This window comes from Bilifractor sp. LCP19S3_H10, assembly GCF_052119185.1.
In the GTDB taxonomy this organism is placed as follows: Bacteria; Bacillota; Clostridia; order Lachnospirales; family Lachnospiraceae; genus Bilifractor.
Map to the genome: position 1 here is coordinate 1 of NZ_JBQKFT010000016.1, position 57,671 is coordinate 57,671.

47 protein-coding genes (1 of these 47 running past the window's edge) are annotated in these 57,671 nt (G+C 50.7%); 35 read left to right on the forward strand and 12 right to left on the reverse strand.

Going from position 1 to position 57,671, the window contains the following annotated elements; genetic code table 11:
- The 18 genes from ACTQZS_RS11680 to lgt all read left to right on the forward strand — a co-directional run.
- Positions 1-3,744 (forward strand): Spy0128 family protein (locus ACTQZS_RS11680; RefSeq protein WP_441475960.1); only part of this gene is annotated, 3,744 nt, incomplete at its 5' end.
- A 288-nt stretch (positions 3,745-4,032) separates the two neighbouring features.
- Positions 4,033-4,701, forward strand: coding sequence for a diguanylate cyclase domain-containing protein (locus tag ACTQZS_RS11685; protein WP_441475961.1), 669 nt, complete (start codon positions 4,033-4,035; stop codon positions 4,699-4,701).
- On the forward strand, positions 4,698-5,813 hold the full coding sequence (locus ACTQZS_RS11690) for a hypothetical protein (RefSeq protein WP_441475962.1): 1,116 nt from the start codon (positions 4,698-4,700) through the stop codon (positions 5,811-5,813). The genes ACTQZS_RS11685 and ACTQZS_RS11690 overlap by 4 nt, the downstream gene beginning before the upstream one ends.
- Before the next feature lie 173 nt (positions 5,814-5,986).
- Positions 5,987-6,493 (forward strand): signal peptidase I, encoded by a 507-nt coding sequence (gene lepB, locus ACTQZS_RS11695; protein ID WP_441475963.1) that lies wholly within the window; start codon positions 5,987-5,989, stop codon positions 6,491-6,493.
- Between the two features lie 134 nt (positions 6,494-6,627).
- Complete coding sequence (locus ACTQZS_RS11700) at positions 6,628-7,635, forward strand: transglutaminase-like domain-containing protein (protein WP_441475964.1); 1,008 nt, start codon at positions 6,628-6,630, stop codon at positions 7,633-7,635.
- A gap of 39 nt (positions 7,636-7,674) precedes the next feature.
- On the forward strand, positions 7,675-8,925 hold the full coding sequence (locus ACTQZS_RS11705) for a type II secretion system F family protein (protein ID WP_441475965.1): 1,251 nt from the start codon (positions 7,675-7,677) through the stop codon (positions 8,923-8,925).
- Between the two features lie 136 nt (positions 8,926-9,061).
- Positions 9,062-9,403, forward strand: coding sequence for a hypothetical protein (locus ACTQZS_RS11710; protein WP_441475966.1), 342 nt, complete (start codon positions 9,062-9,064; stop codon positions 9,401-9,403).
- 150 nt (positions 9,404-9,553) lie between these two features.
- Complete coding sequence (locus ACTQZS_RS11715; protein ID WP_441475967.1) at positions 9,554-10,138, forward strand: DUF4860 domain-containing protein; 585 nt, start codon at positions 9,554-9,556, stop codon at positions 10,136-10,138.
- Positions 10,135-10,644 (forward strand): hypothetical protein, encoded by a 510-nt coding sequence (locus tag ACTQZS_RS11720; protein WP_441475968.1) that lies wholly within the window; start codon positions 10,135-10,137, stop codon positions 10,642-10,644. Before ACTQZS_RS11715 ends, ACTQZS_RS11720 begins: the two co-directional genes overlap by 4 nt.
- A complete protein-coding gene (locus ACTQZS_RS11725) occupies positions 10,641-11,222 on the forward strand; it encodes a hypothetical protein (RefSeq protein WP_441475969.1) in 582 nt (193 codons plus the stop codon). The genes ACTQZS_RS11720 and ACTQZS_RS11725 overlap by 4 nt, the downstream gene beginning before the upstream one ends.
- Before the next feature lie 187 nt (positions 11,223-11,409).
- Positions 11,410-12,471, forward strand: coding sequence for a type IV pilus twitching motility protein PilT (locus ACTQZS_RS11730; RefSeq protein WP_441476006.1), 1,062 nt, complete (start codon positions 11,410-11,412; stop codon positions 12,469-12,471).
- A gap of 132 nt (positions 12,472-12,603) precedes the next feature.
- On the forward strand, positions 12,604-13,755 hold the full coding sequence (locus tag ACTQZS_RS11735; RefSeq protein ID WP_441475970.1) for a CobW family GTP-binding protein: 1,152 nt from the start codon (positions 12,604-12,606) through the stop codon (positions 13,753-13,755).
- Positions 13,756-14,052: 297 nt separating this feature from the next.
- A complete protein-coding gene (locus ACTQZS_RS11740) occupies positions 14,053-15,009 on the forward strand; it encodes a TIGR03943 family putative permease subunit (RefSeq protein ID WP_441100437.1) in 957 nt (318 codons plus the stop codon).
- 323 nt (positions 15,010-15,332) lie between these two features.
- Positions 15,333-15,920 carry an aminoacyl-tRNA hydrolase gene (gene pth, locus ACTQZS_RS11745; protein ID WP_441475971.1) on the forward strand — a complete coding sequence of 196 codons (588 nt, stop codon included), beginning with the start codon at positions 15,333-15,335 and terminating at the stop codon, positions 15,918-15,920.
- 231 nt (positions 15,921-16,151) lie between these two features.
- A complete protein-coding gene (gene mfd, locus ACTQZS_RS11750; protein ID WP_441476007.1) occupies positions 16,152-19,613 on the forward strand; it encodes a transcription-repair coupling factor in 3,462 nt (1,153 codons plus the stop codon).
- Positions 19,603-19,854 (forward strand): hypothetical protein, encoded by a 252-nt coding sequence (locus tag ACTQZS_RS11755; protein ID WP_441475972.1) that lies wholly within the window; start codon positions 19,603-19,605, stop codon positions 19,852-19,854. Before mfd ends, ACTQZS_RS11755 begins: the two co-directional genes overlap by 11 nt.
- A 140-nt stretch (positions 19,855-19,994) precedes the next feature.
- Positions 19,995-21,194, forward strand: coding sequence for a hypothetical protein (locus ACTQZS_RS11760; RefSeq protein ID WP_441475973.1), 1,200 nt, complete (start codon positions 19,995-19,997; stop codon positions 21,192-21,194).
- Between the two features lie 126 nt (positions 21,195-21,320).
- Entirely contained in the window at positions 21,321-22,163 is an 843-nt protein-coding gene (gene lgt, locus ACTQZS_RS11765; RefSeq protein WP_441475974.1) for a prolipoprotein diacylglyceryl transferase, read from the forward strand.
- A gap of 410 nt (positions 22,164-22,573) precedes the next feature.
- Here lgt and ACTQZS_RS11770 read toward each other — a convergent pair whose 3' ends face one another.
- From ACTQZS_RS11770 to ACTQZS_RS11795, 6 genes are all read right to left on the reverse strand, one after another.
- Complete coding sequence (locus ACTQZS_RS11770) at positions 22,574-23,212, reverse strand: ABC transporter permease (protein ID WP_441475975.1); 639 nt, start codon at positions 23,210-23,212, stop codon at positions 22,574-22,576.
- A complete protein-coding gene (locus tag ACTQZS_RS11775) occupies positions 23,209-23,886 on the reverse strand; it encodes an ABC transporter permease (RefSeq protein ID WP_441475976.1) in 678 nt (225 codons plus the stop codon). Before ACTQZS_RS11775 ends, ACTQZS_RS11770 begins: the two co-directional genes overlap by 4 nt.
- Positions 23,883-24,650 (reverse strand): ABC transporter ATP-binding protein, encoded by a 768-nt coding sequence (locus ACTQZS_RS11780; RefSeq protein ID WP_441475977.1) that lies wholly within the window; start codon positions 24,648-24,650, stop codon positions 23,883-23,885. Before ACTQZS_RS11780 ends, ACTQZS_RS11775 begins: the two co-directional genes overlap by 4 nt.
- Positions 24,651-24,835: 185 nt before the next feature.
- Positions 24,836-25,861, reverse strand: a complete 1,026-nt coding sequence (locus tag ACTQZS_RS11785; RefSeq protein WP_441475978.1) for a glycine betaine ABC transporter substrate-binding protein — start codon at positions 25,859-25,861, stop codon at positions 24,836-24,838.
- A gap of 35 nt (positions 25,862-25,896) precedes the next feature.
- The gene (locus ACTQZS_RS11790) at positions 25,897-27,204 is read right to left on the reverse strand and encodes an O-acetylhomoserine aminocarboxypropyltransferase/cysteine synthase family protein (RefSeq protein WP_441101547.1); all 1,308 of its coding nucleotides are present in this window, start codon (positions 27,202-27,204) and stop codon (positions 25,897-25,899) included.
- A gap of 110 nt (positions 27,205-27,314) precedes the next feature.
- Positions 27,315-28,385 (reverse strand): ATP-binding protein, encoded by a 1,071-nt coding sequence (locus tag ACTQZS_RS11795; RefSeq protein ID WP_441475979.1) that lies wholly within the window; start codon positions 28,383-28,385, stop codon positions 27,315-27,317.
- 506 nt (positions 28,386-28,891) lie between these two features.
- On the opposite strand from ACTQZS_RS11795, the gene ACTQZS_RS11800 reads away from it, so the two are divergent.
- Positions 28,892-29,299: a C-GCAxxG-C-C family protein gene (locus ACTQZS_RS11800; protein ID WP_441475980.1), complete on the forward strand. Its 408-nt coding sequence runs from the start codon at positions 28,892-28,894 to the stop codon at positions 29,297-29,299.
- A gap of 162 nt (positions 29,300-29,461) precedes the next feature.
- On the opposite strand, the gene ACTQZS_RS11805 is transcribed toward ACTQZS_RS11800, so the two are convergent.
- The 4 genes from ACTQZS_RS11805 to ACTQZS_RS11820 form a co-directional block, all read right to left on the reverse strand.
- Positions 29,462-30,817: a dihydrolipoyl dehydrogenase family protein gene (locus ACTQZS_RS11805; RefSeq protein WP_441475981.1), complete on the reverse strand. Its 1,356-nt coding sequence runs from the start codon at positions 30,815-30,817 to the stop codon at positions 29,462-29,464.
- A gap of 395 nt (positions 30,818-31,212) precedes the next feature.
- Positions 31,213-32,985, reverse strand: a complete 1,773-nt coding sequence (locus ACTQZS_RS11810) for a PucR family transcriptional regulator (RefSeq protein WP_441475982.1) — start codon at positions 32,983-32,985, stop codon at positions 31,213-31,215.
- A gap of 321 nt (positions 32,986-33,306) precedes the next feature.
- Positions 33,307-34,716 carry an MFS transporter gene (locus ACTQZS_RS11815; protein WP_441475983.1) on the reverse strand — a complete coding sequence of 470 codons (1,410 nt, stop codon included), beginning with the start codon at positions 34,714-34,716 and terminating at the stop codon, positions 33,307-33,309.
- 36 nt (positions 34,717-34,752) lie between these two features.
- On the reverse strand, positions 34,753-35,742 hold the full coding sequence (locus ACTQZS_RS11820) for a uroporphyrinogen decarboxylase family protein (protein ID WP_441475984.1): 990 nt from the start codon (positions 35,740-35,742) through the stop codon (positions 34,753-34,755).
- A 483-nt stretch (positions 35,743-36,225) separates the two neighbouring features.
- On the opposite strand from ACTQZS_RS11820, the gene ACTQZS_RS11825 reads away from it, so the two are divergent.
- The 14 genes from ACTQZS_RS11825 (at position 36,226) to ACTQZS_RS11890 (ending at position 51,172) form a co-directional block, all read left to right on the forward strand.
- Positions 36,226-37,854 (forward strand): response regulator transcription factor, encoded by a 1,629-nt coding sequence (locus tag ACTQZS_RS11825; protein ID WP_441475985.1) that lies wholly within the window; start codon positions 36,226-36,228, stop codon positions 37,852-37,854.
- Between the two features lie 28 nt (positions 37,855-37,882).
- Positions 37,883-39,691 carry a cache domain-containing sensor histidine kinase gene (locus ACTQZS_RS11830; protein WP_441475986.1) on the forward strand — a complete coding sequence of 603 codons (1,809 nt, stop codon included), beginning with the start codon at positions 37,883-37,885 and terminating at the stop codon, positions 39,689-39,691.
- 178 nt (positions 39,692-39,869) lie between these two features.
- Positions 39,870-40,961, forward strand: coding sequence for a sugar ABC transporter substrate-binding protein (locus ACTQZS_RS11835; RefSeq protein ID WP_441475987.1), 1,092 nt, complete (start codon positions 39,870-39,872; stop codon positions 40,959-40,961).
- 308 nt (positions 40,962-41,269) lie between these two features.
- Positions 41,270-42,376: a substrate-binding domain-containing protein gene (locus ACTQZS_RS11840; RefSeq protein ID WP_441475988.1), complete on the forward strand. Its 1,107-nt coding sequence runs from the start codon at positions 41,270-41,272 to the stop codon at positions 42,374-42,376.
- Between the two features lie 289 nt (positions 42,377-42,665).
- Positions 42,666-44,147 carry a sugar ABC transporter ATP-binding protein gene (locus tag ACTQZS_RS11845; protein ID WP_441475989.1) on the forward strand — a complete coding sequence of 494 codons (1,482 nt, stop codon included), beginning with the start codon at positions 42,666-42,668 and terminating at the stop codon, positions 44,145-44,147.
- Positions 44,148-44,160: 13 nt separating this feature from the next.
- Positions 44,161-45,162, forward strand: coding sequence for an ABC transporter permease (locus ACTQZS_RS11850; protein ID WP_441475990.1), 1,002 nt, complete (start codon positions 44,161-44,163; stop codon positions 45,160-45,162).
- A 14-nt stretch (positions 45,163-45,176) separates the two neighbouring features.
- Complete coding sequence (locus ACTQZS_RS11855) at positions 45,177-46,208, forward strand: ABC transporter permease (RefSeq protein WP_441475991.1); 1,032 nt, start codon at positions 45,177-45,179, stop codon at positions 46,206-46,208.
- A gap of 273 nt (positions 46,209-46,481) precedes the next feature.
- The gene (locus ACTQZS_RS11860; RefSeq protein WP_441475992.1) at positions 46,482-47,531 is read left to right on the forward strand and encodes a uroporphyrinogen decarboxylase family protein; all 1,050 of its coding nucleotides are present in this window, start codon (positions 46,482-46,484) and stop codon (positions 47,529-47,531) included.
- A gap of 42 nt (positions 47,532-47,573) precedes the next feature.
- Positions 47,574-47,900, forward strand: a complete 327-nt coding sequence (locus ACTQZS_RS11865) for an L-rhamnose mutarotase (RefSeq protein WP_441475993.1) — start codon at positions 47,574-47,576, stop codon at positions 47,898-47,900.
- 456 nt (positions 47,901-48,356) lie between these two features.
- Positions 48,357-48,959 (forward strand): NUDIX hydrolase, encoded by a 603-nt coding sequence (locus ACTQZS_RS11870; RefSeq protein ID WP_441475994.1) that lies wholly within the window; start codon positions 48,357-48,359, stop codon positions 48,957-48,959.
- 23 nt (positions 48,960-48,982) lie between these two features.
- A complete protein-coding gene (locus tag ACTQZS_RS11875) occupies positions 48,983-49,690 on the forward strand; it encodes a hypothetical protein (protein WP_441475995.1) in 708 nt (235 codons plus the stop codon).
- Between the two features lie 197 nt (positions 49,691-49,887).
- Positions 49,888-50,457, forward strand: a complete 570-nt coding sequence (locus ACTQZS_RS11880) for an HD domain-containing protein (protein WP_441475996.1) — start codon at positions 49,888-49,890, stop codon at positions 50,455-50,457.
- Positions 50,458-50,549: 92 nt separating this feature from the next.
- On the forward strand, positions 50,550-50,855 hold the full coding sequence (locus ACTQZS_RS11885; protein WP_441475997.1) for a type II toxin-antitoxin system RelB/DinJ family antitoxin: 306 nt from the start codon (positions 50,550-50,552) through the stop codon (positions 50,853-50,855).
- Positions 50,852-51,172 carry a type II toxin-antitoxin system RelE/ParE family toxin gene (locus ACTQZS_RS11890; RefSeq protein WP_441475998.1) on the forward strand — a complete coding sequence of 107 codons (321 nt, stop codon included), beginning with the start codon at positions 50,852-50,854 and terminating at the stop codon, positions 51,170-51,172. Before ACTQZS_RS11885 ends, ACTQZS_RS11890 begins: the two co-directional genes overlap by 4 nt.
- 144 nt (positions 51,173-51,316) lie before the next feature.
- Here ACTQZS_RS11890 and ACTQZS_RS11895 read toward each other — a convergent pair whose 3' ends face one another.
- Complete coding sequence (locus ACTQZS_RS11895) at positions 51,317-53,308, reverse strand: GGDEF domain-containing protein (RefSeq protein WP_441475999.1); 1,992 nt, start codon at positions 53,306-53,308, stop codon at positions 51,317-51,319.
- Between the two features lie 386 nt (positions 53,309-53,694).
- Between ACTQZS_RS11895 and ACTQZS_RS11900 the strand changes: the two genes are divergently transcribed.
- Positions 53,695-54,771, forward strand: coding sequence for a GGDEF domain-containing protein (locus tag ACTQZS_RS11900; RefSeq protein WP_441476000.1), 1,077 nt, complete (start codon positions 53,695-53,697; stop codon positions 54,769-54,771).
- 97 nt (positions 54,772-54,868) lie between these two features.
- Here ACTQZS_RS11900 and ACTQZS_RS11905 read toward each other — a convergent pair whose 3' ends face one another.
- Positions 54,869-55,858: a guanosine polyphosphate pyrophosphohydrolase gene (locus ACTQZS_RS11905; protein ID WP_441476001.1), complete on the reverse strand. Its 990-nt coding sequence runs from the start codon at positions 55,856-55,858 to the stop codon at positions 54,869-54,871.
- A gap of 220 nt (positions 55,859-56,078) precedes the next feature.
- On the opposite strand from ACTQZS_RS11905, the gene ACTQZS_RS11910 reads away from it, so the two are divergent.
- Positions 56,079-57,671 carry the 5' portion of a sensor histidine kinase gene (locus ACTQZS_RS11910; protein WP_441476002.1) on the forward strand. The gene runs 303 nt beyond the window's last position, so only the first 1,593 of its 1,896 coding nucleotides appear in the window; it begins with the start codon at positions 56,079-56,081; its stop codon lies off the right edge, out of view.

Here is a 57,671-nt window from a genome sequence, read left to right on the forward strand (position 1 = left end):
CTGGCGGATCTTGATGGGAATAAGAGCCGTGACTTCCATTACACGATTACCGAGGGCGGTAAAGTTACAGGCGTAACGAATGATGAAGATAAGGTGCTGAACGTAACCGTTGCGGTAACGAATGATGGCGGAGACAAGCTGTCGGTTGTTGCAACATATGATGACAATGATCACACATTCACCAACACGTATAATGCTGATGGTGAGACAGAGATCACTGGAACGAAGTACATTGAGGGAAGAGATTTCCAGTCCGGAGACAGCTTTACCTTTACGGTAACGGCGGATGACAGAAACCCTGACGCACCGCTTCCGGAGCATAGTACGGTTACGATTAACCCGACGAGTGGCACATCGGCAACACTGGACTTTGGAAAGATCAAGTACACGCTGGCAGACCTCGGCGACCAGGGCAATAGGTCAAAGACGTTCTACTATAATGTAGCCGAGACCGGAAAAGGTACAGGACTGACCTTTGCAGGCAGTAAGACATTCAGTGTCACGGTAACAGAGACCGGCACAGAAAAGCTGAGCGTAAGCAATGACCTTGATAAGAACCCGCTCAGTTTCAAGAATACCTATAACGCAAACGGCAAGATCCAGCTCGATGTCATAAAGAAACTGGAGAACCGCGAGTTCCAGAAAGGCGACAACTGGACGTTTACACTGGCAGGAAAGGATACGGACTATACGGATCCGATGCCGGAAGGAAAAGGTAACGTCATCACTGCGGATGCAACAAGCGGAAGCAGCAAGACATATCAGTTCGGAACGATCAATTATAAGCTGGCGGATCTTGATGGGAATAAGAGCCGTGACTTCCATTACACGATTACCGAGGGCGGTAAAGTTACAGGCGTAACGAATGATGAAGATAAGGTGCTGAACGTAACCGTTACGGTAACGAAGAATGGTGGAGAGAATCTGTCGGTAGTTGCAACGTATGACAATAATGATCATACGTTCACAAATACGTATAGCGCTTATGGTAAAGTGCAGTTCAAGGGAACAAAGAATATTACGAATAAACCGGAGAAGATGAGCCTAGCTGGTTACACATTCAATGTGGTAAATAATGACACAGGTGATATCGTTGGTTCAGCATCTAGTGACACAAACGGAAATATTGAATATCCCGAGATCAACTATACGCAGGATGATGCTGGCAAGAAATATACCTATACGGTGAGTGAGGTAAATGCAGGCCAGACGATCGGTGGCGTCAAATATGATAGCAAGAGCTATACGGTGACGGTAAAGATCAAGGATAAGGGCGATGGAACGCTGGAAGTGGAGGCAAGTAAAAATAGTAAGAAACTGAACTTCACCAACACCTACCAGGCGCAGGCTGCATCCGCAGTGATTTCTGGAACCAAGACTCTGAATGGAGTCCCGGCTTCTGTTGCAGGGCAGTTCCGATTTGACCTTTTCGATGCAAATGGAAACCGCATTGATACGGCTGCGAATGATGAGAAAGGCAACTTCATCTTTGGTAAGCTTCATTTTGAGAAAGCTGGTGATTACACTTACACAATCAAAGAACAGAATGCCGGAGAAATAATTGATGGAATTAAGTATCCGGATGAAGAAAGAACTGTTACTATCACGGTAAAAGACGATGGAAAAGGTAAGCTGGTAGCAAACAATGCGACAGTAACCGCTTTCGACAACAAACAGTTCGCGAAAGTTACAGTCAGAAAGGACTGGGACGATGCGGGCAATGAGAGTTACCGTCCGTCTACGGTAGTAATTGATCTGATTGATACGAATACCGGAGCTACTGTTCAGAAGCTGGAGCTTTCGGAAGTGAACAACTGGCAGGGAACGTTTGATCAGCTTGAAGCCGGAAAGAGCTACACCGTTCATGAGGAAGAGAACGATGAATTCTATAAGGCTTTGAACAACGATCAGGTTGTGACGGCTGATGTGAACGGCACACTGGTTGCTCTGACGAACAAGTTTATTCATAAGCCGGTTACCGTTTATGCGAATAAGGTTCTGAACGGCGGAACGCTGACAAATGGCGAATTTATGTTCGCACTCTACAGGAACAGTGATCCGGAGAAGGTTTACAGGACAGCTGTGAATAATGCGGCGGGCGAGATCTTCTTCACAGATGTGGAATTCGATGAAAAGGGCTACACGGTTCGCGAGATCCAGGGAAGCGATGCTTCTGTCGCATATGACAGCGATGCAATCGTATATGATGCCGAGGGTAATGTGACCAGCAGCTCTCATGCAGTCTTCACAAATACGGTAAGACCGATTGTTCTGAGAGTACAGAAGAGATCAAGAATAGCTCCTTATGATCCGCTGTTGGGCGCTACCTATGGCCTGTATGAGGTCGTTAAGGGAGACAATGATATCCTGATCGAATCTCAGGTATCAGATGAGAATGGTTATATGTACTTCGGTAAGATTCAGCCGAGCACAGATGGAAATACGCATATCTACTACTTCAAGGAGATTGCGGCACCGGAAGGCCATGAGGTTGATCCGTACATCGGACAGAAGTTCCAGGTAAGATATACCGGAAATGGTGAGATCGCTCTGTTCAGTGAAGATGGACAGACACCGGTTACCATCGGTGACATTACATCCCAGAATGCAGAGAATCTTCTTGTACAGCATACGTCTGCGAAGACAACGCTTGACACGACAGGAGCTCTGACATACTCCGATTCAAAGATCACCGCTACAGCACAGGCTGCTGACGGAGCATTTGAGGCAGGAACCACGATGAAGGTGGAGCCTCTGACCGGAAGTGAGCTGAAGGATGCACAGAATAAGGTAGAGATCGCCTGCGGGAAGATCGCAAGCAATGTCGTTTACTACAATGTTGAATTTGTGGATAAGAACGGAACAGTAGTAGAGCCGAAGTTCGGTGATGTTACCGTTACAATTCAGTACAAGGACAGCCTGGCGCTGCCGGAGGGCACGGATGCGAAGGCACTGAAGATCGTTCATCTGAAGGAAAAATCCGACGGAACGGAGGTTCAGGCGGTAGCAGGATCAATTGCTGCAAATTCGGATAAATTGCTTCAGGCAAGCTTCACATCGGACAGCTTCTCGAAATTCGGTATTGTGGAGCCGTCTGCGGACAACAGTTCACTGAACAGCAATTATCTGGTAACTGCGGCAGGTGTATCTGACCAGGTATCCAGACTGAACATTGCAAAGCTGGATACTTCCGGAAAGTACCTGAAGGGCGCGAGACTCCAGATCATTGAAAAGGCAACCGGAAGAGTAATGGCTGACTGGACAACGACGGATGGTCCGGAAACCTTCGCAAGATGGTTTGACGAAGCACAGACCAAGTCGATGAATGTAGACACGTACTACATCTTGCACGAGGTATCTGCGCCGGATGGCTATCAGCTTGCAGATGATATTCTGTTCCGGATCAACAAATATGACAGCAGCATCACGATCTACAAGCTTGATGAAAATGGTAATCTTGTGGCTGATCAGGAAGCAATCGATAAGTGGGTAAGCGATAATACTCTGGACATGATCGATGTGCCGGTAGAATATCAGACGAAGAAGACCAGGATGCAGAAGACCGTTAAGTATGAGAAGGTGATTCAGGGCAAGGACAAGGTGGTCTATGTAACGAATGCAAAGGCCGTAAAGACAGGAGATGTTTCGAATCTTGCAATGTACATTCTTCTGTTTGCCGCGGCAGGCGCAGTGCTGATTGTCCTGTTCTTCAGAAGACGTGACCAGAGGGCTCATAAGAGCTGATTAGCAATGAAAACAGATTTTCTGTGCTCCTGCCGGTCAGGTGGGGACACAGCCCCTGAGTCTGAATGGATGCAAGAGAGCAGGCGCAGGGGATCATAGAGAGACTGGCGTACACGCTTCACAAGGCGCGCGTACGCCAGTCTTCTTATGTGACGGTAATTCTTACTAACTTAATCAGGGCAATTCATGATAAAATGTAAGGCATGGATACTTCGCGGCGGAAGTTCCGCCAGAGTGGGATGCTTTTACCCAGCGGAAGATCCACCGGAATGGGAGGCTTTCATCTATATGAAGAAAATGAATCTCGTGAAGACCATTCAGCTGCTTGTCTTCGGTATTCTGGCGGCGGTGGTTATTATTGCGGTAGTGGCGGACAATGGCAGAAATGTGCGGGTAGTCAGTCTTCTGTTATGGCTGTCACTGGCGCTGTCTTTCTTTTTCATCTTTCTGGATTTCAGCTTTTATGCGAGAGAAGAAGAGGCGTATGCGAAGCTGCTTCGAAATCTCAGCTCAGATCAGATGACGAAGATCGGGAACCGGTACAGCATAGACAAGCTGATCGACAAATATGACAATCTGCCGCTCCCTTCGGACTTTGGATGTGTGGTGCTTACCTTGTCCAATATCCGGGAGATCAATGAGAAGTATGGCAGGCAGGAAGGAAACGCGTCCATTCGACGTTTTTCCCTGATTTTGAAAATGGCATCTGTCGGTCACTGCTTCGTGGGCAGAAACGGCGGCAATAAGTTCGTGGCGATGTTTGAAAATGGATCGGAGGAAATGATCAGCCATTTTCTGGAACGAATTCGTGACAAGGTAGACGCGAACAATGCGGACAGCAGCAATCCTCCGATGAAGTTTGAGTATGGCATCGCATTTCATGAGGGCGGAGAAGTCAGGGAGGTTACAGACCTGATTTCCCTTGCGGACAGGAGAGTGGGTGAGGAACCTAAGTGAGAAGGCATGACCCCGAATATATCAGAGAATTGATCGATGAGTGGCGGGAGGGCGACGCCAACGCATTCGCGGCAATTTACGCTGTGACATGCAGAAAGATTTATGAGCATGCATACCGGAGGCTGTCGGATATTTATCTGACACAGGATGCAGTGACAGAGACCTATCTGCGTGCCGGAGAAACGGAAAAGCCTGCGGACATTCCGATGCTCCGCTGGCTGCTGGAGATCACGGATGGTGTATGTGACAAGATCCTGCGGTATAATGGAGATGCGGCAGAGAAGAGAGAATCCGCGCCAGAGCAGAGGGAAGATGGAGAAGAGAAAAGAAAATCTGGTGTGGAGCAGACGGGAGACGCAGCAGAGATGAAAGAATCTGCTTCGGTACCGGCGGGAGGCGCAGATAAAAATCGAGGCGCAATGGCGGTACTGGATGATGATACAGCGGAACAGATGCTGTATAATATTCTGGATACACTTGGAATGGAGCAGAACACGGTGCCGCTTCAGAACCTGGATATTTATATGGGCTACCGGAAGCAGCGAAGTCGGCTGATGATTCTGGTCGTAGGGATCATGGCGGCGATAATCATTCTCCTGCCTTTGCTGCTGATTCGTCCGAATATGACAATGGAGAAAACATCGAATGCCGATGAGGCGGGAAGGCCGGTATATACCGTGCATGTCTCTTCGATTCTGGAGATCTATTCCGTGACAGCGGAGATTGGCGGGGACCAGATGCCGGTCTATCAGGAGGGCGCATCGGTCTATACCGTCCGGCCGACACGGAATGGCAGCATGAAGATTACGGTTACGGGGGAAAATCGTCGGCGTGTCAGCACGTCTGTGCTGGTCGACACGAAGGATACGAAGCCGCCGGAGCTGGTGAGACGCAAAACAGATGGCAGGGATGCGGTGACGCTGTTCCTGACGGACAAAAGCGGCATCGATTATGACAGAATAAGCGGAAGCGACGAGAAGGGGAGAACGATTGAGCCGGTGTCGTGGGAGGAAAGCACGGGAGCAGTTACTTTTGCGTACCCTTCAGAGAAAATTGAGGTTTCCATTCCGGATCGGACCGGAAATGTACTGCGGCTGATTTTAAATCCGTAGCTGTGGTGTGATTTAAAGTCCGCAGCGGTACTGCAGTGCGACAGATGAATGGTGAAGCTGCAAGGCTGAACCATGGGAATCCCATCCTGCTTTGGACGGGATGGGTAGTTTAAGATATATGGATATATGATGGAGAAGGAAAAGTCTTGAAGGATCATGCCAGAGTGAAAGACATGAAGAAGAATACAGAGGGAAGATATGGAACATGGAAGCGGAGACTTCAGATTCTGATTCAGTACCTGGTGCTTTTTGCGATTGGGATTGCTTTGTTGTTCCGGCTGGTGATCGGAGTCGCGAGAGTTTCCGGAAATTCTATGGACCCGACGTTTCATAATGGCCAGACCGTCTGGTACAACCGCCTGGAACACAGCTATCAGCCCGGGGATATCATCTGCTTCCGCCTTCCGGATGGAGAGTTGCTGATCAAGAGAGTGATTGCCGTGGGAGGGGACACCGTCGATCTTAAGAATGGCGAGGTTCTGGTAAATGGCAAGGCGCTGAACGAGTCAGCCTACGCGCATGGAAGCACAGAGACGGAAGAGGGCGAGGTGACTTACCCGTATCAGGTGCCAGAAGGCAGCTATTTCGTGATGGGGGACAACCGGGAGCATTCCGTGGATTCAAGATCTTTCAAGGCGATTGTCGGAGCTGCGATCAAGGGCAGGCTGTTCGGAGCGTAGAGTACAGTACAGTTTACAGGCCACGAGGAGCAGAAACCGGACTTGACTGCGGATATACCGGAGCTCTTGTGGTAGAGTACAGTTTATAAGCCCTGGGGCACAGGAAAAGAATCGGAAAGGAGGGAAAAGCGCATATGCTCATGCAGATGCACGAGAACAGATACGTTAAGCTGCCGGCAAGACGCAAGACTGCCTTCCGGCTTCTTTTTCTGCTATTTGCGCTGCTCCTTTCCGGGTGCGGAGGAAAGCCGGGAAGTCCGGGGAGCGGCAGCGCAGCGGAGGAATCGGCGGACGCTTCGTCCGGCGGATATTCCTGGCAGCCGCTGGCTTCCTCAGAAGATCTTCTGGTTACTCACGCGGATGGAACGAAGACCTTTCAGAATGAGGACGGGAGCATAGTACTGGATCTGTCTCATACAGATAACGGCTATCTGATGATCAAGGATACGAATGACAAAAGTATTCAGATTCAGATCACCAATCCGAACGGAGAGATGTACCCCTATCCGCTGAAGGAGGGCGGAGAGTTTGAAGCGCTGCCTCTGACCTGCGGGGACGGAGATTATTCCATAAAGGTGCTGGAGAATGTTTCCGGTGACCAGTATGCGGTCGGTCTGTCGCAGGATTTTACGGTTAAACTTCTGGATGAATTTCAGCCGTTTCTGTACCCCAGTCAGTACGTGGACTATTCCGCCTCGAGCGATGTCGTGAAGCTGGGAGAGAAGCTTGCGGGGGAGGCAAAGTCTGATCTGGAGTATGTGCAGAACGTCTATAATTATGTGATTTCCAATATTTTTTATGATGAGCAGCTGGCAGAGAGCACACCAATGAATTATATTCCGGAGCCGGACGAGACGCTGAGTTCCGGGAAGGGAATCTGCTTTGACTATGCGTCTCTGATGACGGCGCTTCTGAGGTGCGAGAAGGTGCCGACGAAGCTGGTGACGGGCTATTCCGGAAAAGCCTACCACGCCTGGGTCAGTGTCTATCTGGAGAAACGGGGCTGGGTGGATCACATTATTTTTTTTGACGGAAAAAAATGGACCCTGATGGATCCGACGCTGGGCGCCAATAATGACGAGAAAGAAGTCAAAAAATACGTGGGAGACGGATCTAATTACACGGAGAAATACGTGTACTGAGCGGTCCCGGGTAATCAGCCCGAAGGGAGAGTGATTGAGATGAACGGAGAAGAAGCAAAAAAGGAACAGGGCAGGGTGGACAGCCGCGTGGACGTCAGCGGGCAAGATATGGCGGAGAGCGGAGATGGCAGAAGGGCGGACCGCGATGTGGATAGTGGAGATGGCGGCAAGGTGAACCGCGGCGCGAAAAGCACAGATCGCAGAAAGGCGCACCGCAGTGTGTTCGGTCGGAAAAAGCCGGGCGGAGCACGGAGGATCCGGCATCTTTCGAATCTGGAAGCAGCCGCCTTTGCCGGCCAGATGGCGCTTGTCCTGAAATCCGGTCTTTCCGGAATTGAGGGGATCACTCTGATGTATGATAATGCGGAGGACCCGGAGGAGCGTGAGATTCTGAAGCAGATCCTGGATGAGTCTGATTTTCCCGGATCGCTGGCACCGGCGATGAAGAAGACCGGAGTCTTTCCGCCTTACATGGTCCGGCTGGTCCGGATCGGCGAGAGAACCGGAAATCTGGATACGGTGATGGCTGCTCTTGAGGAATATTATGAAAATGAGGAAGAGATGCGCAGAGAATCCTCGGACGCCATGCTCTACCCGCTGATTCTCACCTGTGTCATGCTTGCAATTATCGTCGCCCTTGTGGTGAGGGTGATACCGGTTTTTGAACAGGTGTACCGGGAGCTTGGCACAGAGCTGACCGGATTTCCGCTTGTGCTCAAGGAGATCGGAGATATGATCCGGACCTATTCCATTTCTGTTCTGTTGATTGTCGGATCGCTTGTTCTGGTGATTTTTGTGAGCAGGCTGACAGAGGAGGGCCGGACGTTCTGGCACAATTTCGGCAGGCATTTCAAGACTGCCCGGAAGGGATACGAAGAGATGGACGCCTATCGTTTTTCCCGGGTGATGTCGATGACACTTTCAAGCGGGCTGACTCCCGAGGAGGGGATGGATATGGCGATTGACCTGCTTTCAGAAAAGGACTACCGGGATAAAATCGCCGCGGTTCGCAGGGATATGGATGCGGGAATGTCCATGGCGCAGAGTCTGAAGGATCATGAGGTCTTTTCCGGGATGTACGCCAGAATGGCGATTCTGGGAGAAAAGTCCGGCTCTCTGGATCAGGTTCTCGGCGAGATTTCGGGATTCTACAGACAACAGACGCAGGAGCGGCTCAACCGTTTTATCTCATCGATCGAGCCGATTCTGATCATCATTCTTTCTGTGCTGACGGGCGGAATTCTGCTGAGTGTCATGCTCCCGCTGCTGGGTGTGATGACCTCCCTGTAATGACCTCTCTGTAAAACCGACGATGGCAAGTACCGAGTAGGCCAGTGTGTGTGATGACCTCCCTGTAAACCGCAGTGCTGCAAAGAATACGGGAACAGACGGACTTCATCAATATCAAATAGGAGGGGATTGATCGATGGCGCGTTTTGCAAGAAAGAGGCACAGCCGAAATCACGCCTATGTTCGGCTCGTCGCCGCGGTTCTGGTGATTGTGGCCTTCGGCATCGGGATTCATCTGATTTCCGTTGGTGACGTAAACCGTCAGGAGAAGAATCTGCGGCAGGCTCTCGAGAATGACATTACAGCCTGTTATTCGATGGAGGGTAGATATCCGGAGAGTTTGTCGTATCTGAAGCAGAATTACGGCCTTATCTACAATGAGAAGATGTTTTATGTGGACTATCAGGTGACAGGCTCCAACATCCGCCCGGTCGTTACCGTCATTCGGAGAGATGCTGCGAGTGAGGATCAGGAGTAAGGTATAGCAGTAAGGCGCAGTGAGGCGCAGGAGTAAGGCGCAGTGAGGCGCAGTAAGTCGCGGTAAGGGCGCAGGAGTGTGGGACAGCAGAATGAGATGTACGGCAGTTGAGAGCAACAGGATACTGCAGAATGTTCCGGAGGTGATGTCATGAACCGGTTTCGGGGAAACAGAAAATCAGAGGCTTCGTTAATCGGAGCCTTCGCTGCCGTATTGCTGGCGTTTTTTTTCGCCGGAAGCGCGATTCTGGTCCTTCTGTTCGGCGCGCGGGAATATGAATCGACGGTGAGAAAATCATCCGATGATTTTTCGTCACGGACATTACTGACCTATATCACAGAAAAGATTCATCATAACGACTCCGGAGGCAATGTCAGCATCCGGGAGACAGACGGTATCCCGGTCCTGGTGATTGAAGGTACGGACTCAGGAACCAGATATGAGACCCTCATTTATGAATACGATGACAGTGTGCGCGAACTGACCGTGACAGATGAGACCGGGTGGCAGCTGGATGCGGGAGAGCCGATTCTGGAAGTTAAGAGTTTCAAGCCGGAGGAACGAAAGCCGGGACTTCTGTATTTTGATTGCCTTGACAGCAAGGGAGAGCGGGCGGATACCTATGTATATGTACGCTCTGCCGCCTCCGGCGAGACGGAGGAAGAGGATCCAGAACCGGAAGCAGGAGCTCAGAAACCGGTGTCAGAATCAGAAGGTGAGGGGATTGCTTCATGAAAAAACGGGAATCGTTTTTGTTCCTGATCGAACTGATGATTTCAATTTTGATATTCTTTGTGGTCGCCGCGATCTGTCTGTTGATTTTTTCCAAAGCCCATCGGATGAACCGTTCTTCGCAGGAGCTGAATCTTGCCTCCCGGGCGGAGGCGAATCTGGCGGAACTGATCAGCAGTGCAGGGAGCATGGAAGAAGCAGAGAAACTGATCCGTGAGGCTTTTCCCGAGGCGGAGTTTTCCGATCAGACAGAGGAAGAACAGGCAGGGAAAGATCAGGCAGAGGAACCTAGCGTATCCCTTGTCATTCCGTATGATTCTCAGCTGAAGCAGACGGAGAAAAGAGCGTCTTATCAGCTGACAGCCGATATCCATACGGAAAACGGCATGGTTCATGCGGACATGCATTTTTACCCGGTTGATCGGAAAGGGCAGAATACAGGAGATTCCGTGTATGATCTTGCGATCAGGAGTGTTATCCCAGATACCTGGGAAGGGGAGACGTCATGAATGTTCCTTATTTCAGAAAAAAACGAACGGAGGAGGGCATAACATTTCCCTTTCCTCTGGGCATGTCGCTCCTGTTTGTCTGTTTTCTCGCGCTGTGTATCTTTTCCTTTGCGGTGCTTTCCCTGCTTACGGCGAGAAATGAGTATAAGATCAGCCAGAAGACCGCAGAGCATCAGTCTGCGTATTATGCCGCATCCAACAAGGCAGAGGATCGGATCGCGGAGCTGAACGAAGAATGGAAGGACGCGGAAGAAAGCGGGAAGAAGATGCCTGAGAAGGTGGCCTTCCAGATTGAGGTTGACAGCGAAAGCGTTCTTTCGGTTGTTGTGGAGGCTGAAAGCGAAAATACGGGGGAAACCACGGAGAACGGAACCAAGGCTGACACAGAGACCGCGGCGGAGAACGGAGCGAAGGATAACATAGAGAACGGAGCGGGGGCTTCCTCGGAAAACGTAATGGAGAACAGGACGGGAGAAGGCGCAGAGAGCGGCTACCGGATCGTGGAATGGAAAGTGATTTCAACGGGTGAATGGGAGCCCGAGACAACGATTCCCGTGATGACACCGGGCGTATCTTAAATGGATGAGAGCAGCCGGGCATGATGAACTTATATCACAATTGCAAAGGCGACCGGCGACAATCGTGAACGGATGAAAGTGCAGGGTATGATGAACCGATAATTATCCGGATGGAAGAATGAACGGAGCATCAGCATACAGAATGCACTCGGACAAGACGGAGAAGTATCGGAGGACAAGCAGAGAGATGGACATCACAGAAATTTTAAAAAAGGGAGTAGAGATGCACGCATCGGATATCTTTATCGTTGCCGGAGCAACTCTTACGATACGAAAAGACGGTGAGATTCAGAGCGTTTCAGATACAAAACTGACGGCGGATGACACAAGGCAGCTGCTGATCGGGATCTATGAGCTGGCGGAAAACCGTGACCGGACGCCGTTGAAAAAGGATGGAGACGATGATTTTTCTTTCCATATCTCGGGACTTTCCCGATTCCGGGTGAGCGCCTATAAGCAGAGAGGATCTTATTCGGCGGTTATCCGGATCGTGGCTTTTGAGCTGCCGGATCCTGCCAGACTTGGAATACCGGAAAGCGTGATCCGCACAGGAGCGGAGAGACGGGGGATGGTGCTGGTCACAGGCCCTGCGGGAAGCGGGAAGACAACGACGCTTGCCTGTATCATAGATGCCATCAACATGCAGAGAAACGCGCATATTATCACACTGGAGGATCCGATCGAATACCTTCACAGGCACAAGAACAGCATTGTGAGCCAGAGAGAGATCCGCTCGGATTCGAACAGCTATCTGACGGCGCTTCGGGCCTCGCTCCGGCAGAGCCCCGACGTTATTCTGCTCGGTGAGATGCGGGATTACGAGACGGTTTCCGTCGCGATGACCGCTGCCGAGACCGGACATCTTATTTTTTCCACGCTGCATACCATGGGGGCGGCCAATACGATCAACCGGATCATCGATGTCTTCCCCGCTAATCAGCAGAGGCAGATCGCGGTGCAGCTGTCCACCGTTCTGATGACCGTCATTTCCCAGCAGCTCGTTCCGTCCGTGGACGGCGGCAGAATTCCGGCCTTTGAGATCATGACGGTCAATCCCGCGATCCGGAATATGATCCGGGACAACAAAATCTATCAGATCAACGGCGTCATCTACGGTTCCGCGACAGAGGAGATGGTCTCCATGGACAACAGCCTTTTTTCCCTGTATGAGGCCGGAAAAATAACCAGGCAGACCGCGCTTGACTGTGCGACAAATCCGGAAATGCTCGAGCGAAGGCTGAAGGAGTGATGACCGGCGAAATCAATTGTAATTTGACATTTCTGCGGATTGCAGTATAATGATAAGGCTACGCAATAGAATAGTGCACAACCTAATTAGCCGCTGACAGCGGCGATTCACAGAACAGGAGAGTGATTTCATATGGCAAAGATAGATATTATTTCAGGTTTTTTGGGCGCAGGCAAGACTACGCTGATCAAGAAGCTCCTTGCGGATGCCCTGAAGGGACAGCAGGTGGTTCTGATTGAGAACGAGTTCGGTGAAATTGGAATCGACGGCGGCTTCCTGAAGGACGCGGGCATTGAGATCAAGGAGATGAATTCCGGATGCATCTGCTGCTCCCTGGTCGGCGATTTCGGCGTTGCGCTGAAGGAGGTTGTTGACAAGTATCATCCGGACCGCGTGATCATCGAGCCCTCCGGTGTCGGTAAGCTTTCGGATGTCATCCGTGCAGTCGAGAAGAATGCCGGAGCCGCGGATCTTGAACTGAACAGCGCGACGACGGTTGTCGATGTCACAAAGGCAAAGATGTATCTGAAGAACTTCGGCGAGTTTTTCAAGAATCAGGTCGAGGCTGCCGGCACGATCATCCTGAGTCGTATGGATACACCGAAGGCGACAGACGCGAAGGTTGAGGAAGCGCTGGCGCTGATCCGTGAGCTGAATCCGAAGGCAACGGTCATCACCACACCGGTAGAGCAGCTCAGCGGCAAAAAGGTTCTGGATACCATGGAGGGTGTGAAGATTGATCTCTCACTCGTTGAGGATGATGACGAGGACGAAGAGGAGCACGAGCATCATCATCACGATCACGACGGGGATGAGCATGACCACTGCGGGCACCATCATGGCGATCACGACGAGGATGAGCATGACCACTGCGGGCACCATCATGGCGATCACGACGAGGATGAGCATGACCACTGTGATCACCACCATGATCATGATGAGGAGGGTCATGAGCACCATCATGATCACTGCGGATGCGGCCATCACCACCATCATCATCACGATGCTGATGAGGTCTTCACCAGCTGGGGGCAGGAGACGATCCGGAAGTACACCAGCGATGAGATCAGCAGTATTCTTAAGGCTCTTTCCGCGGACAATACCTATGGAACAATTCTGCGTGCAAAGGGCATGGTAGAGGGAACCGACGGAAAGTGGATTTATTTTGACATGGTTCCGGAAGAAGCAGACGTCCGCGAGGGCGCACCGGAGTATACCGGCCGGCTGTGCGTGATCGGATCCGATCTGAAGGAAGACAAGCTGAAGGAGCTCTTCAAGCTCTGATCCGTGTCCAAAGTATGCGAAGCGGCGCATGGACGTGGTTGAATGCCGAAACAAACTCAGTTTTTCCTTATCGGGCAGGCAATATTGGGTTGTACCCTTATCGGGCAGGCAATATTGGGTTGTACCCGGATTGGGCACAGGCAATATAGGATCGCACGCGGATCAGGGAGGCAATTTAGGATTGCACCCGGATCAGACAGACAAAATGGGATTGCACCCGGATCAGGCAGCCGATATGGAGATACGAAAACAGATGGAGATTTGTGATACATACATATAGTATAGAAAGTTAAAACTATGGATGAGAATGAAATCGAAGTCCCGATTTATCTGATCACGGGATTTCTGGAAAGTGGAAAGACATCTTTCCTGAATTTTACGATTGCCCAGGATTATTTCCAGATCGACGGGCCGACCCTTCTGATCAATACAGAGGAAGGGGAAGAGGAATACGATGAAAAGGAACTGCTGAAGTACAATACAGTGATTGAGACGATCGATGAACAAGAACAGTTCAGCTATGAGAACCTTCGGGCGTTTCAGAGAAAATACAGCCCGGAACGTGTGATTATCGAATTCAACCCGCTGTGGAGCGTGGACAAGCTCTGGCAGATGCGGCTTCCCAGGGGATGGGGCATTGTGCAGCAGATCGTGACAGTGGATGCGTCTACCTTCCAGGTCTACCAGACCAACATGAAGTCTCTGTTCGCGGAGATGAGCCGGCAGGCGGATATGGTGCTGTTTAATCGCTGCAAGAGAGATATGCCGCTCTCCAATTTCCGCCGGAGCTTTAAGGTAGTGAATCCGGGCTGTGATGTGCAGTTCCTGGATGTGGACGGACAGCCGGTGGATATCTTTGAGGATTCGGTTCCCTATGATCTGGATCAGGATATTATCGATATTGATGATGTGGACTACGGAATCTTCTTCGTGGATCTTCAGGATAATCCGGATCGCTACAAGGGGAAAAAAGTACGCTTCAAGGGCATGGTGCTGAAGAGCCGGGAGGCCGGAGCGGACTTCTTCATGCCGGCGCGCACGGCGATGACGTGCTGCGCGGCGGATATGCAGTACATCGGCTATCTGTGTCACAGTAAGAACGCCGCGAAGCTGACCGAGGGAAGCTGGGTGCAGCTGACGGCGAGGGTCGATTATAAGTTCGTACCGATGGCGCAGGAAGAGGAGCCGGTATTCCAGGCGATCACGATCAAGGCTGCGGAGCCGCCGGCAGTCGAGACGGTGTATTTCAACTAAAGGCCGCGGAAACATTGGCAGCATGGGAAGAGTACAGACATGAGCCTTCAGCTGTCTGTGTGATCCGACGAAAAAGAACAGCTTACAGACATGAACCGGGGACCCGCTTCTGGCGGGCTGCCGGCTGTGTCTGTATTGTGAAGAAACAGGGAGAAAATCGTGTATCTGACAGCAGGGCTGGGAAATCCGGGGAGAAAATTATGTATCTGACAGCAGGACTGGGAAATCCGGGGAGAAAATTATGTATCTGACAGCAGGACTGGGAAATTCGGGGAGAAAATCATGTATCTGACAGCAGGGCTGGGAAATTCGGGGAGAAAATTATGTATCTGATAGCAGGACTGGGAAATCCGGGAAGAAAATATGACGGTACGAAGCACAACATGGGTTTTGACGTCATCACCGAGCTGGCGGACCGTTATAATGTGCCGTCCTCAGGGCTTTCGATGAAGGCTATGTACGGCAAGGCCGTGATTGGCGGAGAAAAGGCAATCCTGATCAAGCCTCTTACCTATATGAATCTGTCCGGTGAGGCCATACAGGAGTATGTGCATTACTACAAAATTGATCCGGAGACACAGCTGATCGTCATATATGATGACATCGACCTGGAGCCCGGTCAGCTGCGAATCCGGAAGAAGGGGAGCGCCGGGGGCCATAATGGGATGAAGAATATTATTCAGTGTCTCGGAACCGACCGGTTCGCGCGAATCCGTGTGGGGATCGGTGCAAAGCCGGAGCACTGGGATCTGGCGGATTACGTTCTGGCTCCTTTTCCCGGATCGGTGAGAGAGACGGTTGATGCGTCGATCCGGGATGCCGCGGATGCGGTCGAGATGATTCTGCAGGGCGATATTGACAAGGCAATGGGGAAATACAATCAGAACCGCAAAAAGGCGGAGGGGATTTAACGTGTATAACGGCTGAGACATGTATCGTACAGCCCGGGCGGATGTATCGCTGCCGGGAACAGAAAGTTACAGCTGTCATTGCGATTCATAGAATCGCAGCGCCTGCAGTATCGCTGTCTGATGGGGCTGAAGGATACAGCCGTCATTGCGATCCATAGGATCGCAGCGCTTGAAGTATTGCCGCCGGGTGACAGAACGAACGAATGGACAAAAGAGAAAGAGAAGAACAGTATGATTGAGGCATTGAAACAGCCGCTGGAGATGATGGCCGGTTTCGAGGATCTGAAGAAGAAGATCGGATCCGACGGCAAAGCAATTGAGATTTCCGGCTGTCTGGATTCTCAGAAGGCGCATATTGCTGCGGGGCTCGCCGAGGGAAGGCCGGCTGCTCTGCTGATTGCGGAGAATGAGCTGAAGGCAAGGGCGCTGTACGAGGATTTCAGACTCTTCAATCCGGATGTCATGTATTTTCCGAGAAGAGACCTGATTTTCTACCAGGCGGATGTATCGGGAAACCTGCTGACAAAACAGAGGATGCAGGTGATAAAAGCGCTGATTGAGCAGAAGAATGTCATGGTGATTACCTCGACAGGGGGATGCATGGACTATCTTCTGCCTCTTGACGTGCTCCGAAAAGCTGCCGTGACGATCCGGAGCGACAGTGAGATTGACATTCAGGAGCTGAGCCGCAGTCTTACGGAGATGGGATATGAGAGAGTCGGCCAGACGGAGGCGTCGGGGCAGTTCGCTGTCCGTGGAGATATCATTGATGTCTTTCCGCTGACGGAAGAGGATCCGTGGCGGATTGAGCTGTGGGACAATCAGGTGGATTCGATCCGCAGCTTTGACGCGGAGACACAGAGATCCATCGACAGCAACCTGGAGGAGATCACGATTTATCCGGCCATTGAGGAAATCGGACGGGACGATGATGCGCTTCGCGAGGAAAGCGGCGGAGCCGGTCAGCGGGCGGAGAAGGCGAGAGCATTTTACCGGAGACTGACGGATACCTTCATCGACTACTTCCCCGAGGGAAGCGTTTTTTTCCTGGATGAGCCAGCGAGACTGTTTGAGAACGCCGGGGCGATTGCCGGTGAGTATCAGGAGGCGATGAAGCACCGGATCGAGGAGGGGCGGATAACCAGTCTTGAGGCGAACCGCATGCTGACGGAAGAGCAGCTGGGCTATAATCTCAGCCGGAAGAGCTGTGTGGTTCTGTCGTTGATGGAACAGCATCACCTCCCTCTGGAGATCGGGGAGCGGGTTTCAGTGACCGTGCGGTCGGTCAGCTCCTACAACAACCAGTTTCCGATGCTGGTCAATGATCTGAAGAATTACCGGAAAAATCATTATCGGGCGGTGCTGCTGTCCGCTTCGAGGACGAGAGGAAAAAGACTTGCGGAGAATCTCGTAGAAGAAGGGCTTCCGGCTTTTTTCAGTGAGGATGCGGACCGTGAGATCTCCGCGGATGAGATCATGGTCACCAGGGGAAATATCGGCAGGGGATTTGAATATCCGCTGCAGAAGTTTGTGCTCATCACGGAGTCGGATATCTTTGGAGCGGAAAAACGCAGGAAGCGGAGAAAAAAAGCCGACAGCAGCGGCGCCGGGAAGATCCGGAGCTTTGCGGATCTCACCGTCGGAGATTATGTGGTGCACGAGAACCATGGTCTGGGCATCTACCGGGGAATCGAGAAGGTGGTTGTCGACCGTGTCGCGAAGGATTATATCAAGATCGAATACGCGGGCGGAAGCAATCTCTACGTGCTCGCCACGCAGCTGGACTCCCTGCAGAAGTATTCCGGGGGAGAAGCCGGAAGCGGAAGAAAAGCCAAAATCAATACGCTCGGAGGCAGGGAATGGTCAAAGACCAGGAGCAGGGTCCGGGGCGCGGTAAAAAATATCGCGAAGGAGCTGGTGGCTCTGTATGCCTCCCGTGAGAGAACGGAGGGGTATCAGTACGGACCGGACACGGAGTGGCAGAGAGAGTTTGAGGAGATGTTCCCGTTCGAAGAGACGGAGGATCAGCTTCAGGCAATCGAGGACACGAAGCGGGATATGGAGAGCAGCAAGGCCATGGACCGCCTGATCTGCGGCGACGTCGGCTACGGGAAGACCGAGATCGCGATCCGCGCCGCCTTCAAGGCTGTGCAGGAGAACAAGCAGGTCGTTCTCCTGTGTCCGACGACAATACTTGCGCAGCAGCATTTTAATACCTTTACCCAGCGGATGAAGGATTTTCCTGTCCGGATCGATATGCTGAGCCGTTTCCGGACAAATGCCCAGCAGAAGAAGACCATTGAGGCGGTTCGCAAGGGAATGGTGGACATTCTGATCGGAACCCATCGCGTGCTGTCGAAGGATATCACGTTCAAGGATCTCGGACTGCTGATCGTCGATGAGGAGCAGCGGTTCGGTGTGACCCATAAGGAAAAAATCAAGCAGATGAAGCGGAACGTGGATGTGCTTACCCTGACGGCGACGCCGATACCGAGGACGCTCCATATGAGCCTGATCGGCATCCGGGACATGAGTGTTCTGGAGGAGCCGCCGCTGGACCGCATGCCGATCCAGACCTACGTGATGGAATATGACGAGGAACTGGTGAGGGAGGCGATCAGCCGGGAACTTGCCAGAGACGGTCAAGTATTTTTTGTCTACAACCGCGTGAACGGGATCGCGGATATGGCGGCAAGGATTCAGGAACTGGTGCCGGATGCCTCTGTGGCCTATGCGCACGGGAAGATGAAGGAGAATGAGCTGGAAAAAATCATGTACCAGTTCATCAACGGCGATATTGACGTGCTGGTGTCCACGACGATCATTGAGACCGGAATGGATATCTCAAATGTCAACACACTGATCGTCTGCGACGCGGACCGGCTGGGACTTTCGCAGCTGTATCAGCTTCGCGGGAGGGTCGGAAGGTCGAATCGAAACGCCTATGCGTTTCTGATGTATCGCAGGAACAAGATGCTCAGGGAGGATGCGGAGAAGCGGCTTCACGCGATCCGTGAGTTCACGGAGCTCGGAAGCGGTGTGAAGATCGCCATGCGGGATCTGGAGATCCGCGGCGCCGGAAATCTTCTGGGAGCGGAGCAGTCCGGCCACATGGAGTCGGTCGGCTACGATCTGTACTGCAAAATGCTCAATGAGGCTGTCCGTGAGGCGAAGGGAGGAAAAGAAGAAGCGGACTTCGAGACGACGATAGATCTGTCCGTGGATGCCTTTATTCCGGAGAGTTACATCCCGGAGGAGGGACAGAAGCTGGATATCTATAAGAGAATCGCGGGCATTGAGACGCATGAGGAGGCGGATGAGATGATCAGCGAGCTTCTGGACCGTTACGGAGAACCGCCGGAGTCGGTCATGAATCTTGTCAGCGTGGCGCTCCTGAAGGCAGAGGCGCACAGGGCTTATATCTCCGAGATCAAGCAGACCAGAGATGAGGTCCGGATCACTCTTTACCCGCAGGCTGGGATCAATGCCGCGAAGATTCCGGGAATTCTGGAGCAAGAGCAGTTCCGGAACCGTCTCTTCTTCAAGGCGGGGGCAAAGCCTTACTTCTCTTATGTCCTGCGGAAGGCATCCGACAGACGTTTTGAGAGGATCCGGAAGGCGATGACTGCCTTTACAGAGGAACTGCAGAAAATCCGGCTCGATGCGGGGGACAGTGCGCAGAATGAGCATTAACGAATTCTGCAGAGAGGCTGCAGAAGGATTCAGCTCGATGCGGGAGAAGGTTCGCAGAATGAGCATTGATGAATTTTGCAGAGAAGCTGCAGAAGGATCCGGCTCGATGCGGGAAAAGGTTCGCAGAGTGAGTATTAACGAATTTTGCAGAGAAGCTGCAGAAGAATCCGCTTCGATGCAGGGCGGTTGTGAAATGTGGAATTTCAAGTTGCCCTGCTTCGGCATTGAGTATATAATTTAAACATTGGTGCCGTGGAAGATGGGCGCCGGAATAGTGTTACTTTTCACAGCAGGAATAAAAGGCAGGGGTTTTGAAATCATTGCCTTATCCGTTACGTGTGAAAGGTTCGATTAAGTATGGATGATTCGGAGGAATCGGTAATGAACAAGTTTAAGAAGGCATCTCTGTGCGGAGTTCTGGCGATGGCTATGATGGTCTCTGTATTTGCGGGATGCGGAAAAGTTGACGGCACAAAGACTGCCCTGGCAGTTGGAGACGAGAAGGTCAGCCTCGGTACGGCTGGTTTTTTCCTGAGATATCAGCAGGCATCCACGACCTATATGCTGAAGCAGTATGGACTGTCTTCCGGTACGTTCTGGAGCAACCAGTATTCAGCGGCAACCAGTTCACAGGATGCCATGACGTATGGAGATAACCTCAAGAACTCCGTCAAGGACACGATCGTTCAGGATGTTCTGCTGCGCGCGCACGCTTCGGATTACAGCGTAACCATTCCGGACGAGCTGGCGACACAGATCGAGGACGCGGCGAAGACGACCTATGAGAAGAACCAGAAGAAGCTGGACAAGATGGGAGTTTCTCAGGATAACATCAAGGAGGTTCTGGAGCTCCAGACTTATCAGCAGCTGATGTTTGAGCCGATGACGGCAGACACGGATACAAACGTCACGGATGATGAGGCGAAGCAGTCGAGTATTACGTATGCGCGTATTGCGCTGACCAAGACGGACAGCAGTACGGGTACGACGACAGATGCCACGGATGATGAGAAGGCCACCTACAAGAAGGAGCTGGAAGAGCTTCTGACGCAGGTAAAGGACAGCGGCGATGTCGCGAATGCCGATATGAAGACGATGGCAAGCAACCTGGACAGCACCAATATCGCGTGCACCACCTACTCCTACGGCGCGGATGACACGGTAATGCCGGATTCAGTCATTGACGCGGCGAACAGCCTTTCTGATGGAGAGATCTATGACGGAGTGATCGACACCGGGGATTACTACTACCTGGTGAGAATGGACAAGACCTTCGATAAGGATGCGACCGAGAGCAAGAAACAGGACATCGTATCGCAGAGAAAGCAGACCAATTATAACAAGAAGCTTCAGGAGTGGAAGGACGCCGTACAGGTCGTTGAGGAAAGCCCGTGGAAGAAGCTTGAGGTGAATGACACCGATGCTTATACCGAGCTGGTAGCTTCCTCATCTGTATCGTCATCTTCTGCTGTATCAGGAAGTTCTGTAACATCATCCTCAGCGGCAACCTCGGGCAGCAGCGCAGCAGCATCCTCTGCGGCAACCTCGGGCAGCTCTGCGGTATCTTCCTCCGGGCAATAAGTCACATCCGCTCACACAAAGTGTGAAACAGTGAGGTGAACGCCGCGGCAGACCGACGAGGCCGGTTATCAGTAGGTTTGCGGCATCGGGCAGCAGGCATATACGGAGAGAAAGGAACGGACAGAATTGTACAACGATTTATTCTCAATCGGACCGGTTACGGTACACACCTACGGTCTGATGATCGGGATCGGAATTATCTGCGCATATTTTCTCGCGGAACACAGAGCGAAGCAGAAGGGCATGACCGCCAGAGAGAGGGATAAAATCTTCGGACTGGTCATTGCCTGCGTGGTTTTTGGCTTCCTGTGTTCAAAGATTTTGTATATCATAACGATTATTCCGGAACTTGTGTCCGGAACACTGACCCTGAGTGACGCGATTTCAAACGGCTGGGTGATCTTCGGAGGACTGCTGGGAGGACTTCTCGGCGGCATCCTCTACTGCAAGTGGCAGAAGCTGAATGTCTGGCTGTATTTTGATGTAGCCTTCCCGGCAGTTGCCCTTGCACAGGGCTTCGGACGGATCGGATGCTTTTTCGCGGGGTGCTGCTATGGCGTGGAGACCAATGGCCCGCTGTATCTGGAATTCACGCATTCGGATTACGCACCGAATGGCGTGCACCTGGTGCCGACCGAGCTGATCATGAGCGCGGGCGACTTTCTGCTTTTCGCTTTTCTGGTTTTGTATGACAAGAAGTGGAAGAAGAAAGAGGGAGAGCTTGCCGGATGGTATCTGACACTCTACAGCATCGGACGTTTCATCGTGGAGTTCTGGAGAGGTGATCTGATCCGCGGACAGGTCGGGCCACTGTCAACCTCTCAGTTCATCGGACTGTTTACGGTTGCGGCGGGAATCATCATTCTGCTCTATCTTCGCAGACACGATCCCGGAGCAGCCTTCCGGGCGAAGGCAAATGCAGCGGATGCAGAGGAAGAAAAAGCAAGGAAAGCGGAAAAGAATAAATGAAATCGAAGATCAGGGATTTTGATCCCTGGTTAAAACACAGCCGGTTGAGAGCCGGCTGTGTTTTTTTACGCGAACAGTGAGCCGCAGCCGAATGCGAAGTATTCGTGTGCGGCGAGCGTCGCGATAGCGAGATAAAACTCGCGCAGCGTGTTTTATCTCGTTCAACGTTGCGTTGTTTGTTCAGTAGTATCCGGGAATCCAGGTAGGAATCATCACGGCAGTAAGTGTGGGATACGGCACAATTTTCTGGAGTATTAACCGCCTTATCGCAGGAGTAATGAAAGATCGCCTGCTGTAGGAGGCGGAAATCATTATTTGCCGTAATCTCAGAAAATTCACTCTCCACTCCCTAAAAAATTATTTGTCTGGAGATAGCCAACTCCAAAGTAACTAACTCCAGAGTTTTTGTATCAGACATAGCGGTAGTGCAGCACGGCCCGCCGGATCAGGTCGAAGACCAGGCCGGAGCCGAGGGAGAGAAGGGCTACGAGGAGTCCGCCGGTGAGAAGAATATCAGACCGGAAGAGTCCCAGGCCGGTGAAGATGATTTCTCCGAGTCCGCCGGCTCCGATCATCGCCGCAAGAGTAGCGCTGGCGATGACTTCCACGAGGCTGGTCCGGATCCCCGCGAGGATCATGGGGAGTGCCTGGGGAACGCGGACATGCCAGAATTGTTCCCGGGCAGTCATTCCGATTCCGGCGGCACATTCCAGCATGAAATCCGGGACTCCGGAAAATCCCACGATGGTGTTCAGGAGAACCGGAGGAACCGCGAGGATCGTGAGCGCAGTAACGGCTGGACGGATACCGGTTCCCATGACAGGAATGAGGAGAAAAAGAAGCGCAAGGGAAGGCACGACGCGGAGGATCTGGAAGGGGGCGGAGATGATCTGCTCCTTTTTTACAGACTTCGAAGCCAGATATCCGAGGGGAATACCGATTGCAGCTGCGATGGCAAGGGACAGAAGACTCACGAGGAGATGCTGCCGGATCTGGAGCAGAATCTGAGAAGTGTTCTGCTGTATGTATAAGATCATTCCCTTAATCATTTCTGATCACTCCTTTCCCTTTCGATATTCTGACTCCCGGATGCCTGCCGCGCCTGGAAATTCCCTGCCGTTCGTTTTTCACCGAGCTTGAGAAGAACATCCATTGCGACGGCCAGGCCTGCGGAGAGTACACTTCCCCAGAGAATCTTGACGACGTTCTGTGTGCGCATGCCGGAAAAAAGCAGGTCGCCGAGGCCTCCGGCGTTGATGCAGGAGGCGATGGTGGCGATTCCGATCGTCGATACCATGGCGAGGCGGATGCCTGCGAAAATCGCGGGACGGGCCAGAGGAAGCTGAATGCGGCGCAGAATCTGGAGCTTTGTCATGCCGATTCCGCGGGCGGCTTCGCGGATTCCGGTGTCCACCTCGTCCAGACCGGTCAGGAAGTTGCGCAGGAGCAGGTACTGGTTGTAGATGACAAGCACAGTCACTGCCGAGGGCATTCCGAGGCCGGTGAGCGGTATTAAGAGCGCAAACAGCGCCATGGAAGGGATGGAGTAGATCAGAGAAAAAATCTGTACCAGAAGTGAGCCGAGCTTTGGAATCTCCACGGAGAGCACCGTAAGGATTGCCGCGAGAAGCACGGAGATCGCGAGTGTGATGAGGACGATTTCCAGGTGTCTTGCGAGAGGGATCAGGATCTTATCCGGATTGGAAATAAGATAGCGTATCATTTCATCACATCCTTCCAGAAGTCTTCCTGCTCGCGCGCGGAGGAGATCAGAGTCTCTACAAAGGGGTCTTCGGGATGACGAACGATTTCCTGCGGTGTATCAAACTGCAGCAGCTTTCCCCGGTCCATGATCATGACGCGGTTTCCGAGACGGAAGGCCTCATTGATATCATGGGTGACCAGGAGAAAGGTGCGGCTTGTCTCCTGATGAATCCGTTTCAATTCATTCTGAAGATTAAGACGGGTAATGGCATCGATCGCTCCGAAGGGCTCGTCGAGAAGCATGATCTTCGGATTGGTTACCAGCGCTCTGGCGAGACCGATTCTTTGTTGCTGTCCTCCGGAAAGCTGGGAAGGATAGCGGTTCCGGTAGATTTCGGGATCGAGGTCGACCAGATTGAGAAGCTCCGTGACCCGGTCGTGAATTTTCGAGCGGTCCCATTTCTCAAGCTGAGGAATGATGCCGATGTTCTGTTCGATGGTCATGTGCGGGAAAAGCCCAACCTGCTGGATGACATAGCCCATGCGGCGGCGCACCACGATTGGATTTACCGTAGAGATGTCTTCTCCAAAGAGGATGATTTTGCCTTCGCTCGGCTCGATCAGACGGTTGGTCATCTTGAGGAGGGTGGTCTTTCCGCAGCCGGAGGACCCCAGGATGGTGATAAACTCACCTTCCCGGATCTCGGCGGATACGTGATTTACGGACAGGACATCGGAACCCGGATATTTTTTTGATATATTCTGATATTGGATGGCTTTCATTTTCTTCCTCACAAATCTCAAATGGGGCAGTTGTGTGAAGCTGCCTGAGACAGATCAATGGAGCGGTGCGTGAAGCGCTTTCCTGCAAAGCAATGGGGCAGTTGTGTGAAGCTGCCCGAGACAGACCAATGGAGCAGTTCGTGCAGCTGCTTCTGCTTCAGGCAGACAAGTGGGTGCGCCCGGATTCAGGAAACACTGCTTGAGGAGCTGCCGGAAGCAGCTGCCGGGATGCTGTCTGCAATGCTGTCGTAGTAGGATTTCGCGACATCCTCATATTCCTTCTTCTCGATGTCCACCTCGGCGTTGAGCTTTGTGAGAACTTCAGTGGTGAGGGTCTTGTCGACGGCGTTCAAAGTGTCTGCAATCTCCGGATTAAGAGAGAGGGCATCGTTTCGTACGACAGGAGCCAGGTTGTAGGGTGGCCATGCCTGCTTGTCGTCGTCCAGAAGAACGTATTTGTCGGTCTCGGAGAGCGCGCCCTCTGTAGTGTAGGCTGGGGCTACATCGGCTTCGCCGCTTGCTACGACCTGATACTTCAGACTGTTATCGTATACCTTTGTGGATTTGAATTTGAATTCACCATATACGTCGTTTAATCTTGGAAGTCCGTCCTCTCGCTGGTCAAATTCGCCCTGTGATGCAAAATTCAGCTCGGAGGCATGCTTCTGAAGCTCGGAGATCGTTGTGATGCCGTACTTGTCTGAGGCTTCCTTGCTGATGAAAAGACCCTGGCCGTCGTTTCCCGGCGCGTAGTCAAGCCAGGTTACATCGAACCTGTCGGCATATTGCTTTTTTACCTCGTCATATACCTTCTGGGGATCGGTGATCGGATCCTCTTTCAGGATAGAAATCAGCCCGGTTCCGGTATACTCGGGGTAGAGGTCGATATCATCGCTGATCAGGCTGGTGTGAATCAGAGAGGATGAGATGTCGAAGGTCCGCTGCACCTTATAGCCGGCGTCTTCGAGTGCGAGTGCATAGATTTCAGCGACAACTTCATTTTCCGTGAAATCCTTAGAGCCGATGCGCACGGTTCCCTCTTTCGCCTTGCCGGACTTGACAGTGGCTGACGCTGAGTCAGAGGATACGGAAGAGGAGCCGGCGCCGGAGGAACTCTGGGTGCTGAATTGGCTGCTTCCGCAGCCGGTGAGTATCGTGATGCCTGCGGCCAGAGTGAGGAGAAGAGTGCGGGAGAGGATATTTTTTTTCATGGGATGCTCCTTTCATTGTGTGGAATTTTGCAAAGTTACAGATGCTGTGACTGATTCAGTGCCTGATCCATGTCCCGGATCAGGTCGTCAATGTCTTCAATGCCGACGGACAGCCGGAGAGAGTCTGGATAGACGCCTGCCTTTGCGTTTTCTTCCGGGGAATGCCCGAAATGCGTGGAGGACGCGGGGTGTACGATCAGCGATTTGGCGTCGCCGACATTTGTCATGTAGTCGAAGATACGGACCGCCTTCAGGGTGCGGAGGGCGGCCTCCTGTCCTCCCTTTACCCGGATGGACATGATTGCTCCCGGCCCCTTTGGGAAATATTTTTCGGCAAGACTGTGGTAGGGGCTGGATTCCAGACCGGGATACAGGACCTCTGTGACTGCCGGATGATTCTCTAGAAAAGCCGCGAGCTTACCGGCGTTTGACACGTGACGCTCCATGCGAAGGGAGAGAGTCTCCATGCCCTGCAGGACATAGAAGGCTGTCTGCGGGCTCATGTGCGCGCCGAGATCGGTGAGATATGTGATCCGGAGGCGCTTCGTAAACATCTCGCGCTTCAGGGTTTCTTCATCGATCCAGTCCTTAAAGTCATTGTAAAAGGTTTCAAACTCCGGGAAACGACCGTTCAGATAGTTGAACTTTCCGCTTTCCACCACGATTCCGGCGATATTTACACCGTGACCGGACAGGTACTTGGTTGCCGAGTAGCAGACGATGTCAACGCCGTGTTCGAATGGCCGGAACAGATAAGGAGTCGCGAAGGTATTGTCGATGACAACCGGAATGCCGTAGGAATGAGCAAGTGCAGTGATGCGGTCCACGTCCAGAACATTCATTCCGGGATTTCCGAGAGCTTCGATATAGATGGCTTTGGTGCGGTCGTCTATATAGTTCCGGTAGGAATCGATGTCAGTCTCGTCTTCGATGAAGCGGCCCTCGATGCCGTATTGTGGCAGAGTCTTCTGAAGAAGGGTGGTGGTGCCGCCGTACAGAGTCGGAACGGAGACGATATTGTCACCCTGGTGCGCAAGGGTCAGGAAGGTATCGGAGATGGCCGCCATGCCGGAGGCCAGGGAAACCGCAGCGCTTCCTCCCTCCAGAGAGGTCAGGCGTTTCTCGAGTACGCGGTTGGTGGGGTTCGAAAAACGTACGTAGGAATCTCCTTCTTCTTCATATTTAAATAAGCGGAGGCAGCGCTCGTAGCTGCCAAGCTCAAAGGCAGCGGTCTGATAGATGGGAACCGCCTTGGACAGAAAATGCTGTGAGGGGTCGTAGCCTGCGTGCAGCTGCCTTGTGGTAAAGCCAAGGGTATCGTCATTAAAAGCCTCGTAACTCATTTCGTTTTCTCCTTCTGCAATATATTTATTCTGTCTTGGAGTTTAATTTGTATTGGAACTACTCAGAACCATTTTTTCCCATCTTTTGCGGGCCCCCATTTCTGAGGAATTCATGTTTCTGCGGGGCCCTGGTGTGTGTGTGCCGGGGTCTTTCTGGGCACCAGATGCAGGGCGTCAGCCGGGCAGGTGCTGGCACAGATGCCGCATCCGTTGCATTCGTCCATCCGGAAGGACAGGGAGGCATTCTTGCCGCGTCCCGTCATAGAGATGACATCGAACCGGCAGCGCTTGACGCACCGCCCGCATCCGATGCAGGGGTTTGCGTCATAGGATATGATGTGCGGCGCTTTCGGCCAGAAGCCGACGCTCCTGCGGTCGCGCTGCACCCGGAAGAGATAGCAGTCTGTCGCGTTGCAGTTGCAGATGCCGTGGTCGCTGATGGTGTGTACGAGCCCTGCTTTGTCAGCATCGCGGATGATCTGCTTCGCCTGCTCTTTGGTGATGCGGTCCGAGATTTTCCGTGTGACGAAGCTGTTGTCTCCGTGAACAAAATTGATGCAGGTGTTGGTAGGATCCTCTGCCTGCCCGCCCAGGCATTTACAGTCACAGCGGGCAAGGTAAAGGGGCCGTTCCTCCTGGTCAATGAAATCGAGCATCTCCTGCAGAGATATGATTTCGTCAGTGGTCGGTCTTACCCGTGGATCGGGATCCAGACTTTTCTCGTATTCATCGAAGTACCACTGATCCAGCTTTACCCGGAGATCTGCGGGAAGGGTGTGATAGCGGCGGGTTTCGCTGACGCTCAGGACATCCAGCATCCCGTAGAAGTTGTTCAGCGTGTAGTCATAATCCGGGTCTGCAGCGGCGTCCGGATCCTCCGGAGTATCGTCCCTGCGGACCCTGGCCAGAACGCCTCTCCGAAAGGCATCCGCCGCGTATCCGGGATCGAGAGAACGATAGGAAACCGGAGTTCCGTCAAAGGATAGAATAAACTTCCGATCCTCCTCTGTAAAAAAGAAGTCAATGAGGCGGACCCCAACCTCTGGCATCTGGAACTTTTCCCCGATTTCTTTCTCCTCCCGGGTGAGTGGAGCGGTATTGTATCCCTGATATTCCTCGTCTAAAATGTAAGGAACGGCAGCGGCGATATCGATATGATCCTGTGGTTTAATGTTCTGCATGGACGGTCATTCCTTCCTGAGTCACATACCAGATCTGTATTTCATACATATCTGATATGAAATATATGTTTATGTTGAAAAGACCTTATCACGTTTGCATACGCTTGTCAACGGATATTTAAAATTCCGAACTGCCACGGATATTTAAATTTCGAACTGCCTTCAAACCGTTTTCAAAAAATCCTGCCGCGGGCGGTGATATTGAGGAGATGAGGAAATCATGATTTGCGCTGCCTGACTCTGCTTAAATTAAAAGAGCGTTCACTATATTCCGCTGAATGGGAATATTTATATGTTTTGACAAGTACGATGACGGCAATCGCGATCGAGTTTATCATGCTCCGCCACGCCGGAATATTCACATGCTGAAGCGGTACTGTGCCGGGGAAAAGATGTTATAATATTGTTGCATCTGTAAAGCCGGGGAAATTCTGGGGAGCAGAAGCTGTGGAAGAAAAAATTGCAGAAGAAAAAGCTGTGGAAGAAAGATTACGGAGGCAAAAGACATGGATGAGATATTGAAGAGAAGTCATGAACTCAGGGATGCTGCGGACCGGCACTATAACTGTGCGCAGGCGGTTTTCATTCCGTTTGCGGAGAGAAAAGGACTGACGGCGGATCAGGCAAACGCGATTGCGCAGAATTTCGGGTCGGGAATGCAGGCGGGGCTGACCTGCGGCGCGATCACCGGAGGACTGATGGCGCTGGGATTGTGCGGAGCCGGTGATTCCGGTATTGCTGTCGAGCTCATGCGGCGGATTGCGGGCAGACATGAGGGACGTACACAGTGCAGGGATCTTCTGGCGGCGGAAGTCCGGACGCCAGGAGAGAAGAAGCCGCACTGTGACGCGATGGTATATGAGGCGGTTGAAGCCGTTGAGGAGATGCTCCGGGAACGTGGAATCAGCTTCTGAAATGATGCGCGAACGTGAGATCAGTGGCTGAGATGCTCTGTGAGCGTGAGATAACCTTCTGATTCCGGAAGAATGGAAGCATTGAAAAAGAATCATTTATGGAAGCGGCGCAGAAGTTCTGTGCCGCTTTTGCACATTTTTATTGAGAAATTAATGATCAGTTCAAACCTTCTTCAGCATCAGAGGTGTCAGGAGGTTCAGAAGCGCCTGTGATTCGGTCGGGAAGGTAAAGATCATCTGGTTGAGCTGCATGCCGGTGAGCTTCTGATTGATGATGAGAGCGGCGATATCGGCATTTGTGCCGGCGTCCTCTCCGTAAAAAGCTCCGCCTACAAGCTCGCGCTTCTTATTAAAGATAAAGGTGAACTCGGCATCCGGCTGGTTCTTTGCTTCGAAGAGAAGACGTTTGCCGAATTCCGCGACCTCGATGTCATATACATCCGGCTGTGCCTCGGCCTGTTCCAGCGTTACACCCACCTGAGAGATTCTCGGAAGAGTGAACACCAGATTCGGGATGACCGGATACTGAATCGGATTCGGATTGATTCCGAGTATCTGAGTGGCGATATAATTGGACTCAAAGGTTGCCGTCGGGGTCAGCTTCGGAATCCGTTTGTCTACACAGTCCCCGGAGGCATAAATATTCGGTACGGAGGTTCTCATGTGGTCGTCCACCTGAATGCCCCTTCTCGAATAGGAGATGCCAAGATCCTCAAGCCCGAGATTTTCCGTATTTGCCGCGCGTCCTGTGGCTTCAAGGACATAGTCGGTCTCGAGGGTGGATCCGTCAGCAAAGGTCAGAACATAGGAGCTTCCCTTCTTTGAGATCTCTTTCACTTCATGATTCAGAAGGAAGGAGGCACCTGCGGCTTTCATTTTGTCTACCACACGGCCTACATATTTTTCAGGGTACATGCGGAGCACCCGGTCAGTGTATTCGATCACTGTGGTCTGAGCACCCATCTGTACGGCTATGGAAGCAAATTCCATGGCGATGATTCCGCCGCCGATGAAGGCGATACGTGCGGGGAAGCTGTCCAGATCCAGAAAATCTCTGCTGTCGTGGATATATTCCTTACCCGGAATATTCTGCTTCATGGCATGCTCACCGGTGCCGATCACAATGTTCTCAGCGGTAATCTTTCTGCCGTCGACATCAACGGTATGCGCATCCACGAGTTTTCCGTTTCCGTGAATGACCGGCATATGTGCGTTTTCGAACATACCTTCCATAATTTTATTGAGCGGAGAAATTACTTTCTTCTTGTAATTCATCAGACTTGTCCAGTCCGGCTTCGGAAGCTCGGAAATACCGATGCCCTGATACCGCTTCAGACCGTCCAGATAATTGAAGGGCGTGTCAAGAAGAATCTTGGCATTGCATCCGTAGTTGGTGCAGGTTCCTCCGACGACATCTCTCTCTACAAAAGCCATCTTCTTGCCTGCCTGAAGCAAAATCATTGCTGCATGCCAGCTCGCATGGCCGGCTCCGATAAATATCACATCATAATCGTACATGTCCTGTCCTCCTGATTGCGGTAACCTTTGCTGTTGTTTTTCTTGCATTCTCAGAATATCACTCAAAATGATTTTTGTCAATCAAATTGCATAAAATATAAATTAATATTTTTCACTCATGGATTGTCATGATAGTGACCCTCAGAGTCAAGAAGGACGTGCTGAAGGATCTTCCGGATAAGCTGGAGGAAGTCCGCTATGTGCAGATGGGGAAGGAGCAGCAGAAGCTCTTCTGCTGCGACCTGTCGCTGTGCTTTGATGGATATAAGGGGGAATCCGCCAAGAGAGAGGCGGTTATGGATCTGATCCATACGCTGATCGATGAAGGCCACCGGGCGCACAGGATCGGTCAGAAGCGGGTAGTCACCGTGTATAACGGGTATAAAAACGTAACATTACTCATGCAGCATCCCGAGCATGTAATAGGAGAGCAGAAGCTTGATGCGCTCCTTCGGGTCGTCGAGGTTGATGCTGATCAGCCGGCGGATCTTCTCCAGCCGGTAGGAGAGGGTGCTCCGGTGAATGTACAGCTCCTTTGAGGTCTGCAGGACATTCCGGTCATGAAGCAGATATGCTTCCAGGGTATGCGCAAGCGCAGTGTGGTTTTTCTGATCATATTCCAGAAGCTTTTGAAGGGCGTCGGAGCAGAGAAGCTCCGCCGGCATGTCTTCGGTGGAGCAGCGGATCATATAATCGAGCATGTACTGATCAAAATAGTAGTACCAGATCATGCTGTTGCCGGAGAGCCCGAAGTTCAGGGCAATATTGGCCTGGTCGAAGAGAATGCCCAGCCGGAAAAAATCACGGAGCTCGGAGCTGACGCCGATTTTCAGAAGACTGTCCCGCATGGGCACCGCGAGGCGACTGACGACGTCGGAGGTTTTTTCGTGCGCGTATGAGAGGTTCACAACAAGAGTGATTCCCTCCTGATGAAAAAACGCCCGTCCGGCTGCCAGGATGGTGTTGATCTGGTTAAGGACCGCATAGGAGGAAATGATGTTGAAATCCCTCTGCTGCGTTACGATCCGCATGACAACATACCGGTCGTTCCGGTTCCAGTTCTGATAGCGGAGATAGCTCAGAACCTGCTGCTCGTCTGTCTCTTCCTTCTCACACAGACGGACCATGAGTTCGTATGTATCGTCCGAGATGCTGAATTTTCTGAGATCGCCGGAATACAGAAAATGCTCCAGGAGCTCTCCAAGATAATCAATAACCGCAAAATCACCGGGCAGAATTCTGCTGTCAACCTCAAGGTCCAGAATCCTGCCCCGGTAAATATCGCCCTGCCAGATGTTCCGGTACAGAATCTGATATCCGGTCTGTTCGGAGGGATACATTACAGGATGGCGCTCTTTGAGTCCATCGATATAGACGGGATCGGTGCGAAAATCGTTGATCAGATCCATCTGCACCATGGGAAGACCGGTTCTTCTGTCCCGTCCGCGTTTCATCTTCTGCTCCGGGTAATTGCACTCCGCAAGGATAATAAAGTCACGGTCATGCAGGAAGATTGGGTTTCGGAAGATCGTCTGGCTCAGGTCAAAGATTTCCTGAAGGGGCGTCTGGAGCAGAAATGCCTCCTGAATCTTCAGATCCCATTCGTGAAAACGATCAAAGAGATCCTGCACCAGGGAGAGAATCTCCGGAAGGCTGTGATTGTCGCGTATGTAAATCCTCCCAGGCATGGAGCGGCGGAACGAGGCGTGCGGATCCCGGCACAGAAGCAGGAAAGACCTGCCGGAGAGAAAATCGTCGGGGAGACCGTCTAATTCAGATTCCGGGCACAGATACACGTACTTTGAAGCGGAAGCGGATGTATCGTCTTGCATTGCAGAGTCCTGGTTTCCGCTCTGGAGTGACATGTGTGCGGGAGCAGATGTGTCGTCTGTCGTAGAAGACTGCTGGTTTCGGCTCCGGAGTGACATGTGTGCGGAGACGGGTTTGCTGTCGTCAGTAATGGTTTCTTTGCTGAAAATGCGGATCCCGGAAAACCGCAAATCATCCGTTGTATCTGAAATAAGATAATCTATGCCGGCCAGAGTCAGAGCATCTGCAATGACCTGCAGAGGCGGGTGGAAGCCGGACGGAAACCGGGAGGTTTCAGAACAGGAGGAGTCGGATTTTTGTGTTGGATTGGTGCTCTTACCGGTGCTTCGATTATTCATAGATTTTATCCTTGTCGTTTGGGTGTTATACGATAATTTTATATAATGTGTTCTCGAAATATTTAAAAATATTAAGTCTGCTGTGTCTGTCCGGTGCAGTTTTTGCCTGGCTTCAGTATACCAGATCTGCGGTTCCTGTCACACATTGTAAGAAAAAAAGCGCCCCGAAGGGCGCTCCATATTTTATAGCATATTTTTATAATGTTGCGATTGTGGCCGGGCCAGGCTTTTTCCCGTCTTAATTTGTGGCCGGGCCAGGCTTTTTTCCCGTCTTAATTTGTGGCCGGCCAGGCTTTTTCCGCGTCTTAATTTGTGCCCGTGTCAGGCTCTTTTCCTTGCCTCGATTTCCGCGGCATACTGATCGACCTTGTCCTTTGTCAGGCGGAAGCCGAAGGTCAGGCAGAGAACCGCAATGATCAGTGCGATAGCCGGGATCAGCATGAATCCTGCACTGATGGCGGTCTTCAACTGATTGCTTGCGTCTGCCGGGTCAATTTTTGGGCTGAATGCTCCGGCCGCGAGGCAGGCACTGATGATGATGCCACGGGTCATGATGGAGACCTTCAGCGGCACATTCTGCAGGCCACTGATCCATCCCGCGGCGTTCTTTCCGGTCTTCCACTCACTGTACACGATGGTATCGCCGTAAAGGGCCGGAGTGCAGGCGTAGGTGATGCCATAGCCGAACAGGGATACGGACATCAGGATGATGACCATCATGACATTATTGTGACCGAAGAAGGCCAGGATCAGAATCACTGCCTGGATCGCCATTACGCCGATGGTAGTGTTCCTGGTGGAAAAACGGTTGCTGAGCGTTTTGCTCAGATAGGCGCCGACAATGCAGAATATGTTGGTGATCAGAATGTACACCGGCGTAAGCTTTGCGTTGTTGGCTACATACAGGAAGTAGTAGCTGGCAAAACCCATGCAGATGAAGTTGAACATGAACTTTGCGAGATCCGCGATCAGTAGAGCGATCAGCGGCGGGTTCTGCGCAAGCGCGCGGAGCAGATCCTTTCCGCTTGTCTTGTCCTTCGCGGAAGCCTTTGCGTCTGCCTGTGCTGCCTGGGCGGTATTCTCGTATCCTTCGAACATCTTGAAATGCGCGAAGTAAAGAACAACAAACAATACACCGAAGCAGAAGGCAGCGCCGCCATACATATTGACCTTTCCGATGACGCCAGCGGCTGCGGAAGCAACGACCGGTGCGGCATAGGAAAAGACAACCTTGGAGGCATTGGACCAGGCAGCTCTGGTAGAGGCGAGCTGCGAACGGTCCTCCGGCGTTTTTCCTGCGACAGAGATCATGGATACGTTTGCCACATACGCGAAATTCCAGCAGACATGGCTGGCGATTGCCGCCACGATGATCAGGACGGCGGAACCAATGCCGGACCCGAATTTGACGAACTGAAACGCATAGAGGAACGGCACGATCCACGGAATCGCAACGAGCCAGGAGCGGTAGCGGCCCCACTTCATCGGCTTTGAGCTGTTAATGATGGCTCCGTAGATCCAGGACAGGAGCGCGTCAACTGTACTGGCTACCGTCGTGATCATGGTTACAACCGGAAGCGCGAACTGTGCAAGGTTTGTCAGGAAAAAGTTAAAGTAATAGCTTTCAATACTGGACATCAGATTAAAGCCGAAGTCACCGACGCCGTAAAAAACCTTCAACTGTCTGCTCAGCGGCTTATGATCCGGAGCGGACGATGTGTTTTTAGCCATAAGAGAATCCCCCTTCTCTGCTCAAAAAATCCCGTATCAGAACATATCCTTGCTTGCGCTGTCGATTTCCTCGGTCAGTGCCTGATAAACGCCATCAAAGGTGCTCATTGGTCCGCCCTGAGAAGCACAGGGAATATAGTACAGCTTGCCATACTCCGCGCATGCTCTTCTGACCTGATCATGGACTTCCTGTCTGGTCCAGCCGGGATGATCAACGGTCGCGGAGTCGATGCCGCCCATGAAGGAGATCTTGCCGCCGTAGGTGTCGATGCACTTGCGGATGTCGTTTCCGGTCATGACACCCTGCCAGATATCGATGCCCATGTCGATCATATCGGGAATCAATGTCGCGGCGTAGGAATCGGAATGATGTACGATCAGCTGCACGCCTCTTTCCTTGTAATATCCGTAGATCTGTTTGTAGGCATCCACGAAAAACTCCTCAAACATAGCCGGAGAGAAGAAGGTGGAGCGCTGGCTTCCCCAGTCGTCATGGTGGAATACCGCATCGATATGAAGGTGATCGCAGGTCTCTCTTGCCGCGTCAAGCTCCCACTCGGTGAGGTATTTGATCAGGTCGTGCATCTCGTCCGGCTCCTCATAGAAATTCATCATGGCATCCTCCATGCCCATGAAATAATGAAGACTTTCGAAGAGACCCGGTGCCTGGAAGTTCGAAACGAATTTATCCTTGCGGTCTACAGCCTCGGCTGCGGCGATTGCAGGCTCCCAGGCTGCTTCCGGGAATACCGGTGACGGTGCGTGAACGATGTCCCTCCACTCTGTGATATCCTTCAGAAGGCGATGCGCGTCATCGTGAACCGGGAATGGTCCGGGCGTTCCCTCCGGCCAGGAACGGGTGACTCCCCACTGATTTGTGACATTGAGTTCGCCGTATTTCGGTGCCTTATAGGTGGCGCGGATCGGATCATTCATGATAATGGAGAGGAACTCGAACTGATTGACAAATCTGTCGGGGTGACCTCCGTGAATTGTTTCCAGCAAATTTTCTCTTTTTGTAAGCATAGCAAACCCTCCCTTAGTTATGCATTATTTGTGTAATATTTACAAGAATGAACATAGCATTTGGCGTGATTACAGTCAATAGTGACAACGAAAACAAGCGAAAGTTCCACAGTTTCGCAGATTCGGGAATACGTAATTCCGCAATTTTGCGGATGGCGCGATTGTATTCTAAATGTATGGGAGGAGTAATGCTGAAGCAAATCTGACTATGCGTCGCCCGGCTGTGTAGTAAAGAGCGACGATTTTTGGAAATTCTTGATTCTCTCCGCCCGTCTGTCCTGTAAAGAGCGACGATTTTGGAGAATTCATGATTTCCTCTGCTCAGCCGTCTTGTGAAGAACGGCGATTCTGGGAAATTCTTGAACACTGCAGCATGTAAAAAACGTATACTAATATTGCGATTTTGTGCATGGTATACGAAGAATAATCTGATATTATTAAAATATATATGCACATTTATGGCCGATTTGACGGTGGATGTGGATGTCGGCTGATGTATGGGGAGATAAGATGTATTCGCTATTGATTGTAGATGATGAACCGTTGATACGGGGTGGAATTGCAAGGATTGTGGACTGGACCTCGCTTGGAATCGATCAGATATATGAAGCCGGGGACGGAGAGGAAGCACTCGAAATTGTGCGCAGCCGGCCGATTAACCTTGTGCTGACTGACATAGTCATGCCCTTTATGGACGGCATTGAGCTGGCAGGAATTCTTCACAGGGATTATCCCGGGATATCGGTCGTTATTGCTACCGGACATGAGGATTTCGAATACGCGCGGCAGAGTATCGATCTCGGGGTGTGTTCCTATATTTTAAAGCCGATCGGAGCAAAGAATCTTTATGCAAAGATGAGCGAGATCATGGCGGGGATCCGGAAGGAAGACGAGAATCGCCAGTACATTAACAGGATGAGGTCGCAATTAGCCAAGAATCTTCCAATTATCCGGTCGCGGTATCTGAATGAGATCGTCTGTGAGGATCAGGGCGACAAACAGCAGCTTGTGCGTCAGTGCCGAAGCGCCGGCATCGACTTTACCTCAAATGCCTATATTGTAGGACTGTTGAATCTCGGGCTGGACAATATCGCAGACGAGGATGTGCCGCTCTATGTTTTCTCCTGCAAAAATATAGCGCAGGAATGTCTGGGCGGCAGACATTATGTCTTCGAATCAAATCTCAGCAAGAAGCTGGTCATACTGTTCCGCTGTGATATTCTCGGCGATGATCCCAGAAATACTGCTTACCAGGTGATGGAGATTATTCTTAAAGCATTGGATAATACCATTCATGTAAAGGCGACGGGCGGACTGGGCGTTGAGGTATCCGGGCCGGATCAGCTTCCGGTTTCCTTTCGATCTGCAAAAAGAGCCTGCGAGTACAGATTTTCGCTTGGTGAGAACGCAGTTTATGATATCCGTGACGGGAGCCTGAATACGATGCTGTTCCGTTATCCGGCACAGGAAGTGAAGGACCTGCTTCGAAGTATTCGATTCGGCACAGATTCCGATATCCAGGATGCGATCCGCAGGATTCGTCAGTATATCAAAGATGAGAAGCAGCTTTCCGGTATTAATGTCAAGATTGTTCTCTCTGAAATTGTTACCGATATCCTGAAGGAATTGTCAGAACTTTCCGAGATTACGCCCCGGACGACGGAGCAGTGTCTGAGACTGCACAGTGAGATCTCGCAGATGTCATCGCTGGAGGGTATTTTGAATGAAATTATGCAGGCTGCAATAACAGCTGCAGAGGATTTCCGGAAGACGGAGAATACCAGCAGCAGGGTCCTGATACGCAAAGTGAAAGAGTGTGTGAATTCCCATTATATGGATCTCAGCTTTTCACTTCCGACTGCGGCGAATCAGGTCGGCGTAAGTACCGGCTATCTGAGCGCTCTCTTCAAGAAAGAAACCGGAATGAATTTTATCAAATACCTGACAGATGTGCGGATGGAGAAGGCGATGGAACTGCTGCGGGGAACAGACCTCAAGGCGTATGAGGTTGCGGATCGAATCGGCTTTGAAAATACGCACTATTTCAGCGTAGCCTTCAAGAAATATACGGGTATGTCTCCTTCTGATTTTCGAAAAGGCGGAAAAAAATAGGATGGAACGAAGGAGAGAGGGGATATTTATGGGGATAAAACCGAAAATATTGCTGTTCCTGACATTTGTCATTGTTCCGTTCATGGTGCTGATCTCCGGCCTTATTTACCAGAATTCAATCCGCCGTTCCGCTCATGTGCAGGTATCTCATGCCGAGGATATTGTACACAACATGGACACGAATATTGAATCCTATATCAGCGAGCTGTCGGTGCTGGCAAATGAATGCAATTACAATTATTATCTGCAGCAATATCTTCGAAGCGTGCGGAATAAGGGAGGAGAAGGACAGCCGAAGGATGCGGATAGTCTTCATCAGAATGAGATCATTAACGCGCTTCTGGAGGCGAACCTGCAGAACCGTTCGGATACAACTGTAATCAGTATCTATGGAAAAGACAGATTGCTGCTGCGGCGATCGATCTATACCGTAGATGAAGCCGAATCCGATCCGGTTGCCTCAGAGTGGTACCGGGAAGCGGTTTACCGGTACGGAGGCATCTGCATTACAGGTCCGGACAAGATGACCGGTGCGGACAGGGAAATGGCATTGAGTCTGATGATCCGGAATTCGGAGGACGGCGCATTCCTCGGCGTTATCAAGATCAACTTCAATCTGAATCGTCTTTCTGAGATTGTAGACAATGTTACAGTAAATGGAGATGAAACGGTTGGTATTCTGAACTCGAAGGGAGAGCTGATTTACGAAAAAAACTCTGACAGCCGCATTATAAATCGTGCCATGTTGAAAGCTCTGCGCAAGGCAAAACAGGAGAATAAACTGTGCAGCAGCTATCGTCCGATTGAGCTTTGTGGTGAAAAATACTACATGGCTGCTGTTACCCAGCCGTTGACGGGGTGGACGATTCTCGATCTTCAGCCGCATGACAGTATTCTTGCTACGGCACGGAATTCGATCCTGCCGATGGAAATTGTTGTCCTGATCATTTTTTCAACGATCCTGATTTTGCTGAATGTTCTATTAAATCATGTCGTGGACCCGATCCTTGTTCTCCAGAAGAAGATGGAACTTGTTACGCTTGACAATACAAGACTGGAGATGCCGGTTCAGACCAATGACGAGCTGGGAATGCTGGTCCGGAATTTCAATCAGATGACAGAACGAATCGACAAGTTATCTTCTCAGTTGATTGAGGAGCAGAGGAAAAAAAGGCAGTACGAGCTCCGGGCGCTTCAGGCACAGATCAACCCGCATTTCCTTTACAATACGCTGGATTCGATCATATGGATGGCAGAACTTCAGGATCCCAATGTCGTCCCGATGACAGAAGCGCTGGCGCGTCTGATGAGGTTATCCCTGAATAAGGGGCGGGAATTTATCACGGTAGAGGATGAGATGAATTATGTCCGGAATTATCTGATCATTCAGTCCATGCGCTATCAGGATAAATTCGACTATCAGGTCATTACCGAGGAGGCGGTTAAAAAATGCATTACGGTAAAGCTGATCGTTCAGCCACTGGTGGAAAACAGTATTTATCACGGAATCAAGGAAAAGCGCGGAAAATGTCATCTGGAAGTGCGTGCGTTCCGGAGCGGGAGAGATGTGCTGTTTACCGTCCGCGATGACGGCAAGGGAATGGATGCAGAAACGTGTGGGAAGATTCTGAACGGGACCGGAAGTAAAGAAGAAAGGGAAAACAGCCGACAAGACAAGGGTAAAGGCAATGGGATCGGTGTCTTCAACGTGAATGAGAGAATACAGCTGGAATATGGTGCTTCCTACGGCGTCAGCTATCAGTCAGAGCCCGGGAAAGGAACCCTGGCGATGATCCGGATTCCTTATATTGACAAGTTGGAAAACACATCTGTGTAATGCCGTCGAGCACGTGAAGATATGGAGCAATCAACAATTCACATGAGGGAAAATACGTCTGTATCATGCCATCGAACGCGTGAAGATATGGAGCAATCAACAACTAACATGAGGGAAAGCACTTCTGTGTAATGCGTAGGGAGACGCGAATGATGAAGATACAGAGAAAAGGAGAGCAATGGGGCAGGAAGAGCTGAAATCAGATAGATTTAAATCAGATATTTTGACATCGGATAATTTAAAATCAGATATTTTTAAAGTTCTGTGGATTGTGCTGCTCCTGGCTGCAGTGATTGTGCTGTTCAGCGGATGCGGTACGCCGGTTGTATCGGATGCCGCATCTGCTAAGGGACTCTCTGCGGAATCCTCCGAGGTGCAGAATGTTCAGACAGGAGAGACTCCCCCTGTCTGCGGAGTCAGTATCGCGTCTGATCAATCTGCCTATCAGGTGCGTCTCTATCAGATTATGCAGAAACAGGCTGAGGAAAAAGGAATACAGCTTATCTGGAAGTATGCGGACTGGGATGCATCGCTTCAGAACCGGCAGATTCGCGAGCTTATCGATGATAAAGTAGATGTGCTGATTATCTGCCCTGTAAATTCGAAGTCAATGCTGGATTCCCTGAAAGAGGCACGCAGCAGGGAAATACCGGTGGTTAACCTGAATATGAAGGTAGATGCTTATTCTGCAGTCTATATCGACACGTATGTTGGAGCAAGCTCTCAGGAGGAAGGCAGCCTTGCGGCACAGCTGACAACGGATTTGCTTCCCGACGGAGGAAAGGTAGCGATTCTGGAGGGCACTCCGGGGACAGATCCGCAGATCTATCGTACACAGGCATTTGTTGATGAGCTGGGAGACCGGCCGGATATTCAGATCGCTGATATTCGGAGCGCTGACTGGAACCGTCAGGAAGCGGAGAAGGAGACAGAACGTTTGATCAGGCGGATTCCTGACCTGAGGCTGATATACTGCCAGGATAACAACATGGCCGCAGGAGCTGTAGCAGCCATTGAGGAGGCGGGAAAGGAGCAGACTATTGAGGTGATCGGAATCGGAGAGGCAGATCAGGAGACAATAGATTTGCTGCGAAAAGGATGTCTGAAGGGATTTGTCGTTCAGGATCCGGAATTTGAGGCAAAAAGTGCAGTTAATTGTGCTGTACATCTGGCGGAGGGAGAGGATGTAAGACCCTGGATACAGAATCCGGTGAGCATTGTGACAGAGGAGAATGTATCAGATTATCATAAACCGATCGAATATATGTGACAGCCAGCAGGGAGGTCAGTCAAATGTGCGTGGCAGCCAGCGGAGAACGCCGGCTGTTTTTTTACGCGAACAGTGAGCCGCAGCCGAATGCGAAGTATTCGTGTGCGGCGAGCGTCGCGATAGCGAGATAAAACTCGCGCAGCGTGTTTTATCTCGTTGTTGTTCGGATTTATAAAACAACATCTGAAAAAAAAGACAACATGCATGAAAAAATTGAATTCCTAATAATATTATAAAAGATTACAGTAGATATAACATTTGCAGGAGCGTTGTTATTAAATTTTTATTTCATGAGGAGGAAATGGAAAATGAAAAAGAAGCTGCTGGTTACGTTACTATCTGCTGCAATGGCACTGACGATGGGAGCTTGCGGCTCCTCCGGGAAAACCGCGGACAGTTCGGCAAAGGCATCCTCCGATACGAAGGAAGCGTCGGAGAGCACATCGGTATCCGCAACTTCCGCGGTAGAAGCTGCTGCGGAGGTAAAGAAAGCCGAGACCGGAGACACACCGACCATCGCATTTGTGCCGAAGGTCATGGGCCAGGCATGGTGGGATTACGTGCAGAAGGGCGTTGAAGAATGGTCGAAGGACACGGGATACGATGTTATTTACAAAGGCCCGACGGAAATCGACGCGGCGGCACAGGTTCAGATCATGACGGATCTGGTAAATCAGGGCGTTGATATCCTCTGCTTCTCGCCCAATGATCCGGACGCGTGTGAGGCGATCTGCAAGCAGGCCAGAGACAAAGGAATTATCGTGATCTCGACAGAGGCTTCCGGAATGGAGAATATCGATTATGATGTGGAAGCTTTTGATGAGGCCGGAATGGGCGGCTTCCTGATGGATCAGCTGGCATCATCCATGGGTGAAAAGGGACAGTATATCACCATGGTCGGATCTATGACGATGGAGTCACAGAATAACTGGGCAGATGCAGCAGTTGCGCGACAGGAAGAAGCATATCCGGACATGGAGCTTGTAGCGGATAAGAGAGTGGCGGATGATTCTGATGCAGAGAAAGCTTATGAGCTTACCAAGCAGCTGCTGCAGAAATATCCGGATCTGAAGGGAATTCTGGGAACCGGTTCCTTTGATGCACCTGGTGCAGCGCGTGCGATTCAGGAGCTTGGACTGCAGGGCAAGGTATTCGCGATTTCCGTTGCAATGCCCAGTGAGGTAAAGGACTATCTGGCAGATGGTACGCTTCAGAGTGTCGCGCTCTGGGATCCGTCAATATCAGCTAAGGTTATGCTGAATGCCGGTGTAGATTTGTTCAACGGAAAGAAGATTGAAGACGGAATGGATCTGCAGGAAAAAGGCTATGAGGCGGTTAAGCTGAATGATAAGGTGATCGTTGGTGATGGCGCAATTGCGATCACAAACGACAATGTAGACGATTTCGGATTCTGATTTACGCGAACAGTGAGCCGCAGCCGAATGCGAAGTATTCGTGTGCGGCGAGCGTCGCGATAGCGAGATAAAACTCGCACAGCGTGTTTTATCTCGTTTACGAAAAGGAGATCCGGCCTGGTTCTGCATTTGGCAGGATGGCCGGATCTCTGCGATATAACACCCGGCTTTCTTAACGCGAACATCGCGACAGAGAGGTAACATCGCGAAGGGCGCAGAATCCCGCTGCATTCTCTTCCTGTTCTACGAAGTGAAGCCTGTGATATCAATAGAGAAGGAGCTTGAATCAATGTCAGAATATTTACTTGAGATGTCCGGTATCTGCAAAGCGTTTGCCGGAGTGCAGGCACTGGATCATGTGAATTTCCATATCCGTCCGGGAAAGGTAATGTGTCTTGCCGGGGAGAACGGATGCGGGAAATCTACCCTGGTAAAAATTATATCCGGTGTATACGTGAGGGATGAGGGAGAGGTCATTTTTCAGGGACAGAAGCTGGACAGAATCACACCGGCTGAGGCGACCCGGCTCGGAATTCAGGTTATCTACCAGGATCTTTCCATTTTTCCGAATCTGACGGTTCGCGAGAATCTGGCGATCAATTCAGAGATAACAGACCGCAGGAAAATCGTTGATCGTAAACGGTGGACGAAGACCGCTGAGGAGGCACTGGCCAGAATCGGATACCAGATTGATCTGGATGTAAAAATGGGAGAGCTGAGCGTGGCGGATAAACAGCTAGTGGCTATCTGCCGGGCACTTCTCTTCAATGCCCGTCTGATCATCATGGATGAGCCGACGACAGCGCTCACCAAGAGAGAGGTAGATGCTCTTTTCCGTACTGTGAGAAAACTGAAGGAAGAGGGAATCGCCATTATGTTTATCAGTCATAAGGTGGAAGAGATTTTTGAAATTTCGGATGACGTATGTATCATGCGTAACGGAAAGAATGTCTTTGAAGGGCCCACCACAGAGCTGACTGCGGATGATTTTTCCTATTATATGACCGGAAGAAGGATTCAGCCGGATCCGTTTGTGCCGGAGCACATCCAGGAAAAACCGGTGCTCGAGGTAGAAAATCTGAGCGCGGATCCCTACTATCACGATATCAGTTTCCAGCTGAGAAAGGGAGAAATTCTGGGGATTACTGGACTGCTTGGTTCGGGACGCACAGAGCTTGCCATGAGTCTGTTCGGCCTCATTCATCCGGATTCGGGGAAAATTCTTCTGAATGGACAGCCGGTCAGTATCAAATCGCCGGTAAAGGCAAAAGAGCTGCGGATTGGATATGTTCCGGAGGATCGCCTGACAGAAGGACTGTGTATGCGGCAGCCGATCGCGGATAATATCATGCTTGCATCTCTTGACAAGGTTTCCAGAAGAGGAATTCTGAACCATCGTAAGCTTTTTTCGGAGGCCTGCAAGTGGGTGAAGACATTTTCGATCGCAACGGATGATCCTCACAAATATGCACAGACATTGTCCGGAGGCAATCAGCAGAAGATTGTTCTCTCAAAGTGGATGAACAATAATCTGGATATTCTGATTCTGAACGGGCCGACTGTAGGTGTTGACATCGGCGCAAAGCAGGATATTCACCATCTTGTGCACGGTCTGGCGCATAAGGGGCTGGCGGTCATTATTATATCGGATGATATATCTGAGGTCGTGACGAACTGCAGTCGGGTCATTGTCATGAAAGAAGGCTCGATTGTCGGAGAGATGAAATCAGAAGAAATCACGGATCAGAGGATCACGGAAATCATTCACTGAGGGGGTATCTGCAATGAACAAAACAGCTTGGAAACGTCTGACGAAACGGACGGAATTTTATATTTTTATTGTTCTCATCGCCTTGGTGGTGGGGGTTCAGATCATCTCTCACGGGCAGCTGCTGGAACCGACGACGCTCGTCACGATTCTCCGGGGCATGGTAGTGGATGGTATGTTCGCGCTGATCTGTCTGATCGTTATGATTTCCGGCGGATTTGATCTGTCATTTCCGGCAATTTCCGCATTTGCATATTCGGCGGCAACGACGATCTGTGTTAATCAGGGGTGGTGTGAGACAAATCCGCTTGCGGGATTTCTGCTTGCAATACTCTTTGGAGCAATACTTGGAGCCTTTAACGGCTGGATTATCGCGAATTTTAAACTCAATACGATGATCGTTACGTTGGGTACACAGACATTTTTCACTGGTCTGACCATGGGATTATTTCAGATGAAGGAAATAACCTCGACTCTTCCCGCATCGTTCCGGGCGCTTGGCGAGAGTTATTTCTTCGAGGTTTACAATTCACAGGGACAGCGGTCGACGCTGACAACTTCAATTGTTTTTCTGATCATCATGATCGCCGTAACCTCGTTCATACTTCGGAAAACAATGTTCGGCCGTGCGCTTTACGCAATTGGAGGCAATGAAGTATCCGCGGAACGGGCAGGATATAATGTGAAGCGCACAAAATTTATCCTGTACGTTGTAGTCGGCGCACTCGCGGGATTCATCGGAATGGTACGGGTTTGTCTTGCAAGACAGTCCATCCCGAAGGCCATGGTCGGTAAGGAAATGGCAATTATTCCAGCGGTTATCCTGGGAGGAGCGAGTATCTTCGGAGGAGAAGGCACTGTGTTTGGAACAATCTGCGCGATCGGGCTGATCACGGTTGTGTCCAACAGCATGCTCCTGGTAGGAATCGACTCTTATTGGCAGAATTTCTTCAATGGACTGGTGATATTGATCGGCATTACGATCTCAGCCGTACAGGCAAAGAGACAGCGCAGATAAGGAGGCTGGGACAGATGAAATTCAAGAGTTTCGCAAATAAAAACCAATATACGGTCATGCTTCTCGTTATGTTGGCTGCAGTTTTGGTGTTTTTCTCCATTACCAGGGGAAGTCTTCTGTGGACTGGCGATGCCTGGTACGGAATGGCGATGCAGTTTCCCGAGTACGGTCTGATGACACTCGGCGTAATGTTTTGCTTTTTAACCGGCAATATTGATATGTCATTTGTGGCATTGGGAAATTTTGCAACGATATTTGCCGTGCGGTTTATGGCGGCAAACGCACCGGAGGGAGCGTCCGAAGGGCATGTACGTGCTGTTATTCTGGCAGGAATTCTGATCACGCTTCTGATTTGCCTGATTGGCGGCTGTATTAATGGAATACTTGTCACAAAACTGGGAATTCCTCCGGTTATGGCCACGATAGCCATGCAGCTGGTATGGCAGGGCTTATCCACGGCCCTCACACAGGGAAATACCGTTACCGGCCTTCCTGCTATGTATACAGAAATCGGGCACTCACAATTGTTTGGTTTTCTTCCGTTTCCGCTGTTTATCTTTATCGTCGCGTTTATTGGCTGTGCATTGATCATTCGCTACACGGTGTACGGAGAGATGATTTACATGATAGGAACGAATGTTAAAGCGGTGCGGTATTCCGGAATCAACACCGACCGTGTGGTTATTCTGACATTTGTGCTCACGGCGCTGATTTCCGGTGTCGGCAGCCTGATCATGGTATCGACGATGGCATCCGCCAAGGCGGATTATGGCTCGTCCTATGTGATGCGGGTGATCCTGATTCTTGTCCTTGCCGGCATTCTGCCGGACGGAGGAATGGGAAAGATCTCCGATCTCCTTCTGGCAATTGTTATCATTCAGATCATTGCTTCCGGTGTAAATATGTTTGCAAATCTTAATACATATTACGCAAGCCTGATCTGGGGAGCACTGCTCCTGATTGTACTGATCATGAGTACAAAGCTGTCTGGAGGAATTTTCCGGATTCGTGATGATAAGAAGAAAAAACAGGTGAGCACACAATAAACATAAATGCTGTAAAATTCAACGTGCTGCACAGCCGGGTAATCCTGCAGACATTAATATTCTGAGCGTTGTGCTGTATTTGAAGTTGATATTTGAAGTTGATATTTGAAGTTGATATTTGAAGTTGTTATCACATTGTGAAACATACGAAGTTATGAAACGTGTGAAAACATACGAAGTTATGAAACGTGTGAATTGAAACACATGAAGTGGAACGTACGAAGTGAAATCTACGAATTATATTTTGTGTAAGAGATAAGAGAGGTCCAGAGAATGAATAGCATTGAAAGATTTTACGCAACCATTGAACGCAGACCGGTAGATCGTCCCGCCTGCTGGCTGGGAGATCCGACACTTGCCGCTGTGCCGGCACTTTGCAAGTTTTATGGAGTGGACAATGTCAATGAGTTGAAAAAGGTATGCGGAGATGATTTCTACGCAGTTGATATCCCATACGAGTCGCCGCACTGTTCGGCCATCTTTGCGGCGTTCGACTGGTACATGAACGGAAGTAATGTGGACACGGAGCACAGGACACTTACGGCTGACGGGTGCTTCGCACATTGTGAGGATCTGGACGATGTGAAGGCAGTCAATTTCCCCTGGCCGGATCCGGAGAAATATATCAGCGTTGAAGAATGCAAAAGAAGAGTAGAAGAGGCACCGGCGGACAAGACGGTTTTTGCTCTGATGTGGGCCTGTCACTTCCAGGACACATGCGCGGCGTTCGGAATGCAGACTGCCCTGATGAATATGATAGAGGATCCAGAGATGGTACATTATGTAGATGACCATATCGTGGACTTTTATTTAAAGGCACAGAAGATATTCCTCGAGGCGACAAAGGGAAAGGTTCATGCGATGCTGATCGGAGACGATATCGGAAGCCAGAGGGGCCTTATGGTCAGCCCGCAGGTTATCCGGGAGTTCATTCTTCCCGGAGCGAAAAAGCTGATTGATCAGGCGCATTCTTACGGTGTAAAAATCATATATCATTCATGCGGATCCATTGTGGATGCGATCCCCATGCTGATCGAGGCAGGTGTAGATGCCATCCACCCGATTCAGGCACTTGCCGCAGGCATGGACGCGAAGAACCTGAAGGAAAAATTCGAGGGTAAGGTATCCTTCTGCGGAGGCGTGGATACACAGGATCTGCTTCCGAACGGAACCCCTGAGCAGGTTCGTGCAAAGGTCCGGGAGCTGCGGGAATTGTTCCCCACCGGACTGATTATTTCACCGAGCCATGAGGGTCTGCAGCCGGATGTTCCGCCGAGGAATGTAAAGGCTCTGTTTGATGAAGCAACCAAAATTTACGACTAACAGATTGTGAGAGCTTGACTCTGTCAGGAGGTGGAGATACTGATGAATAAGAGATTCGGACAGATGATTCGGATAAAGCCGGGTGATCTGGAACAATATAAAAAATATCACGCGAATCCGTTTCCCGGTGTCAACGAGATGATCCGGAAATGTCACCTGAAGAACTATTCGATTTACTCGAGAGGAGATTATCTCTTTACTTACTTCGAGTATGACGGAGACGATTACGACCGGGATATGGCAATGATGGCAGCAGACCCGGCAACACAGGACTGGTGGGATCATGTGAAGCCCTTGATGCAGCCGCTGGATGACAGAAAAGAAGGGGAATTCTGGTCAGATATGGAGGAAATCTATCATCTCGACTAAACCCTGAACATATATTTTGTATTTATTTGCGGGGATCCTTCCATGCGCGTCCGTATATCGGCCGGTCGGGCATGGGAGGATCCTTTGCGTAGGTTTAAAAGGGAAACCCGGAATATGCTTTTGTTCTTCCTGCCACAGGTCTGCGATGTTTTCTCTCGGCTTTTTCAGTGAAGACCTTCCGTCTGTGACATTTCCCCTTTCATAACCATCAATCCCATTATTAATTATCCTGGATTGACCCATGGACTGCATGGTTTTTCTGGAGGAACCTGCGGAAAAGGAGGGCACAAACCACGGCGGGCTGCTTGCTGTAATGATTTTACTCACGTATAATCGGGATGAGACCCGGAGTTTATCACAAAGCGGTGCAATCTGCCGGGTAATGATTTTACTCACGTATCATCGGGATGAGACGGCAGAGGATATCTGCCAGCAACACACGAAAGGATTTAATATATGAAAAAAGATGAAGACCTGATCTGGACTCCGGTTTCCGTGGAACATATTGTGCAGGATGAGTGGATTGATTTCCGGAAGGTAAAATACCGTTACCCGGACGGCAGGGAATTTGAGCCGTTTTATCAGTACAGCAGGAGAGATTATTCGGTGATCGTTCCGGTAACGGAAGACGGAAGATTTCTGTGTGTGCGCCAGTTCAGGCACGGAATCGGTGAGGTGACGACGGAGTTCCCGGCGGGAGGTATCGAGCCGGCTTCTTCGGTGTCAGCAGGAGCAGCGGATGTTCGTGAAAGCGCTCTGCAATGCGCAGTAAGAGAACTGCGGGAGGAAACCGGATTTATCTCTGAAGACTGGACCCCTCTCTCGGTTATCCCATCCGATGCAACGCTTTCAGATAATTACGCCTATCTCTTTCTTGCGCGAAACTGCCGAAAGAACTCGGAGCAGAGTCTGGATGAAACAGAGGATCTGGAGCCTGAGCTCCTGACAGAAGAGCAGATTGAGAAGCTGATCCGCGCGGGTAAATTCCAGCAGAGTATACACGTGATGGCGTATCTGCTGGCGCTGCGGATACTGAATGGGCAGAACTACAACCCGTAAACAATTTAACGGCGGAGGTGTGTATGGATAGAGAGACAACCCGGAAAGTGGTAATGATCTTGATTGCGGTGTCGGCGGCGATTTACCTGCTGCAGATTGCAATTTTCCACGAGGAGAGAACGACAGCGTTCTACATTCTTCAGGATCTGGCGTTTATGCCGGTCACGATTGCGATCGCGACCCTGGCTGTCGGGGAGATCATAAATGATCGGGAGAAAAAAGACCGCCTGGAAAAAACGAGAATGCTGACAAGCTCGTTTTTCACAGGTATGGGAGCTTACCTGATGCACGAGATTCTCGGGATGACGAACGCGGATGCCTTCATCCACGAGGTCGTGAGGTCGGGAGCAGATCTGCCCGGAACGGAAGGGGAGATTCGGAAAAGGATACAGGAAGCAAAGCTGGCGGTTCACATTGACGTGGCCGGGTATACAAAGGCGCGGCAGATCATAACGGCGAACCAGACCAATATTCTGGTGATCGCATCCAACCCGCTGATCATCGAACATGAATGCTTCACGGAAATGCTTTGGGGCGTGTTTCACCTGATGGATGAATTCCGACTTCGTGGAACCTGGGATGATCTGTCAAAGGAGGATATCTACCACTTTAATCAGGATTTTGAAGAGGTTCTTCGTCTGATGCTGATGAACTGGGTCGGAAATGCGCGGTATTTGAAGGAAACGTATCCGGCGTTTTATGCCGCGGCATCATCCAGAATCGAGAAATGAAAGGATACTTCCGGCAGAGGGCTTATGGATCGGGAGATGAAAAGATATCGCCGGCAGAGGGGTTGTGGATCGGGAAATGAAAAGATATTGGCAGCAGAGAGCTTGATGAAAGAACCTCAGAGGTAAAAAGATGACGTTGACATAAAAATTGAAAAACGCATAATGGTGGTACATTTGACATTAAAGGAGCAGCAGACATGGAAAAACTGACAATTGATGAGGCAAAGCGGATCAATGATACGATGGTTTCGGAGGAACATCTGAAGCTGCATGCGGCGAACGTGGCGGCGTGTATGGGTGCGATGGCAGAGCATTTCGGGGCGGACAGGGAGCACTGGGAGGCGGTCGGGTATCTCCATGACTATGATTATGAGAAATTTCCGGAAGAGCATCTGCAGCATACGGAAAAGGAGCTTCTCGGCGAGGGGGTTCCGGAAGAGGATGTGAGAGCAATCATGAGCCACGGGTACAGCATCTGCACGGATGTGAAGCCGGAGACCGACATGGAGAAAAGCCTTTTTACCGTGGATGAGCTCAGTGGCATTATTCAGGCAGCGGCACGGATGCGGCCAAACGGAATCACCGACATGGATATTAAAGGTTTCATGAAGAAGTTTAAGAGTAAGAGTTTTGCGGCCAAATGCGACCGCGCTCTGATCATTTGCGGCTGTGAGATGCTTGGGATGGATGTCCGGGAAGTGGCGGAGATTTGCATTCGCGGTATGAAGGATCATGCGGAAGAGCTCGGGCTTGCGGGCGGTCATTGAGCTGGAATAATGTATTATCATTGGAAACGGGCATAACAATAGCTTGAATTGTAACGCATATAGCGTTACAATAAATAAAAGGAGTGGATAATATGGAGAAAACGGCAACACTCAATTTACGAGTTAATCCTGCAACGAAAAAGTCAGCTGAAGATGTGCTTTCACGTCTTGGAATTCCTATGTCTACAGCTATTGATATGTATTTAAGGCAGATTACGCTCACCGGTGGAATCCCTTTTAGAGTTGCATTACCTCAGGCACCAGATGATCTTAATGCGGATTTAATGACGACTGCAGAGATTCATACAAAATTGCAGGAAGGCTTTGAGGATATTGAAGCTGGACGAGTACAGGATGCAAAGGCAGCATTTACAGCTTTTAGAGAGAGTCATAGATGAGAGAATATCCGGTAAAAATTACTGAGAAAGCATTGCGTGATATGGATGGGATATATGAGTATATCGCGTTTAATTTGCAATCACCGGAAAATGCTATGGGGCAGTATGACAGAATAGCGGATTGTGTACTTGGACTTGGCTGCTTTCCAGAGAAATTCAGGCTGGTAGACTTTGAACCGGAGCACTCGCAAGGCCTTAGGCGAATGTTAGTAGATAATTACTCAGTATTTTATGTGTTCAAGAAAGAGGCTGTCACGGTAGCCAGAGTATTATACAGTGCCTCTGATATTGAAAAGAGACTGAGAGAAGACTATTAGCTTTCGGCTGTGCTTTGGCTGCAAAAAGTTAGAATCTGAATCTTATTCTCGAACAGGAATACTTTACAAAGATGCTGTGGGACGTATTGATCTGAGGGATGAATTCCGTCTCCACAGCATCCGGGATGATCGATCAGGGGGCATTTATCGTGCCGCGTGATGAATCTTTTTGCAGCGGTACATGTCCTCGTCGGCATCGTGAATATATTCTTCGATGCGTGAATAAAGCTGGTCTGGCGGGCAGTCCAGGACCGGGTAACTGGTGCCGATGCTGGCAGAAATCTGATCTTGCGCCAGGAGCTCAAGAATACGGCTGCGGCTTTGTGCGATGGTTTCCTCGTCCTGACAGGAGATGACCGCAACAAATTCGTCGCCGCCGTATCGGTAGGTGAAATTGTCCGGCGGGACGGCGCGCAGAATAGCGGATGCGGTCACCTGAAGAATGTGATCACCGTAGGCGTGCCCTCTGGTGTCGTTGATTTCTTTGAAGCCGTCAATATCCAGGAAGAATATTGCAATGAACCTGCCTTTGTCAAGCTCGCCTGAGAGCCATGGAAGAAAGCGCGGTTCAAAGGCGTTCTTGGAGTACAGACCGGTCAGCAGATCACGGTAATAAATCTCGCGAAGAGTGGAGAGGGAGTTCACCAGCTTTCGGTTTGTATCCCATTCGGTGAGTGCGTGGAGCACGATATCCTGAAATTCATAAAAACGCCATTCTTTTATGATAAAACGAGGATTGCGGAGAATGACGAAACCTGCGCAGAGGCTTCGGATATGAAGCGGCAGTACAAGGGTATAGGATCCCTCCCGGATCGCGTCAAGGTGCTTGTTCAGAGCATCTATATTTTTGAACCGGATGGGCCGCATGCCCGGTTCGTTCTGCACTTCCAGGATACGTTCTTTGTCCGCACAGTCCGACCGCAACCGTCCCGGCTCCTTTTGCGCTTCCGGGACATTTTCTCTGGCTTCGATGAGATTCAGGTGTTCCATGGTAAAACAGCCTTCCTCTAATTCCCCGCTTCCGATCCGATCATCGAGAACGATGTAGGCACCGTCGAGGTCCATTGAGGCATAAGAGTCCGCGATGCGCTGCATCAGTTCCGGGAGAGACAGGGAAGGATTCAGCGAGGAGACCATCGAGGAAAAACGTTCATTCCGGTCATCGACATATATGCTGTCCTCGACCTGCCAGGCCAGGTACGCCCGGTAGTTGATCTCGGAGGAGGTCTGACAGCCGCAGCTTTCTGCATAGATAATGCGGGCAGGGGTGTGGACATTTTCAGGCACCTTTTGACCGTTTATCATGCGGTCGAGAATCTCCATTGCATGATAGGCGATCCGCTCCCGGTCAAGGGTAACGGTTGTGACCTGGGGCTGATAGTACATGGCCTTGTCGAGGTTGTCGAAGCCCGTAACCTTGAAGTCCCGCGGGCAGAGCCAGCCGTGTTTTTTCATTTCTATGAGAATTCCAATGGCGATGTTGTCATTGGCGCAGATGAAGGCATCCGGGATTGGGCGGATCGGTTCATCTTTGCCTGCATTGGTTCCTGCGTCGGTGGACCCTGTGCTGCCAGATCGGAAGAACAGCCGCGCTGTCTGAATTCCGGTGGTGACGCTGAAATCATTTTCCAGGAACATATCCTTTGTGAGTGGAATATTGTGTTGGGAGCAGCAGTCGATAAATGCCGCTTTGCGCTCTGCGGACTCTGACATTTCACCGCTGCTTCCGGCAAAAAAGAAGCTGCGGCAGCCATGTACAGTCCACAGATGGTTGAAGAGCTGTCGGACGGCGTTATAGTTGTCGCTGCGAACGCAGGTCATCCCTTTCTCCTGGTTGCAGAGTGTAATGGCGGGGACACCGCTGTTCACAATCATCTGTGCGATGCGGGAGCGCACAATCGTATCCTGTATGCAGGTGAGATCAGCGATAATGCCGTCATAGGAGGAAAAATCCGGAAGGGTGAAGATGGAATACTCGCCCTTGTTGAACTCCGGGTCATGGCTCCAGTTGCCCCAGCTGTGAAATTCGGAAAGTGAGAATCCGCCGTGCTCCTTCATGTACTGCATGATTCCGGTGCTCCAGGCGGATATGATGAAACGGCGCCAGCCATCTGAAAGAAGCAGAATGTTTTTCACGACACAAATGGTTCCTTTCTCAAGAATATATGGAAGAAGAATATACGGGAAAACAGTACCGGAACCTTACAGCGTGGCGGCGAGGCGTGAAGAGGGAGGGTACTGATATTTACGAATACAGTCAGTATACCATCTTTTGACGAGGATGGAGAAAGAAACAGCAATCCTGTGGTAGAATCCCGGCGTGTCAATCCTGTGGGAGAATCCCGGCTAATAAAAACACAGCAATCCTGTGGTAGAAGTACGGCGTTGACAGCACGGAATGAAAACAGCATAATACAGTGAAGGAAATATACGCGAGCAGTGAGCCACATCCGTTCACACAAGGTGTGAAGCGGTAGCACAATTTATCTATAATCTGACACAGGGAGCAGTTGAAAGCGGGTATGAATTTTTTTACAAAGGCAAACTCTTTTTTCGGAGTCGATTTTTTAGAAGAGGAACATGAGGCGCTTGTAAAACGTATTCAGAAGGAAAATTACGAGAATCTGGTGTTTCTGTCCGGTGTTCTGAGTGTACTCTCCGTGCCGGCGATTGTTGCGGTATACTTCGTCTACCGAAGCCGTATGTTCTATTTCTGGATTTATTTTTCGCTGATGATCTGTATCTTTCTGGTTTTCTTTGGTGTCCGTTTTGCCGGGAACAAGGCCGGGAGGAATACGACGCTGAAGATGTACGGCTTCATCAGCATCCTGATGGGATACAGCATAGTACTCAGCACATTGATGAATCCGGATATGATGGCGGTGAAATATATCGCGTTCATTCTGGTGCTGCCGCTTTTTTTCACGGATTATCCTGTTCGGATCGGTTCTTATATTGTGGGATGTACGGCGGTATTCATCGTCTTTGCGGTATTTCACGATTCAAGAAGTATCTTGGCAAAGGATATCATTCATGCCTGTTTCTTTGCCGCGCTGAGCATCGTGATCAGCACCTATGTGTCAAAAATCAAGATTCAGAGGCTGTATTATGAGAAGAAGTGGAAGTATCTCAGTGAAACGGATCTGATGACGGGCCTGAACAACCGGAATCTGTATGAGAGGAGGCTGAAATCCTATGCGGACCGCTGTGAGAATAATCTGTCCTGTGTGTTCGTGGATGTGAACGGTCTGCATGAGGTGGATGTTGAGCTGGGATACGAGGCCGGTGACCGGATGCTGAAGAGTGTCGCCGGGGCATTGCGGGAGCAGTTTGGTACGGATGATACGTACCGGATCGGCGGCGATGAATTTGTTGCCTTTGTTATAGATGAAGAAGATCCGGCGGAGGTCCGGAAAAAGGTCGCGGAGATGAATGCCCGGGTGGAAAGAGAAGGATTCTCGGTATCTGTCGGAGTCTCGAGCATGCGAAAAGAAGAGATCGACATGAACAAACTTACCACAACGGCAGAGCGTGAGATGGGCGATGTGAAGCGCCATTACTACGAACAAACCGGTAAGGACAGAAGATGGAGGTTGTGAGTGCGGCTCGGCATCGTCCGAATTGCAGATTCTGGGAGCCGCGGGATGCCCGGCTTCTGCCGGATTGCAGAAGATGGAGGTTGTGAGACGCCCGGCGTCAGCCGATTTCATCGTTCTGGAACCGGGAGAGATGCTCGTAGGGCAGGATCAGCCGCCCGTGATACAGACCGCACCCGTCATTGATGCGATAGTTGTCAATCGCGGCGAACATATTTACATTGATTTTTGAAAGATCGAGATTTTGCAGGTTCAGGATACGTTCATATGCCTCGTCAAAGCAGGGGCATTCGCCCACGGGGATTTCTCTCCGGCGGCTGCGTTCCTGTTCCTGCCTTTTTTCATAAAGACCGTGATTTGCCTGCCCGATTTCGGCAAGATCGTCCATGTCCTTCGTGCGGAGCTGAATTTCTGTATAGCTTCGCGCCAGGTTGTCAAAGAGGGTCAGATGAAGAGAGCGGTAGCCGCCCTCCTTGGGATTGGCAATGTAGTCCTTGTAGTATGGACGTACGTTTTCATTCAGAAGAGGTGAGGAAACCGGCTGGTCTGTGTGGGAAAGCTGTGCGGTAAAGCCCCTCTCCTCGAGAAAATCCGGCAGAAGATTCGCAATTTCATACAGCGTTTTTTCCTCGAGAGACGTCCGGTCCGTGCCGGGCTTCAGGTGGCAGGCGGGAAGAGAGAGGACGATGCGATAGGCAATCAGGTCTTTGAATCGATTGATTTCATCGCGAAGCTCGGAAACGGGCGGATATGTTCCGTGTTCGGAATGATAATTGTAGATGTGGCTCACGATGTAGCCGTTGAATTTTTCCTCGGTGCGGATGAGCGATTTGATCCGTCCGCGGAATGTAAAGGAATAATTGCCGTAGTGCTCCGCCATATATTGGTAGAATTCGCGGATTCTCTGCGACTGTGAGGTGAGGAAGTTGTTGTGCTCCAGCAGCTCCTCCATCTGCAGCAGAAAATTCGCGTGCGAGCGGTCCAAAAGATTATGGGTTTTTGAAGCGCTCTCCATGAGATCTCTTGAGTAACTGCGGATGATATGAAGAACGGTATCTCCGGAGTACAGGTAATCGGTTAACTGAATCATTGGCAATCCTCTCCGGAACCGGGGGAAAATGCTTCCGGCTCCTGGCGCGCAGGCAGTTTCTTTGTAGTATATTATTCTGTCGGGAAATGTGCAAGTGCTGAGAAATGTGCCGGTGTGCCCGGCTTTTCCTCCTCGTTTGCAATCGTCGGGCGATATGCTAAAATGGTAGCAGTCAGATTATCTGTATGGAATCGCCCGGACCGGGCAGGAGTAATGGAACGTGCATAAAATTGTAGAATTTCTGAATAAAAACAGGATATGGATCTGCTTCATCTGGATGGGAGTCTGTGTCCTGTGTGTCTTATTTCTTCTTGTTCAGCTGAGTCCGTATCTCAAGGTGGATGATTTAAGCGGTGGCGGAATTGCTGTTCAGAAGCTGGATACAGCAGAAGTTACCGTGAATGGTTCCACACAACAGATGACGCTGCCGACGAATCTGTCTGACCTTGCTCCCGGCACGGAGGTAGAGGTCAGTTTTACTTTTCGGAATCAACGGGCAGACAGCTACATGGAGGTGCGGACGGCCTTTGCTCCGATGACCGTGGAGATTAACGGCAAGCAGGTTTTTTCCTGCGGCGAGAGGGAGGATCGGCCATCCTTTATGAAGGATCCGGGAACGATTGTTCATTTCGTTCCGCTGCAGACGCTGGGCAATGTGAGGGTTACTCTGCACTACACATCCCCTGCGTCGAGGAATTCGCTTTCGATCTCTGCTCTGCGCGTGGCAAACCAGTCCGGTCTTTTCCGGGATATGATGATGCGCATGGGCGTCGAAATGGCGGGAAGCTTTGTCATGCTTTTATTCGGAATCCTTCTGACCATCGTCTCCTTCATGGTTGTGCAGCTCGACCGGAGCGGCATGATTCTACTCTGGCTCGGTGGGTTCATGGCACTGACCGGGCTGTGGGGATGTTCCGGATCTGACATGTCGCACTTCTTCTTGAATGTTCCGAATCTCTGGTATCTGCTCAACTACCTCAGCTTCTTCTGTATGCTTCTGCCGCTGGAGTATCTGGTGGAGGAGAGTGTGAAATTCCGCCATAAAAAGCCCGGTTTTATTTTGAGAGTGATTCACATGATTGCCATACTGACCGCCCTGGTTTTGCAAATGACAGGTACTCTGATGTTCCTTCAGAGTGTGCGGTTTTTCCAGGTGTTTCTTCCGGTGAGTGTATTTTTCTATACGGCAATGGTTATCTATGAGGCAGTGTGGCGCAGAAACAAGGCGGGGATGCTGTGGATGATGCCTATGCTGATTATGTGTGTGTCATGCATCATGGAGCTGGTGTACTACGCGAACTGCATTGCGTATGCCACATCCCGCTATTTCCTCATTGGGTCCCTGATTTTCTGCATCTTTATGTGTATGATCGGCGGCGTTCAGATCCGGAGGTCCATTCAGGTTTCCCGCCGGGAAAGGGAGCAGGAGTATCAGCTGTATCTGATGAACAGAGAGGTCGATGAGCAGAAAAAGTACCAGGACAGCCTGCTGGAACATGAGAGAGAACTGCGGAGGCAGCGGCATGATTATCGCCATCAGCTGACAGTTCTTCAGGAGTATCTCAAGGAGGGAAGGCTGGATGAATTGAAGAGCTACCTGGAGGAACTGGGCCGTGCCATTCCCTGCCACAAGGATATCCGATACACGGAGAACATCGCCATCAATGCGGTTATTACCTATTATGTGCAGATGGCAGAGAATGCCGGTGCGAAGGTGAAGATCAATATTGCGCTTCCCAAAGACATCTCCCACAGCATGGAGCAGAATCTGTGTGTGATTTTCGGAAACCTGCTGGAGAATGCCGCGGAGGCT

Excerpts from the sequence above, each read along its gene's own strand:
- ACTQZS_RS11685 (WP_441475961.1), top strand. The coding sequence starts at position 4,033 with ATGAAGAAAATGAATCTCGTGAAGACCATTCAGCTGCTTGTCTTCGGT.
- lepB (WP_441475963.1), top strand. The coding sequence starts at position 5,987 with ATGAAGAAGAATACAGAGGGAAGATATGGAACATGGAAGCGGAGACTT.
- ACTQZS_RS11700 (WP_441475964.1), top strand. The coding sequence starts at position 6,628 with ATGCTCATGCAGATGCACGAGAACAGATACGTTAAGCTGCCGGCAAGA.
- ACTQZS_RS11705 (WP_441475965.1), top strand. The coding sequence starts at position 7,675 with ATGAACGGAGAAGAAGCAAAAAAGGAACAGGGCAGGGTGGACAGCCGC.
- ACTQZS_RS11710 (WP_441475966.1), top strand. The coding sequence starts at position 9,062 with ATGGCGCGTTTTGCAAGAAAGAGGCACAGCCGAAATCACGCCTATGTT.
- ACTQZS_RS11715 (WP_441475967.1), top strand. The coding sequence starts at position 9,554 with ATGAACCGGTTTCGGGGAAACAGAAAATCAGAGGCTTCGTTAATCGGA.
- ACTQZS_RS11720 (WP_441475968.1), top strand. The coding sequence starts at position 10,135 with ATGAAAAAACGGGAATCGTTTTTGTTCCTGATCGAACTGATGATTTCA.
- ACTQZS_RS11725 (WP_441475969.1), top strand. The coding sequence starts at position 10,641 with ATGAATGTTCCTTATTTCAGAAAAAAACGAACGGAGGAGGGCATAACA.
- ACTQZS_RS11730 (WP_441476006.1), top strand. The coding sequence starts at position 11,410 with ATGGACATCACAGAAATTTTAAAAAAGGGAGTAGAGATGCACGCATCG.
- ACTQZS_RS11735 (WP_441475970.1), top strand. The coding sequence starts at position 12,604 with ATGGCAAAGATAGATATTATTTCAGGTTTTTTGGGCGCAGGCAAGACT.
- ACTQZS_RS11740 (WP_441100437.1), top strand. The coding sequence starts at position 14,053 with ATGGATGAGAATGAAATCGAAGTCCCGATTTATCTGATCACGGGATTT.
- pth (WP_441475971.1), top strand. The coding sequence starts at position 15,333 with ATGTATCTGATAGCAGGACTGGGAAATCCGGGAAGAAAATATGACGGT.
- mfd (WP_441476007.1), top strand. The coding sequence starts at position 16,152 with ATGATTGAGGCATTGAAACAGCCGCTGGAGATGATGGCCGGTTTCGAG.
- ACTQZS_RS11755 (WP_441475972.1), top strand. The coding sequence starts at position 19,603 with ATGAGCATTAACGAATTCTGCAGAGAGGCTGCAGAAGGATTCAGCTCG.
- ACTQZS_RS11760 (WP_441475973.1), top strand. The coding sequence starts at position 19,995 with ATGAACAAGTTTAAGAAGGCATCTCTGTGCGGAGTTCTGGCGATGGCT.
- ACTQZS_RS11770 (WP_441475975.1), bottom strand. The coding sequence starts at position 23,212 with ATGATTAAGGGAATGATCTTATACATACAGCAGAACACTTCTCAGATT.
- ACTQZS_RS11775 (WP_441475976.1), bottom strand. The coding sequence starts at position 23,886 with ATGATACGCTATCTTATTTCCAATCCGGATAAGATCCTGATCCCTCTC.
- ACTQZS_RS11780 (WP_441475977.1), bottom strand. The coding sequence starts at position 24,650 with ATGAAAGCCATCCAATATCAGAATATATCAAAAAAATATCCGGGTTCC.
- ACTQZS_RS11785 (WP_441475978.1), bottom strand. The coding sequence starts at position 25,861 with ATGAAAAAAAATATCCTCTCCCGCACTCTTCTCCTCACTCTGGCCGCA.
- ACTQZS_RS11790 (WP_441101547.1), bottom strand. The coding sequence starts at position 27,204 with ATGAGTTACGAGGCTTTTAATGACGATACCCTTGGCTTTACCACAAGG.
- ACTQZS_RS11795 (WP_441475979.1), bottom strand. The coding sequence starts at position 28,385 with ATGCAGAACATTAAACCACAGGATCATATCGATATCGCCGCTGCCGTT.
- ACTQZS_RS11800 (WP_441475980.1), top strand. The coding sequence starts at position 28,892 with ATGGATGAGATATTGAAGAGAAGTCATGAACTCAGGGATGCTGCGGAC.
- ACTQZS_RS11805 (WP_441475981.1), bottom strand. The coding sequence starts at position 30,817 with ATGTACGATTATGATGTGATATTTATCGGAGCCGGCCATGCGAGCTGG.
- ACTQZS_RS11810 (WP_441475982.1), bottom strand. The coding sequence starts at position 32,985 with ATGAATAATCGAAGCACCGGTAAGAGCACCAATCCAACACAAAAATCC.
- ACTQZS_RS11815 (WP_441475983.1), bottom strand. The coding sequence starts at position 34,716 with ATGGCTAAAAACACATCGTCCGCTCCGGATCATAAGCCGCTGAGCAGA.
- ACTQZS_RS11820 (WP_441475984.1), bottom strand. The coding sequence starts at position 35,742 with ATGCTTACAAAAAGAGAAAATTTGCTGGAAACAATTCACGGAGGTCAC.
- ACTQZS_RS11825 (WP_441475985.1), top strand. The coding sequence starts at position 36,226 with ATGTCGGCTGATGTATGGGGAGATAAGATGTATTCGCTATTGATTGTA.
- ACTQZS_RS11830 (WP_441475986.1), top strand. The coding sequence starts at position 37,883 with ATGGGGATAAAACCGAAAATATTGCTGTTCCTGACATTTGTCATTGTT.
- ACTQZS_RS11835 (WP_441475987.1), top strand. The coding sequence starts at position 39,870 with ATGGGGCAGGAAGAGCTGAAATCAGATAGATTTAAATCAGATATTTTG.
- ACTQZS_RS11840 (WP_441475988.1), top strand. The coding sequence starts at position 41,270 with ATGAAAAAGAAGCTGCTGGTTACGTTACTATCTGCTGCAATGGCACTG.
- ACTQZS_RS11845 (WP_441475989.1), top strand. The coding sequence starts at position 42,666 with ATGTCAGAATATTTACTTGAGATGTCCGGTATCTGCAAAGCGTTTGCC.
- ACTQZS_RS11850 (WP_441475990.1), top strand. The coding sequence starts at position 44,161 with ATGAACAAAACAGCTTGGAAACGTCTGACGAAACGGACGGAATTTTAT.
- ACTQZS_RS11855 (WP_441475991.1), top strand. The coding sequence starts at position 45,177 with ATGAAATTCAAGAGTTTCGCAAATAAAAACCAATATACGGTCATGCTT.
- ACTQZS_RS11860 (WP_441475992.1), top strand. The coding sequence starts at position 46,482 with ATGAATAGCATTGAAAGATTTTACGCAACCATTGAACGCAGACCGGTA.
- ACTQZS_RS11865 (WP_441475993.1), top strand. The coding sequence starts at position 47,574 with ATGAATAAGAGATTCGGACAGATGATTCGGATAAAGCCGGGTGATCTG.
- ACTQZS_RS11870 (WP_441475994.1), top strand. The coding sequence starts at position 48,357 with ATGAAAAAAGATGAAGACCTGATCTGGACTCCGGTTTCCGTGGAACAT.
- ACTQZS_RS11875 (WP_441475995.1), top strand. The coding sequence starts at position 48,983 with ATGGATAGAGAGACAACCCGGAAAGTGGTAATGATCTTGATTGCGGTG.
- ACTQZS_RS11880 (WP_441475996.1), top strand. The coding sequence starts at position 49,888 with ATGGAAAAACTGACAATTGATGAGGCAAAGCGGATCAATGATACGATG.
- ACTQZS_RS11885 (WP_441475997.1), top strand. The coding sequence starts at position 50,550 with ATGGAGAAAACGGCAACACTCAATTTACGAGTTAATCCTGCAACGAAA.
- ACTQZS_RS11890 (WP_441475998.1), top strand. The coding sequence starts at position 50,852 with ATGAGAGAATATCCGGTAAAAATTACTGAGAAAGCATTGCGTGATATG.
- ACTQZS_RS11900 (WP_441476000.1), top strand. The coding sequence starts at position 53,695 with ATGAATTTTTTTACAAAGGCAAACTCTTTTTTCGGAGTCGATTTTTTA.
- ACTQZS_RS11905 (WP_441476001.1), bottom strand. The coding sequence starts at position 55,858 with ATGATTCAGTTAACCGATTACCTGTACTCCGGAGATACCGTTCTTCAT.